At 68.0% G+C, this 56,453-nt stretch carries 53 protein-coding genes and 1 pseudogene (1 of these 54 running past the window's edge); 26 read left to right on the top strand and 28 right to left on the bottom strand.

What is annotated here, in order from left to right; all coding sequences use genetic code 11:
- Both ABD671_RS19310 and ABD671_RS19305 read left to right on the top strand, forming a co-directional pair.
- A protein-coding gene (locus tag ABD671_RS19310) for an AAA family ATPase (protein ID WP_344735095.1) crosses the window boundary here: on the top strand, positions 1-206 show its 3' end. 781 nt of this gene lie to the left of the window's left edge; only the last 206 of its 987 coding nucleotides appear in the window; its start codon lies off the left edge, out of view; its stop codon occupies positions 204-206.
- Positions 207-229: 23 nt separating this feature from the next.
- Entirely contained in the window at positions 230-2,617 is a 2,388-nt protein-coding gene (locus tag ABD671_RS19305; protein WP_344735094.1) for a S8 family peptidase, read from the top strand.
- Positions 2,618-2,676: 59 nt separating this feature from the next.
- Here the strand turns inward: ABD671_RS19305 and mobF are convergent, their stop codons facing one another.
- Positions 2,677-8,634, bottom strand: coding sequence for a MobF family relaxase (gene mobF / locus ABD671_RS19300; RefSeq protein WP_344735093.1), 5,958 nt, complete (start codon positions 8,632-8,634; stop codon positions 2,677-2,679).
- A gap of 250 nt (positions 8,635-8,884) precedes the next feature.
- Between mobF and ABD671_RS19295 the strand changes: the two genes are divergently transcribed.
- The 5 genes and pseudogenes from ABD671_RS19295 to ABD671_RS19275 all read left to right on the top strand — a co-directional run bounded on the left by ABD671_RS19295 (position 8,885) and on the right by ABD671_RS19275 (position 11,311).
- Entirely contained in the window at positions 8,885-9,277 is a 393-nt protein-coding gene (locus tag ABD671_RS19295; protein ID WP_344735092.1) for a hypothetical protein, read from the top strand.
- Positions 9,278-9,338: 61 nt separating this feature from the next.
- Positions 9,339-9,656 (top strand): thermonuclease family protein, encoded by a 318-nt coding sequence (locus tag ABD671_RS19290; RefSeq protein WP_344735091.1) that lies wholly within the window; start codon positions 9,339-9,341, stop codon positions 9,654-9,656.
- Positions 9,657-9,671: 15 nt separating this feature from the next.
- Positions 9,672-9,941: pseudogene (locus tag ABD671_RS19285) on the top strand (thermonuclease family protein); the annotation flags it as partial.
- A 106-nt stretch (positions 9,942-10,047) separates the two neighbouring features.
- Complete coding sequence (locus tag ABD671_RS19280; RefSeq protein ID WP_344735090.1) at positions 10,048-10,884, top strand: hypothetical protein; 837 nt, start codon at positions 10,048-10,050, stop codon at positions 10,882-10,884.
- Positions 10,877-11,311: a hypothetical protein gene (locus tag ABD671_RS19275; protein ID WP_344735089.1), complete on the top strand. Its 435-nt coding sequence runs from the start codon at positions 10,877-10,879 to the stop codon at positions 11,309-11,311. The genes ABD671_RS19280 and ABD671_RS19275 overlap by 8 nt, the downstream gene beginning before the upstream one ends.
- A gap of 167 nt (positions 11,312-11,478) precedes the next feature.
- Here ABD671_RS19275 and ABD671_RS19270 read toward each other — a convergent pair whose 3' ends face one another.
- Positions 11,479-11,868, bottom strand: a complete 390-nt coding sequence (locus ABD671_RS19270; protein WP_115922095.1) for a heavy metal-responsive transcriptional regulator — start codon at positions 11,866-11,868, stop codon at positions 11,479-11,481.
- 59 nt (positions 11,869-11,927) lie between these two features.
- Here ABD671_RS19270 and merA point away from each other — a divergent pair, with 59 nt between their 5' ends.
- The 5 genes from merA to ABD671_RS19245 are packed head-to-tail and all read left to right on the top strand — an operon-like array spanning position 11,928 to position 15,817.
- Positions 11,928-13,397 (top strand): mercury(II) reductase, encoded by a 1,470-nt coding sequence (gene merA, locus ABD671_RS19265; protein ID WP_425574939.1) that lies wholly within the window; start codon positions 11,928-11,930, stop codon positions 13,395-13,397.
- A 50-nt stretch (positions 13,398-13,447) separates the two neighbouring features.
- The gene (gene merB, locus ABD671_RS19260) at positions 13,448-14,104 is read left to right on the top strand and encodes an organomercurial lyase MerB (protein WP_115922097.1); all 657 of its coding nucleotides are present in this window, start codon (positions 13,448-13,450) and stop codon (positions 14,102-14,104) included.
- A gap of 25 nt (positions 14,105-14,129) precedes the next feature.
- Positions 14,130-14,426, top strand: coding sequence for a hypothetical protein (locus tag ABD671_RS19255; protein ID WP_115922098.1), 297 nt, complete (start codon positions 14,130-14,132; stop codon positions 14,424-14,426).
- The gene (locus tag ABD671_RS19250; protein ID WP_154594326.1) at positions 14,423-14,947 is read left to right on the top strand and encodes a TlpA family protein disulfide reductase; all 525 of its coding nucleotides are present in this window, start codon (positions 14,423-14,425) and stop codon (positions 14,945-14,947) included. The genes ABD671_RS19255 and ABD671_RS19250 overlap by 4 nt, the downstream gene beginning before the upstream one ends.
- Before the next feature lie 3 nt (positions 14,948-14,950).
- Positions 14,951-15,817 (top strand): cytochrome c biogenesis CcdA family protein, encoded by an 867-nt coding sequence (locus ABD671_RS19245; RefSeq protein WP_344735087.1) that lies wholly within the window; start codon positions 14,951-14,953, stop codon positions 15,815-15,817.
- A 22-nt stretch (positions 15,818-15,839) separates the two neighbouring features.
- Here ABD671_RS19245 and istB read toward each other — a convergent pair whose 3' ends face one another.
- Both istB and istA read right to left on the bottom strand, forming a co-directional pair.
- Positions 15,840-16,637 carry an IS21-like element helper ATPase IstB gene (istB, locus tag ABD671_RS19240; protein WP_115922101.1) on the bottom strand — a complete coding sequence of 266 codons (798 nt, stop codon included), beginning with the start codon at positions 16,635-16,637 and terminating at the stop codon, positions 15,840-15,842.
- On the bottom strand, positions 16,634-18,349 hold the full coding sequence (gene istA, locus ABD671_RS19235) for an IS21 family transposase (protein WP_344735085.1): 1,716 nt from the start codon (positions 18,347-18,349) through the stop codon (positions 16,634-16,636). Before istA ends, istB begins: the two co-directional genes overlap by 4 nt.
- A gap of 36 nt (positions 18,350-18,385) precedes the next feature.
- Here istA and ABD671_RS19230 point away from each other — a divergent pair, with 36 nt between their 5' ends.
- Positions 18,386-19,132 (top strand): hypothetical protein, encoded by a 747-nt coding sequence (locus ABD671_RS19230; RefSeq protein ID WP_344735084.1) that lies wholly within the window; start codon positions 18,386-18,388, stop codon positions 19,130-19,132.
- Between the two features lie 151 nt (positions 19,133-19,283).
- Here the strand turns inward: ABD671_RS19230 and ABD671_RS19225 are convergent, their stop codons facing one another.
- The 5 genes from ABD671_RS19225 to ABD671_RS19205 form a co-directional block, all read right to left on the bottom strand.
- Positions 19,284-20,693 carry a hypothetical protein gene (locus tag ABD671_RS19225; protein ID WP_344735083.1) on the bottom strand — a complete coding sequence of 470 codons (1,410 nt, stop codon included), beginning with the start codon at positions 20,691-20,693 and terminating at the stop codon, positions 19,284-19,286.
- Between the two features lie 119 nt (positions 20,694-20,812).
- Positions 20,813-22,183, bottom strand: a complete 1,371-nt coding sequence (locus ABD671_RS19220) for a Fic family protein (protein ID WP_344735082.1) — start codon at positions 22,181-22,183, stop codon at positions 20,813-20,815.
- Between the two features lie 90 nt (positions 22,184-22,273).
- Positions 22,274-22,792: a hypothetical protein gene (locus ABD671_RS19215; RefSeq protein ID WP_344735081.1), complete on the bottom strand. Its 519-nt coding sequence runs from the start codon at positions 22,790-22,792 to the stop codon at positions 22,274-22,276.
- A 71-nt stretch (positions 22,793-22,863) separates the two neighbouring features.
- Complete coding sequence (locus ABD671_RS19210; protein ID WP_344735080.1) at positions 22,864-23,205, bottom strand: hypothetical protein; 342 nt, start codon at positions 23,203-23,205, stop codon at positions 22,864-22,866.
- 178 nt (positions 23,206-23,383) lie between these two features.
- Positions 23,384-29,734, bottom strand: coding sequence for an SNF2-related protein (locus ABD671_RS19205; RefSeq protein WP_344735079.1), 6,351 nt, complete (start codon positions 29,732-29,734; stop codon positions 23,384-23,386).
- 195 nt (positions 29,735-29,929) lie between these two features.
- Between ABD671_RS19205 and ABD671_RS19200 the strand changes: the two genes are divergently transcribed.
- Positions 29,930-30,337 (top strand): DUF1173 family protein, encoded by a 408-nt coding sequence (locus tag ABD671_RS19200; protein WP_344735078.1) that lies wholly within the window; start codon positions 29,930-29,932, stop codon positions 30,335-30,337.
- On the opposite strand, the gene ABD671_RS19195 is transcribed toward ABD671_RS19200, so the two are convergent.
- The 3 genes from ABD671_RS19195 to ABD671_RS19185 are packed head-to-tail and all read right to left on the bottom strand — an operon-like array spanning position 30,288 to position 32,226.
- Positions 30,288-30,449 (bottom strand): hypothetical protein, encoded by a 162-nt coding sequence (locus ABD671_RS19195; RefSeq protein ID WP_344735163.1) that lies wholly within the window; start codon positions 30,447-30,449, stop codon positions 30,288-30,290. The genes ABD671_RS19200 and ABD671_RS19195 overlap by 50 nt on opposite strands.
- A 19-nt stretch (positions 30,450-30,468) precedes the next feature.
- Positions 30,469-31,524, bottom strand: a complete 1,056-nt coding sequence (locus tag ABD671_RS19190) for a DUF4192 family protein (protein ID WP_344735077.1) — start codon at positions 31,522-31,524, stop codon at positions 30,469-30,471.
- Positions 31,525-31,548: 24 nt separating this feature from the next.
- Positions 31,549-32,226: a hypothetical protein gene (locus ABD671_RS19185; protein WP_344735076.1), complete on the bottom strand. Its 678-nt coding sequence runs from the start codon at positions 32,224-32,226 to the stop codon at positions 31,549-31,551.
- A 594-nt stretch (positions 32,227-32,820) separates the two neighbouring features.
- On the opposite strand from ABD671_RS19185, the gene ABD671_RS19180 reads away from it, so the two are divergent.
- A complete protein-coding gene (locus ABD671_RS19180) occupies positions 32,821-33,120 on the top strand; it encodes a hypothetical protein (RefSeq protein WP_344735075.1) in 300 nt (99 codons plus the stop codon).
- A 122-nt stretch (positions 33,121-33,242) separates the two neighbouring features.
- Here ABD671_RS19180 and ABD671_RS19175 read toward each other — a convergent pair whose 3' ends face one another.
- The 6 genes from ABD671_RS19175 to ABD671_RS19150 all read right to left on the bottom strand — a co-directional run bounded on the left by ABD671_RS19175 (position 33,243) and on the right by ABD671_RS19150 (position 38,007).
- Positions 33,243-33,581 carry a hypothetical protein gene (locus tag ABD671_RS19175; protein WP_344735074.1) on the bottom strand — a complete coding sequence of 113 codons (339 nt, stop codon included), beginning with the start codon at positions 33,579-33,581 and terminating at the stop codon, positions 33,243-33,245.
- A 140-nt stretch (positions 33,582-33,721) separates the two neighbouring features.
- Positions 33,722-34,306, bottom strand: a complete 585-nt coding sequence (locus ABD671_RS19170; protein WP_344735159.1) for a DUF3152 domain-containing protein — start codon at positions 34,304-34,306, stop codon at positions 33,722-33,724.
- 421 nt (positions 34,307-34,727) lie between these two features.
- Positions 34,728-35,312, bottom strand: a complete 585-nt coding sequence (locus tag ABD671_RS19165; RefSeq protein WP_344735073.1) for a class I SAM-dependent methyltransferase — start codon at positions 35,310-35,312, stop codon at positions 34,728-34,730.
- A gap of 70 nt (positions 35,313-35,382) precedes the next feature.
- Positions 35,383-36,009 carry a DUF305 domain-containing protein gene (locus tag ABD671_RS19160; protein ID WP_344735072.1) on the bottom strand — a complete coding sequence of 209 codons (627 nt, stop codon included), beginning with the start codon at positions 36,007-36,009 and terminating at the stop codon, positions 35,383-35,385.
- A 69-nt stretch (positions 36,010-36,078) separates the two neighbouring features.
- On the bottom strand, positions 36,079-37,623 hold the full coding sequence (locus ABD671_RS19155) for a multicopper oxidase family protein (protein ID WP_425574940.1): 1,545 nt from the start codon (positions 37,621-37,623) through the stop codon (positions 36,079-36,081).
- Between the two features lie 42 nt (positions 37,624-37,665).
- A complete protein-coding gene (locus tag ABD671_RS19150; protein ID WP_344735070.1) occupies positions 37,666-38,007 on the bottom strand; it encodes an SHOCT domain-containing protein in 342 nt (113 codons plus the stop codon).
- Here ABD671_RS19150 and ABD671_RS19145 point away from each other — a divergent pair.
- From ABD671_RS19145 to ABD671_RS19130, 4 genes are read left to right on the top strand one after another with little or no spacing between them, the layout of a single operon-like run.
- Entirely contained in the window at positions 38,006-40,525 is a 2,520-nt protein-coding gene (locus ABD671_RS19145; RefSeq protein WP_344735069.1) for a heavy metal translocating P-type ATPase, read from the top strand. The two genes, ABD671_RS19150 and ABD671_RS19145, sit on opposite strands and share 2 nt — an antisense overlap.
- Before the next feature lie 57 nt (positions 40,526-40,582).
- Positions 40,583-41,320, top strand: a complete 738-nt coding sequence (locus ABD671_RS19140; protein WP_344735068.1) for a response regulator transcription factor — start codon at positions 40,583-40,585, stop codon at positions 41,318-41,320.
- A gap of 11 nt (positions 41,321-41,331) precedes the next feature.
- Positions 41,332-42,432 carry a HAMP domain-containing sensor histidine kinase gene (locus ABD671_RS19135; protein ID WP_344735067.1) on the top strand — a complete coding sequence of 367 codons (1,101 nt, stop codon included), beginning with the start codon at positions 41,332-41,334 and terminating at the stop codon, positions 42,430-42,432.
- Positions 42,432-43,079 carry an adenylate/guanylate cyclase domain-containing protein gene (locus ABD671_RS19130; protein WP_344735066.1) on the top strand — a complete coding sequence of 216 codons (648 nt, stop codon included), beginning with the start codon at positions 42,432-42,434 and terminating at the stop codon, positions 43,077-43,079. Before ABD671_RS19135 ends, ABD671_RS19130 begins: the two co-directional genes overlap by 1 nt.
- 9 nt (positions 43,080-43,088) lie before the next feature.
- Here ABD671_RS19130 and ABD671_RS19125 read toward each other — a convergent pair whose 3' ends face one another.
- Positions 43,089-43,685, bottom strand: a complete 597-nt coding sequence (locus tag ABD671_RS19125; RefSeq protein ID WP_344735065.1) for a DUF2218 domain-containing protein — start codon at positions 43,683-43,685, stop codon at positions 43,089-43,091.
- A gap of 143 nt (positions 43,686-43,828) precedes the next feature.
- Here ABD671_RS19125 and ABD671_RS19120 point away from each other — a divergent pair, with 143 nt between their 5' ends.
- Positions 43,829-44,344, top strand: a complete 516-nt coding sequence (locus ABD671_RS19120; RefSeq protein WP_344735064.1) for a TetR/AcrR family transcriptional regulator — start codon at positions 43,829-43,831, stop codon at positions 44,342-44,344.
- 3 nt (positions 44,345-44,347) lie between these two features.
- Here ABD671_RS19120 and ABD671_RS19115 read toward each other — a convergent pair whose 3' ends face one another.
- The 3 genes from ABD671_RS19115 to ABD671_RS19105 are packed head-to-tail and all read right to left on the bottom strand — an operon-like array spanning position 44,348 to position 46,157.
- Positions 44,348-44,824: a hypothetical protein gene (locus tag ABD671_RS19115; RefSeq protein ID WP_344735063.1), complete on the bottom strand. Its 477-nt coding sequence runs from the start codon at positions 44,822-44,824 to the stop codon at positions 44,348-44,350.
- A complete protein-coding gene (locus ABD671_RS19110; RefSeq protein ID WP_344735062.1) occupies positions 44,821-45,594 on the bottom strand; it encodes a cytochrome c biogenesis CcdA family protein in 774 nt (257 codons plus the stop codon). Before ABD671_RS19110 ends, ABD671_RS19115 begins: the two co-directional genes overlap by 4 nt.
- A complete protein-coding gene (locus ABD671_RS19105) occupies positions 45,591-46,157 on the bottom strand; it encodes a TlpA family protein disulfide reductase (protein ID WP_344735061.1) in 567 nt (188 codons plus the stop codon). Before ABD671_RS19105 ends, ABD671_RS19110 begins: the two co-directional genes overlap by 4 nt.
- Before the next feature lie 111 nt (positions 46,158-46,268).
- Between ABD671_RS19105 and ABD671_RS19100 the strand changes: the two genes are divergently transcribed.
- The 3 genes from ABD671_RS19100 to ABD671_RS19090 are packed head-to-tail and all read left to right on the top strand — an operon-like array spanning position 46,269 to position 48,470.
- The gene (locus ABD671_RS19100; protein ID WP_344735060.1) at positions 46,269-47,132 is read left to right on the top strand and encodes a WD40/YVTN/BNR-like repeat-containing protein; all 864 of its coding nucleotides are present in this window, start codon (positions 46,269-46,271) and stop codon (positions 47,130-47,132) included.
- Between the two features lie 47 nt (positions 47,133-47,179).
- Positions 47,180-47,527, top strand: coding sequence for a BlaI/MecI/CopY family transcriptional regulator (locus ABD671_RS19095; RefSeq protein WP_344735059.1), 348 nt, complete (start codon positions 47,180-47,182; stop codon positions 47,525-47,527).
- Positions 47,520-48,470 carry a M56 family metallopeptidase gene (locus ABD671_RS19090; protein ID WP_344735058.1) on the top strand — a complete coding sequence of 317 codons (951 nt, stop codon included), beginning with the start codon at positions 47,520-47,522 and terminating at the stop codon, positions 48,468-48,470. Before ABD671_RS19095 ends, ABD671_RS19090 begins: the two co-directional genes overlap by 8 nt.
- Positions 48,471-48,562: 92 nt before the next feature.
- On the opposite strand, the gene ccsB is transcribed toward ABD671_RS19090, so the two are convergent.
- From ccsB to ABD671_RS19060, 6 genes are all read right to left on the bottom strand, one after another.
- The gene (gene ccsB, locus ABD671_RS19085) at positions 48,563-49,519 is read right to left on the bottom strand and encodes a c-type cytochrome biogenesis protein CcsB (protein WP_344735057.1); all 957 of its coding nucleotides are present in this window, start codon (positions 49,517-49,519) and stop codon (positions 48,563-48,565) included.
- Positions 49,516-51,015 carry a cytochrome c biogenesis protein ResB gene (gene resB / locus ABD671_RS19080; protein ID WP_344735056.1) on the bottom strand — a complete coding sequence of 500 codons (1,500 nt, stop codon included), beginning with the start codon at positions 51,013-51,015 and terminating at the stop codon, positions 49,516-49,518. Before resB ends, ccsB begins: the two co-directional genes overlap by 4 nt.
- Before the next feature lie 109 nt (positions 51,016-51,124).
- Positions 51,125-51,961, bottom strand: coding sequence for a prolipoprotein diacylglyceryl transferase (gene lgt, locus ABD671_RS19075; RefSeq protein WP_344735055.1), 837 nt, complete (start codon positions 51,959-51,961; stop codon positions 51,125-51,127).
- Positions 51,962-51,971: 10 nt separating this feature from the next.
- Entirely contained in the window at positions 51,972-52,226 is a 255-nt protein-coding gene (locus ABD671_RS19070) for a hypothetical protein (protein ID WP_344735054.1), read from the bottom strand.
- A 152-nt stretch (positions 52,227-52,378) separates the two neighbouring features.
- Entirely contained in the window at positions 52,379-53,971 is a 1,593-nt protein-coding gene (locus tag ABD671_RS19065; protein WP_344735053.1) for an N-acetylmuramoyl-L-alanine amidase, read from the bottom strand.
- A 231-nt stretch (positions 53,972-54,202) separates the two neighbouring features.
- Positions 54,203-55,009 carry a M23 family metallopeptidase gene (locus tag ABD671_RS19060; protein ID WP_344735052.1) on the bottom strand — a complete coding sequence of 269 codons (807 nt, stop codon included), beginning with the start codon at positions 55,007-55,009 and terminating at the stop codon, positions 54,203-54,205.
- A 278-nt stretch (positions 55,010-55,287) separates the two neighbouring features.
- Between ABD671_RS19060 and ABD671_RS19055 the strand changes: the two genes are divergently transcribed.
- Genes ABD671_RS19055 through ABD671_RS19045 form a run of 3 tightly spaced genes read left to right on the top strand, consistent with a single transcriptional unit; the run spans position 55,288 to position 56,116 of the window.
- Entirely contained in the window at positions 55,288-55,680 is a 393-nt protein-coding gene (locus ABD671_RS19055) for a DUF2752 domain-containing protein (RefSeq protein ID WP_344735051.1), read from the top strand.
- A gap of 24 nt (positions 55,681-55,704) precedes the next feature.
- On the top strand, positions 55,705-55,908 hold the full coding sequence (locus ABD671_RS19050) for a heavy-metal-associated domain-containing protein (RefSeq protein ID WP_344735050.1): 204 nt from the start codon (positions 55,705-55,707) through the stop codon (positions 55,906-55,908).
- Between the two features lie 10 nt (positions 55,909-55,918).
- Positions 55,919-56,116, top strand: coding sequence for a hypothetical protein (locus ABD671_RS19045; RefSeq protein ID WP_344735048.1), 198 nt, complete (start codon positions 55,919-55,921; stop codon positions 56,114-56,116).
- Positions 56,117-56,453: the final 337 nt, after the last annotated feature.

Genomic DNA, 56,453 nt, shown 5'->3' with positions numbered 1-56,453 from the left:
TCGAGGCAGTCCTGCTGGAGGAGATTGCTCGAATCGGCTCCGCGGACCCTCGAGTGCGTGACAAGGTGATCGGCGCGTTGCGCAGCCGAATCGGTCTCTCGAACAGGCAGATCGCGGAGTTGGTTGGCGTCAGCCATCCCACGGTCGCCGCCTCGCTGAAACGCACCGGCCCGGCTAAACAGGCTGGACAGGCAGTCGCTCATTGACGAGGGAGTAGGAGGGGCGCGGGATGTCACAAGCAGGTGCCGAGGCGCAGAGCCGGCCGCTGCTGGTCAACGGCGAGGCTCTCAAGATCGACGTGACCGCACCGAGTGGCGGCGGTGGACCGAAGTACGAGCCGCGGACCGCTCAGGACGCTGCCAGCTTCCTCCTCCCGCAACTCACCACAGCGCTGGAGGATGTTCGAGACCTACCCCAGCAACTGCGCGCCGAGGACCGGATCTACGTAGAGGCCAAGCTCGTTGCCAACTACCTAGCCCCGTCCTACTTCCCGACGCCCCTTCTCGCACAGATCGGCGCGACCCCGGTCGGCTCCCGCGCTGACGTCGGGCTCTACCAGACCTCATCCAAGAGCGAGCAGGTCCAGACCCGGCGTCTCGTCTTCACCGTGCCGGACACCGGGCTCGCCGCATTCGAGTCGCTCGTGCGTACCGGGGGCCATGGCCGCACGCAGGCGCAGGCGTTCGCGGAGATCCGCAAGCTCGATGAAGTCGCCCTTCCCGATCCAGCTCGAGTGCTGCGTGCTCCACACCACGCCATCGAGGATGCAGCACTTCACGTAGGTGCACGGACGTGGGAGGCAATACTCCATCCACGGACCACGCTCTCGGGTGACGCGGTTCCACTGGAGGAGGCCACGCTCCTGAGATGGTTCGAACTCATCGAGACTCACAACGGGCACGTTCACCGCGACTTCGTGCGCCAGGTCGGCGGCCTCACGTTCACGCCCGTCACCATGCCCTCAGACGAGGACGCCGCCGCACTGGCCTCGTTCAACCCGCTGCGTACTCTGCGCCCGATGCCGGCCATCCGGCCCCGCCCACGGTTTGGGCTCCGGTCCGGCAACCGGCTGGGTCCTCCGGCGAGCAGTCGTCCGGTGGACACCTCGGTGAAGGTCGCAGTCTTCGACGGTGGCGTCGACATCCAGAACGGAGCGTCACAACTCTTCCCAATCGCCACTCCGGACTTGACGTCTGAACCCGTGGACCGGGACGCCCTCGACCACGGCACTGGCGTGACCGGGGCCGTCCTTTATGGCCTCGTCGCCCCCGGGCAGCAGGCCCCGCAGCCACCGCTGCCAGTGGAGAGCTTCCGAGTCCTCCCCGCCCCGATCGATGAAGAGGACCTCGAGGGCTACTGGGTTCTCGACCAGATCAAGGTGGCTATCGAGACGGGCGGCCACAAGCTAGTCAATCTCAGCCTCGGGCCCGAGGTTGCTGTCGAGGACGACCTCGAGCCCAACCGATGGACGAGTGAGCTCGATCAACTCGCCTGGGAGAACGATGTCCTTTTCGTGATCGCGGCGGGCAACGACGGTGAGCAGGACCGCGCCACAGGACTGCACCGCGTCCAGGTGCCTGCTGACATGGCCAACGGCATCGCGGTAGGAGCCTGCGATGCCCCCATGCCGACCAAGCCGTGGGCACGGGCTCCGTACTCCTCGATGGGCCCGGGACGACATGGCGCACGAGTTCAACCGCTCGGCGTGCAGTTCGGCGGGGTCGACAACCGACTGTTCGACGTGCTCCGGTCCGACGGCTCGTTCCTGGAGGCCTCGGGCACCAGCTTCGCAGCACCGGTGACCACCCATGCGCTTGCTGACCTCATCACACGGCTTCCGCGGGTCAACAGCAGCGTTCTGCGAGCGTTCATCACTCACTTCGCTGAGCCACACCGCAGCCACAACAAGCTGCGTCACGAGGTTGGATACGGCCGACACGCGCTCAGCTTTCAGGACGCGCTCGAATGTGGACCCGACGAGGCCCACATCTTGATCGTCGACGACATCGAACGAGGCGACCTGCTCGGCTACCAAGTTCCCGTACCAGCAGGCTCGACCGGAAACCTCGACCTACGGTTGACATTGGCCTACGCGACCCCTGTCGACCCAACGGAGCCGACCGAGTACACCAACGCGGCTCTGGAGATGCTTTTGCGGCCGCATCACCAGATGTACGGCTTCGCCCCACCTCCTGGAACCGACGCCAAACGACAGACGCTCGATGTCCGCAGCGCCGAGGCCAGGCAGTTGCTCATCGACGGATGGAAGCAAAGCCAGGAGCCAACGGCACGCAGCCTGGGTGCGCCCAAGGGCGCGAACGAAGCGCAACTGCGCGATAGCGGCAAGTGGGAGACCGTCCGTTACCACAAGGTCAGCCTCAAGCCCGGCGAGGTCGAGTTGCCGCGGCTCGAGGTCGCCTATGTCGCCCGCCGCACCGGTGCCATCGACAACGCGCCCAGCAAGGTGCCCTTCGCCATGCTCGTCTCCATTCGTGACAAGGACGCAAGCGGAACGTTGTACGACGCGATCCGCACCCAACACAAGGCACTACTGCCCGCCCAGCGCTCGCGCGGGCGGATCCGAACCCGCAGCTCAGATCAACCACACTGGTACTAGCCACCACTTTCCGAACAGCGCGCCCTCCATCGCCTCCCCCGCACACAGACTTGGGACTGTCAGGATCCCCCCGGTCCGCTCGGCTTGGTCTCGGTGGCGGGTAGACCGGGATTCTGGCGCGGTGTCGTTGTGGTGGCTGCGAGCCGCTGCTCGATGCCGCGGCGACGGTTCTGCGGGTCACGTTTCGTTGCCTTTTTGCGGGCCTCGTCGTTGATCTCGTCGATGCGTGCCCGGGCGTAGGCCTGGCGGTCGAGATCGCGTTCCATGCTTTCGGTGATGGTCTGGTGTTCGAGGATTCCGGGGGCGAGGTGGAGCTTGTCGTGGAGACGCTCGAAGCCGGCGAGCCAGTTCTCGGAGCCACGCGAGCCGAGGATGCGGGCGGCCTGGTGGATGATCGACTGCCGTACGTCGGTGTCGGACCAGTGGCCGGCGGTGCGCAGCAGGTGCTCGACCATGGCGTCGCCGAGCGGGCCTCGGTTTTCGATGGCGGCGGTGATCGCGGCAGCGCCTTCAGTCTCGAAGAGCTTGGCAGGGTCGAGTCCGTCGGGCAGTTCGAGGTGGGTGGGGTCGAGGTCGGCGGCGGTCAGATGCCAGAAGGCCTTGCGTGCGGAGGTCCATCCCGCTGGGTCGGAGTCGGTGGCGACAGCGATGCTGTCGCGGCCGTCGACCAGGCTGATGTGACTGCGCAGGAGCTTGATCTGGTCGATGGTCAAGGCGGTGCCCATCGGTGCAACGCCTGCCGCGGTGCCGTTGCTGCCGAGGGTGATGGCGAGGGCGTCCATGGGTCCTTCGACGATGACCGGGAGCGCTCCGGCCGTGAGGAGGTCGCGGGTCTCGGCGTAGCCGAACAGTGCTTCGCCCTTGGTGAAGACCGGGGTGGTGCGTGTGTTGAGGTACTTGGGTCCGGCGTAGTCGTCGTCGGTCTTGGTGGGGTTGCGGCGTCCGACGAAGCCGAGGATCGCCTGGCCGGTCGGGTCGTGCGGGTCGCGGATCGGCATGACCAGGCGGTCCTTGAAGAAGTCGGTGTAGTAGGTGCTGCCGTCGTTGCGTTCGCGCAGGGAGATGAGGCCGGCCTGCTCCAGTTCGTCGAGGGTGGCGCCCTGGTTGGTCATGTGCCGCATGAGGCTGCGGCCGCCGCCGGGTGCGTAGCCGACCGTGTAGGTGGGGTGGTCGGTCAGGTCGGTGCCGACCCGGTCGCGCATGTAGTCCGGGGCCCAGGAGCGCGGGTAGCAGGTCTCGAAATAGGCCATCGCTTGCCGGTTGAGCTCGTGGATGTGCTCGGCTGGGAGTTCGCCGGGGTCGGGGAAGGCGCTGCGGCCGTCGGTGTCGTTGTCGCGCTCCCAGCTGAACGTCGGTGCGTACGGGTCGGGTGCGTAGGTGCGGCCGTAGACCGGGTCGTGGTCCGGCGGCGTGGTCGCCTTGTCGCTGGTTGCCCAGTCGATGGGCTCGTAGGGGTCGGTGAGGTCGTCGTACTCCTCGGGGCTGGGGGAGTAGGGGAGTGGTGTGGCGGGGTCGTCGGGCTGGTCGCGGTAGAAGGCGGCCATGAAGTCGTCGGCGTCGTCGGGCGGGAGAAGGTCTGGGTCCGGTGGCATGTCGACGTCGGCGAGGCCGTGGTGTGGGTCGGCCCCGGGGTCTGGTGGCGGTGCGCTGTCGAGCGGCTGGTCGGTGAGTCGGGCGATGCGCAGCACGAGCGCGTCGGCGACCTCGACGCCGGTGAGGCTGCCGTCTTGGGGGACGCCGGCGAGTGCGGCGGAGAGGATGTCGGCCGGCGTCCATCCGTGGTGTTCGCAGGCCTCGTCGACGGCGGCGACGAGCGCCGGCCATGCGGGCGCCTTCTGCAGGTAGTCGGCCTTGGTGGTGCCGACGAGTTCGGTGAGGGTGGTGCGCCAGGCGGGCTGGAGGAGGTTGGCGGAGTGCCGCTCGGCGCCGAGGGCGGCCGGGCCGAGGTGCGGGACGAGGCGCCACCACAAGGCGGCGGCCTGGTTCTCATCAGGCAGCGGTCGCGGTGAGGCGTCCTCGTTGGGGCCGTCGCCGGCTGCGGGGTCGCAGTTCAGTGCTTGGTGGATGTAGTCGGCCACCGGTAATCCGGCGCGCTCGAGGCGGGCGAGCCGCTGACACAGCGGGGTGATCCAGCCGTCGTGGCGAACTGTTTCGGGGAGCGCCTGATACCAGCTTCGCTGGGCGAAGGGGTAGCTCGGGCGCGCCTCGCGGACGGCACGATTCAGCGCCGCCTGGTGGGTGCCGGGCGCCCCGATGGCGCGGTCGCCGGTGGGTCGCAGGTCGTTCTCGTCGGTGCGTGCTACGGCGCGCCAGACTGCGAGGTCGGCTCGCAGGTCGGTGTCTTCGTCTTCGAGGAATGGTTGTGCCCAGACCGGGGCGGTGGCGCCGGTCCAGCCGCGTGCCTCTTGCCGGACCTTGGCGATCTGCTCGGCGACGAGCTGGTGGTACGCGGCCGCGAACGGACCCCAGTCGTGGTTCTGGGCCAACCGGGTGGGGATGCTGGGAAGCCAGGGGAGCGGCGCATCGGTCGGCAAGCTCGGAGTGTCGTCGAGATACTCGCCGGTTCGGGCGATGTTGAACTCGTGTCCGCCTGCCGCGAGAAGGTCGTCGCCGCGGGCGTCGAGAACAGCAGCGGGATCGCGGGCGTCGGCCAGTGACCCGGCAGCGACGGCGGCGGTCAGCAGCTTCAGCGGACTCAGGTCGCCGAGCGCGGCGAGCGCGAGGTGGGAACGCAGTGTCGGCCACGCCGGCGCTTCGGTAAGGCTGGTAGTCCAACCGGCCGAGAGCGCTTCGGCGTGGGCGTCGATCTTGCCCATACCCACCGGGCCGATGAGGTTCTCCGCGCCCGCGGTGACGGCGTCGTGGTAGCGCGCGGCGAGGTCACCGAGCAGCCGGTGTGGGTTGCGCTGGTCGCGCAGCGTCGTCGTCGCGGAGACGGGGGAGCCGTCACGGCGCAGCATCTCCGCGATGCGGTCCAGTGCGGTCGGGGGGATGAGGGCTTCGGGTCGGATCAGGTTGTGCGGGTCACCGTCGGAGGCGACGTTGAGGTAGAGGTGGTTGGCGAACTGTCCGCGGGACAGCGCGACGTAAAGCAGGTTGCGGTCCTCATCGCCGGTGAGCACGACGTGGCAGGTGCCGGTGGTGATCCCTTGCGCACCGTGGACGGTGGTCGCATAGCCGAGCTGGACGGAGTCGGCGACGTAGTCGGGCGGCAGCGTCATGGTCTTGCCGAGCTTGTCGTGGGAGACCTTCAGGGAGCCGTCGGCGTTGACGGCGACCACGTGCCACCGGTCTCCGTTCTTGACCCAGTCGGTGCGAGTGATCGGCAGGAGTCGGTTGTTCTCGCGAGTGATGATCCGGTCGCCTTCGGAGACCTTGGTGCCGTCGGCGAGGGTGAGGACTCGGCCGATCTCCTGCTCGGTGCTGCCGGTGAGGCGGTCGTTGCGGGCTCGGGTGTTGAGTTCTGCGACGAGGTCGCGCGTGGGTGCGATGAGGACGGAGTCCGTGTCGTCGGCGCGGTCGGCGGCCCAGGCGGCGTAGGCCTGGTCGGCGCAGGCTCCGAGGTCGCCGACGTGGATGCGGCCGCGGTCGGCGTAGAACGCGATCGCAGACTGGTCGCCCTCGCGCAAGGCGAGGGTTACTGCTGCCTCGGCGTGGTTGAGGCTGCCGTCGCGGTTGCGGAAGCGGTGGACCTCCGAGAGCGTGACGGCACCGACCTGGTGGGCGATGTCGCGCAGCGCGCCACCGGCGGCGACGGAGGCGAGCTGGCGGTCGTCGCCGACGAGCCGCACTTGGCCCCCGCGGGAGGTGACGTAGTCGATCGCCGTGGCGAGATCGGTGGTGGCGGCCATGCCTGCCTCGTCGACGAGGACGAGGGTCTTGGCGTCGATCTTCTCCATCCACTTCGGGGCGCGGCCGTTGTTGGCGTGCCACACGAGCTTGGCCAGCGTGTCCGCTCGGACCTTGGTCCGACCGGGGCGCCACGGGCCACGCAGAGTGATCTTGGTCTTGTCGGCGGCTCCGGGAGCGCCGTTCTCGGGGTTGATCGAGGCGCCGAGTTCTTGGGCAGCGACGGCGGATGGGGCGAGGCCGATGACGGTTCCTCCGGAGTCTTGCCAGGCGCGGGTGAGGACCTGCATGGCGGTGGTCTTGCCGGTTCCGGCAGGGGCGAGGGCAAGTTGGACGTCGCGGCCGCTGTTAGCCATCTCCCGCACGAGGGACTGCTGGGCGGCGTTGAGCGGGAGCCCGTTGGCAGCTGCTTCGGCGATCGCAATGCCGACCCGGACCTCGCTTATGATGCGGCCGCCCGTACGCCGGGCCGACTCGATGATGCGTTGTTCGGCATCGAGGACGGCCTGGGAGGTGTACTGGCGGGCGCCGGCGAGGCTGTAGACGCTGACAATCTGGCCACCCTCGGCGGCGCTCTCGGTGCGCTGGAGGGGAACCGGGATCGTCACGTTTCGCTCCGCTGTCGTTGAGGCGCGAACGAGCGGATCGGGATCGCCGACGGCGATCGAGTGGTCGGTGATCGCCGCCGCGACGACGCGGTCGATCGTCGCTTCGAGTTCGCTGGCGGCGACGCCATGGACCCTGGCCTGGCGGTGCGCTTCGGCTCGCAAGTGCCAGACCTGCCACCGTGCGCGGTCCTCCGCAACGCGGTTGACGACCCGCTCTGCGGTCTCCGTGATCCACTCGTCGGTCAGGTCACGTGTCGTTGGACGGTGGCCTAGGCAGCGCTCGGTCATGTCGTGGACCGCCTGCTCGCCCCCGAGGACTGCGGTCGCCTCGTGCATCCAGGCGGCCCGCTGATCGGCTTCGCTGCGGGGCTCGTGCTTGGCTCGGCGGGTCTGCTCCCAGGCCTGTTCCTTGATCGTGACAGCCTCGCCCTCGGTCGGCGGGCGGCCGTGCTCGGCTTGGAAGGCAGCGGCAATCTCGCGTCGGCGGGCCTCGATCATGGTGTCGCGCTTGGACCACGCCTTCGCCAGGCGCTCGTCGACGCCGACGATCTCGCGTACCGCGCGCTTCTCTGCGTCCTTCTTCAGGCCGGTGTGCCGGTTCTCGAACTGCACACCGAGTCGGGCGATGAGGTTGGCTTCGAGGAGGGAGTTGTACATCTCCGAGAGCGTGACGTTGCCCTTGTAGAGGACCCGTCCGTCGACCGCGAGCCACTTGCCGTCGGCGTCTTGAACCTTGTTGCTGACCGCGACATGGGTGTGCAAGTGCGGGTCAGAGGAGCGGGCGTCGCGGTGGGTGAACAGCCCCGCGATTAGACCTTGGGCCTTGACCTGCTGGAGGCCGCCGCGGCCGCGGCGGGTGAACAGAATCTCTTGCTCGAGCCACTTCAGCGTCGACTCGACGGCCTCGTGGTGTGCGTCTTCGATCTGCTTGGCGACGTCCTGATCGGCCAAAGCCCACAGGGTCGAGACCGACTTCACGGGCATGAATGTGAGGTCGTAGCCGGCGACTGCGGTGGTCTGCTGGCGGGTCGACTTCGCCATGAACGAGCCGCGTTCGCGGTCGTCGAGCGGTGTGCGACCGTGCTCGCGCTCGAACATCTCGTTGCCTAGCGCGCTGCGGATCCGGGCGCGTTCTTCGGCCGGGACCGCGGTGTCCCACTTCTGGCCGCGTTCGAGGTTGTAGGCGGTGTACCGCTTCGCGCTCTGCTGCAGGAACTCGGGCTGGTTGCCCGTGTAGATCGCAAACACGCGTCCCAACTGGGAGGCCTTCTTGGCCTGGCGGATGGTCCGTCCGGCGTCGAGAGCGGCGTCTTCGAGACGCTCGGCGTCGGGGTGGCGCCCTTCGCCGAACAGGTTCCGCATCTGCTGCTCGGTGACCTCGGAGCCCGCCGCGAGGTCGAGAGCGCCGAGCCCGGCGCCGAACCAACGGCCCGGTGTTTCGCCCTTCTCGGCGTAGTAATCGGCCAGTCCCGCGTGGCCGCGATCGGTGGCGTCGTGCACCGCGACCTGCCGGGTCAGGTACGTGTACCCGTCCCCGGCCGTCAGTTTGTGCAGACCCATCACATCGGGAGTAGCAACACCGAGCCGCCCGGATCGGACGCCGGTTCGCTCACCAATCCGAAAGTGCATGAGGTCCTAGGGCTCTGGTGGTGTTCGCGGTCGTTGGATTCGCGCGTTTCTTGAGTGGGTTGGTCGTGTTCGAAGTTCGGTCGGTTGGTGACGTCCGATCCGTGGGTCGGGGGGTTGCTTGTCCCGGGTGTAGGGGTCGCGGGCGTTCCGCGACCTGTCGACTCAGGAAGAGGTGGTCCCCATGGGTAAGTCGGCGGCGCAGGCACAGGCGGGTCGGGATCGGGCACGTGATGCACGGTTGAAGGCGGCGCGGGAGCGCCGGCTGCAGCTCGACCCGGATCAGATCGCGCGGGAGCGGCGCATCGACGAGGCAGCGGTCGACGTCGAGGTGGCGTGGGAGGAGCGCACGCAGGCCGAGCGGGCGGTGATCGACGCGGAGGTCACGGCCGCGGCCGCGATCGAGCGGCTGATGAGCGAGAAGCTGACGGTCAAGGACATCGTGCAGCTGACCGGGCTGGACCAGGCGACCGTGCGACGCTTGCGTCAGTTCGGGACGGATGGGCCGGAGACGGCCGAGGTCGGTGGAGACAACTCGAGCGCGGCTACAGAGATCTCCGGCGTCCAGGTGGCGTGATGGTGCTCGGAGTCGTGACGAGCCAGTTCGCCGTCGCGACCGGGCCTTCCGGGGTGCCACGATGATCGCGAGCACACCGGTACGAGTGGTGTCGTTGGCGATCGTGGGCTTGGTGATCTTCACCGGCCTCCGCGGCGTCGTCAGTGGCATCGGCCTCTACGGTGGCGGGGATCTCCTCGCGGACCGCGGCCGGGGCAGCCTTGCCACCGAGCGGGTGGCCGATCGGCCGCACGGCAAGGCGCGGCGGACGCGAGGCTCGGTGGCATACGTCCTCGACGGGGACACCGTCGAGGTGACTACCCGCGACGGCGGGACGGTTCGGGTGCGGTTCCTCGGAATCAGCGCCCCAGAGATCCCGCATCCCGGCAAGGCGGGGTAGTGCTACGGCGACGCGGCTGCCCGGCATCTGAAGCTGCTGCTGCCGGGCGGCGCGCTCGTGGTCCTCATCAGCGACCCGACCCAAGCCGACACCGACGTGTACGGGCGCTCTCTGCGCTACGTCCAGGCCGACGGGCACGACATCGGCGCCGAGCAAATCAGGTCAGGTGCGGCCGAGGCCCGGGAGAGCTCGAACCCGGTCTCGCGGCACGACACCTACCTCGACCTGATGCGTCGGGCCCGTGCGGAGGACCTGGGGATGTGGTCGCGGTGCGCTGGTCGGTGAGTGAGTGCGGGGCGTTTCCAACTTTCGACTAAGTCTCAACGGGTGGGGCGTCCTCGACCTGCTGATCCGATCTCTTCCGTCGGTCGCCTGTCGTAAGTTGCGACCCATGGAGAGTCACGGCCGCGGGCCAATACGGTTCACGCTGAACGGTCAGCGCTACGAGATCGCTCGCGAGGACGTCACCGCCCGTTTGGCCGATGTGCTGCCGGACGCCATCCGCGAGCATGCGGTGCGGGTCGGCGAGACCTGGTACCCCGTGATCCAGGCATTTGAAGCGGCCACAGGCATCCCGAGGTCGGAGTTCATGTCGAACACCGCTCGACGCCACTTGGCGGCACTTGGCTTCGAGATCTCCGGCGAGATTGAATCCCGCACACTAGCTCCGGCCAGCCGGCACAGCTCTGCCTCGTCCAGCGATCCGCTGACGACCTCAACGGCCGCTCCGGCCGCGCTCGCCGATGAAGAATGGCACACCGAGGCCAACGTTCAGGCGGCCTTGGTGACCTCACTCGCGGGGGAAGGCTGGCGAATCCTGTCGGTGGCCAACACGGCCACCAAGGAGCACGGGATCGATGTCATCGCATCGCGGGGCGGTCGGACCGCCGGCGTCGAGGTCAAAGGATTCCCGAGCCGGACGTACGCCGACCCGGCGCGAGCAGGCGCGGTCAAACGCACAAGTCCGAGCACGCAGGCCGGCCACTGGTACTCCCAAGCCGTCCTCGCAGCGATGCGGCTACGGGGCAAGGAACCGACCTGGCGCAGTGTCATCGCGCTGCCAGACTTCCCGCGTTACCGCGATCTGTACGCCGAGACGGCCGGGTCCCTCACCGCTGCCCAGATCGAGGTGTGGTGGGTCAGCGAAACCGGCACGGTCGAAGTCATGACCACTGGCCTCGGCACGGGCACCGCCAACTCGGACTCGATAGGAGTGGTCGATGGCTGACTACTTCGACGGATGGTTCCGCCCAACCGAGGTGAACCCACTTCCGGCAGTCGCATCGAAGCGCACGCTGACCACGGCGATCTGCGACGCGCTGATCCAGCGGTACACGCGGGCCGCGTTGGACTCCGTCCTCCCTGACGAGCTCCGACTGGAATGGCGGCGAGTTGGTGCAGAGCCTGGCCAGGCCGACACGAAGCGCGACCTCATCACCGGTTACATCGAGGACTGGTCGATCGCTCAGCTTGCATCTCTCGCTCAGCGGCTGAGCACGTACGCCGACATCTACAAGCTCAATCAGGACCAGTTGGCTTCGCTGGTGGCGGCGTACGAGCACGGGGATGGAGTGCAGGGCAGCACCAAGAACCTGATCTTCGCCAGCACGGGCCTGGCTGTGTCAACCCGACTCAGGACCACTGTGACGGTCTGACTTGGGACCACCCGTGCCCGTGCGGTCCGATGCCGGGAGCCTGCGGTTGGATCCGCCGCGCGTGACTGCGAGGTCACCGATGTGGCCGCCTGACAGAAAGCGCACTGCCGCGGACGAGCCGGGTGAATTCGTGATCTGGCTGAACCTATTGGCCATCCAGCGACGGCTCAGAGGTAGCGGCACACATCGGCGGTGGCGCAAGTGTCGGGTTCGGGGTCGGCGGCAGCGTCGCGGAGCGCGGAGACGTTGTCACGGAGGGCGACGAGGTCGGAGATCTGCTTCTCGATGTCGGCCAGGCGGGCATCAAGCAGGTCGCGCACGTGGCCACACGGCGCCTGGCCGCGGTCGCGGATGTCGAGGATCTGCTTGATCTGGGCGAGGGTCAATCCTGCGGCTTGGCCGCGGTGGATGAAGTCGATCCGGCTAACGGCCTCGGTGGTGTAGTCCCGGTAACCGGACATGGTGCGCTCGGTGGGTGGCAGCAGCCCCTGCTCCTCGTAGAACCGCAGGGTCTTCGTGGTCGTCCCCGACGCCTCGGCGAGTTCCCCGATCCGCATCCAACCTCCCGTGTGTCACAGGTCTCGCTTGACCTTCCCCTGTACTGGAAGGTCCATTGTTGCTGCATCAGGAGCTTTTCCCAACACTCCGGGGAGGAATCGGGATGCAGAGCAGGTACGACCTCGCGATCATCGGGTCCGGTGGAGGCGCGTTCGCCGCCGCCATCCATGCGACCGCACTCGGCAAGTCGGTGGTGATGGTCGAGCGCGACACGTTCGGCGGCACGTGCGTGAACACCGGCTGTGTGCCGTCGAAGGCGCTCATCGCCGCTGCCGAGGCCCGCCAGACCGCCGCCGACGCGGGCAGCCGATTCCCGGGGATCGCCACCACCGCGGACGCCGTGGACATGCCGGCTCTGATCGGCGGCAAGCAGGACCTCGTCGAGGAACTGCGCGGCGAGAAGTACGTCGACGTCGCCGATGCCTACGGCTGGCAGATCCGACACGGGAACGCTGCGTTCGCCGGCACCCCGGACGCACCGCTCCTCGAAGTCACCGCGACTGACGGCACCGTCGAGACCATCGCGGCTGAGCATTACCTGGTGGCCACCGGCGCCCGCCCCTGGGCGCCGCCGATCGACGGGCTGGACGAGGTCGGGTACCTGACCTCGACCACGGCGATGGAGTTGACCGAGGTCCCCGACTCGCTGCTGGTGCTCGGCGGCGGCTACGTTGCCTTGGAGCAGGCCCAGTTGTTCGCCCGTCTCGGGTCGAAGGTCACCGTGCTGGTTCGTTCCCGGCTGGCCTCGAAGGAGGAGCCGGAGGTCTCCAAGGCGCTGCAGGAGGTCTTCGCCGACGAAGGCATCCGCGTGGTCCGCCGCGCAGCACCGACTCGCGTTGCCCACGACGCCGTCACGGGCCAGGTTGTTGTCACCGCTGACATCTCCGGCGGCGAGCAGGAATTCCGCGCCGACCAGGTCCTTGTCGCCCTCGGTCGACGGCCGGTCACCGACGGGCTGAACCTCGATGCGGTGGAGGTGAAGACCGGTGACGCGGGCGAGATCGTGGTCACCAACCAGCTGCTGTCCTCCAACCCTCGGATCTGGGCGGCCGGCGACGTGACCGGGCACCCGGAGTTCGTCTACGTCGCCGCCCACCACGGCAATGTGGTCGCCGAGAACGCGTTCGCCGGTGCTGAGCGGCCTGTGGATTACACCCGGCTACCGCGGGTGACCTTCACCAGCCCCGCGATCGGCGCTGTCGGGATGACCGAGTCCCAGGTGCTTGCAGCCGGGATCCGTTGCGACTGCCGGGTGCTGCCGCTGGGCTACGTGCCCAGGGCGCTGGTCAACCGCGACACCCGCGGGTTCATCAAGATGGTCGCCAATGCCGACACCGGCGAGATCCTCGGACTCACCGCGGTCGCCAAAGACGCCGGCGAGCTCGCCGCTGCCGGGGTCCACATCCTCGGCAAGACCCTCACCGAGGTCGCCGACGCATGGGCGCCCTACCTGACCATGACCGAAGGCATCCGGATCGTCGCCAAGGCCTTCACCACCGACGTCGCGAAGCTGTCCTGCTGCGCCTGACCCGCACCCAGACAGTCCCGACCCCCACTCAAGAAGGGAACGCATCCGCAATGTCAGACCTCAGTACGCAACTTTCCCAACGACTCACTGGGACTGAGGAGACCGGCCTCGACGCCGGCCTGCTGATTCCGCTGCTGCGGCTACTCGTCGACGGCGACCCCGTCACCGTCGAGCAGCTCGCCGCCGTCGCGGGCTGCACCCTCGACGAGGTACGGCGCGGTCTCGCTGCGGTGCCGGACACCGAGTACGACGAGCAGGGCCGGATCATCGGCCAGGGGCTCACGCTGCGCCCCACCCCACACCGGTTCACCGTGGCTGGCGAGGAGCTCTACACCTGGTGCGCCTTGGACACCCTGATCTTTCCCGCCCTCCTTGACCGCCCGGCACGCGTGGAGTCGGTCTCCCCGACCAGTGGCGAGCCGATCCGGGTCACCGTCGACCCCACCGCAGGGGTGACCAGCGTCGAGCCGGCCACCGCCATGGTGTCCCTGGTCAACCCCGAGAAGATCACCTCGATCCGCTCGTCTTTCTGCAACCAGGTGCACTACTTCACCGCCCCCGAGGACGCAGCAGCATGGCTGGCTGTACACCCAGCCGCCGAGGTCGTCACCGTGGCCGAGGCCTACGGGATCGCGGCCGATCTCACCGCCGCCTTCCTCAACCAGACCGATGCCGCCGTGGCCGACGACTGCCACTGCTGCTGTTAATCCACCGAAGGGAATCAGAACAGCAATGACCCCCCACCACGACGACCAGCCGGGACGGGCCGGCCTGCTCTTGGGAGCGGGAGCCGCGTTCCTCATGGTCGCCTGCTGCGCCCTGCTACCCCTGCTTGTCGCCGGCGGAGCCCTTGCCGGTGTAGGCGCATTCCTCCGCAACCCGTGGGTGATCGGCGCCGGCGTCGCGCTTCTGGCGTTTGGCGGGGTCGCGGCCACCAGGCGCCCCAACGGCGGCGACAACGCCGGCCACGACTGCTGCACGCCCATGCGCACCACCGAACACGACCCGAAGGACGAGCAGAACCGATGACGACCTCCCGCACCCGCCGTACCCCGCTCCTGATCGCAGGCGGCCTGCTTGCCGGCCTGTTGACCCTGACCGCCTGCGGCAGCACCGACACTGACCCGTCGGCCGCGGTAGGCACGCCCACCACGGTGACCAGCATCAACGGTCAGCAGATCAACCTGCCCTCCCCCGGCAAGCCGACCGCGGTGTTCTTCTTCTCCGTCGGCTGCGGCGAGTGCGTGAACGGCGTCCGGTCCCTCGGCGTGGCCGCCACCAGCGCCGACGAGGCCGGATCCGAGGCGAACTTCCTCGCTGTCGACATGGACCCCGGCGAGTCGAAGGAGACGATCGGCGACTTTATGGAGTACGTCGATGCCGAGCACGTCCCGGCCGCGATCGATCAGGGCGCAACGCTGTCCCGGCGATTCGGCGTATCGGCGCTGTCCACCCTCATCGTCGTCGACGCCGACGGCACGGTGACCTTCCGCGCCACCGACCCCGACGCGAAGACGATCACCGCCGAACTGCAGAAGGCCGGAGCCTGACCCATGGGCGGACTGCTCACGCTCGCCTTCGCCGCCGGCATGGTCGCCCCGGTCAACCCCTGCGGTTTCGCGCTGCTGCCGGCCTGGCTCACCCAGACCCTCGGCGAGGGCGACGCCTCCCCGACTCCGGTGCGGTTGCTGCGCGCCCTGCGCTCCGGCCTCGCGCTAACGGTCGGGTTTGCCGGCACCCTCGCAGCTGCCGGCCTACTGGTGAGCGCCGGTGCCCGTGGGCTGATCCAGGCCGCGCCCCGGCTCGGCCTCGCCGTCGGCATCGTGCTCATGCTGCTCGGCCTTTGGATGCTGGTCGGCCGCTCGATCTCCCTGAAGTTGCCCCAGATCCCCGGCCGGTCAACCGCGGGGCTCCCGCCCACCGCCCGAATGGTCGTCTTCGGCGTCGGCTACGCGTTGGCCTCTCTGTCATGCACCTTCGGAGTGATCCTCGCGGTCATCGCCCAGGCCCAGGCCACCGCCAGTTACGCCGGGCTTCTGCTGGTGTTCGCGGTATATGCCGCCGGCTCGGCAGCCGTCCTGTTGCTTCTCGCGCTGGCCACCGCCGCAGCCGGCACGGAACTCACCCGCCACGTGGCGCGACTGGCCCGCTTCGGTCCACGGATCACCGCCCTTGTCCTGCTGCTCACCGGCGCCTATCTGGCCTGGTACTGGTTTCCGGCCGCGACCAGCGACGCTCCCGTGGCGGCCGGCCGGACCGGCGGGCTGACGGGACTTTCCGCAACCGTGTCAAGCTGGGTTCAGGAACAGACCTCACTCCTCACCCCACTCGCCGCTGCGGCCGTCGTGCTGGCGCTGGCGCTCGGCATCCTGCAGCGAAGGCGAATGCGCGCACCGCGCAGGGATGAGACCGTCAAATGAACATCCCTGACCATCCCGGTGCTCAAGACGAAGCACGACTGGCCAGACGGTAGGAGTCGGTGCCGGTTTCGATGATGTTGCCGCCGAAGGTGAGTCGGTCGACGATGGCGGCGCAGAGTCGGGGGTCGGTGAAGGTCTTGGTCCAGCCGGCGAAGCCCTCATTGCTCGCGATAGCGACGGAGTTCTTCTCTTCACGTTCGGTAAGCACTTGGAAGAGGAGTTCGGCGCCGCGGCGGTCGAGTTCCATGTACCCGAGTTCGTCGATGCAAAGCAGGTCGACGCGCCCGTAGCGGGCGATCGTGCGTGCGAGCTGCTTCTCGTCGGCTGCTTCGACGAGCTCGTTCACCAACCGGGTGGCGAGGGTGTACTTGACCCGGAATCCCTTCTCCGCGGCGGCAGTACCCAGCCCGATGAGCAGGTGGGATTTGCCAGTCCCGGAGTCCCCGATCAGACAGAGCGGCTGGCCCTTCCTGACCCATTCGCCAGTGGCAAGGGTGTGGATGGTGGCGGGGTTGATGTTCGGATTGGCGTCGAAGTCGAAGTCCGCGATGTACTTCTGTCGCGGGAACCCGGCCCCGTTGACCCGACGGATCGTGGAGCGTCGGTCGCGGTCGTCGCACTCGGCCAGCAACAGCTCGGCGAGGAACCCTGTGTAGGTCAGCTGGTCCTTGTTCGCAGCGGCGACCGCGTCGCCGAGCAGGGCCCGCATGGTCGGCAACCTCAGCCGGCGGCAGGCTTGGTCGACCGCGGTGGCGGCGGCTTCTTCGGTTAGGCCGCGTCGGCGGCGCAGGGTGGTGGTCACGTTCGTGGCTGTGCTCATCGGGGTGCTCCGCTCTCATTGGGACTGGGCTGGTTGTCGGTGCCGGTGCGGCGGCCGAGGAGTTGCTGGTACTTCTCCATCGACGGCAGTGGCCGGTTGTCCGGCGGCAGGCCGGCGATGACGGCTTCGGGGTCGAGGAGCAGCCGTTCGGTGAGGGAGACGACTTTCCGCCTCTTGTCGACGCGCTGGTCGGCATCGCGTTGCTCGACACCACTCGCCTGAGCAACGAGGTGACGCTCCGACCCGGACCCAGCCGCGGCATCGCGGACCGCCTGCAGGCGGGCTTCGACCGCGACCACGTCCGCAGAGACCGCGCCAACGCTGACCGCTGCGAGGAGACCTGCTTCGACTTCGTCGGCGGTCATGGAGCGGTGCAGCAGGAGCACGTCGATGAGTTCGCGGGTGCCAGCGGCGTCCCCGAGCCTCCTGCGGGCGTTGGCCCAGAACGCCTCATGGGCCGGGGTGAATACCCCAGATTCGCGGGCTTGCGCGAGGACGGTGGATCCGGGCAGTGCTCCAGGCTTGCCCTTGAGCACCTCGAGGTAGTGGTCGAGGCTCACCGACTGTCCGCCGCGGGTCACGACACGGGGGTGGCGGGCGATCTGGGTGCGGCCGTCGAAGACGACCACTTCGCTGACGCGCAGGGAGACGCGGACGCGGCGGTGGATGAACCGGGCCGGGACGGAGTAGCGGGCCATCCGAACGGTGATCATGGCGGAGCGGTCGACCATCGGGTGCAGCATCAAACCGGGATCGAACCCCTCCACCGGGAGCGGCGCGAGATGTGTTTGTTCGGTGGCGAAGTCTTCGCCGACGGTCCGGATCCGGGAGGAGATCCGGCGCTTGTCGTCGGAGGTGTCCCAGGCGCGGACCTTCTCGTTCAGCTCATCGAGGGAGTCGACGACTGGCATCGGCACGAGGTGTTGGCGACGGAACCGGCCGACGTCGCCTTCGACGCCGCCCTTCTCGTGTGCACCGGCGATGCCGGGCTGGCAGTAGAAGGGGTCGAACCCGAAGTGGGAGCGGAACAGCACCCAACGGTCGTTCTCTACCCGCTCCCGACCATGCGCGTTCACCACCCGGGTGACAGTGCTCGTGAGGTTGTCGTAGCGGATGTGTCGGGTGGGGATGCCGCCAATCTCCTGGAAGGCGGCGATGTGGCCTTCCAGGAACGCCTCCTGGCCCTGGGTGGCGTAGATCCGGTGCACCGCCTTGCCCGAGTAGGAGAGGCGGAAGGTGAACAGGAAGACCTTCGTCTTCACCCCAGCGAGGATGACGAAGAGCTCGCCGAAGTCGACCTCGGCTTCCGCACCCGGTGCGTGCTCCTGGGGGACCATGACCTCGACCCGTCGTCCGGCTTCGAGGTCGATCTGTGCGCGGCGGATGCGGACGTAGTCCCGAACCGTCGAATACGAGACATCGGTCGCGGCGTGTTCCTCGATCAGGCGGACGTGGATGCGGCGGGCGGTGTGCCGCTGTTTGCGTGGCGCGTCCAGGTCGGCGCGGAGCATGTCGTCGATCGCGGCCTTGAACGGGTCCAGCCGCGGCGAAGCGCGTACCGGGGTCTTCCGAGCTGGTGGCTCCGCGCAGGCAAGGGCTCGGCGGACCGTTGCCCGGCCGACCTGGTGCTTGCGCGCGAGCGCGCGGATCGACATGCCCTCGACCCTGGCGTCCCGGCGGATCGCAGCGAACACTTCCACACGCACCCTCATCCCGAAACCCACTTCCGGTGCCGCGAGCCCCGCTGGATGCGGGAACTCTCGACGCCACGGAAGTGGGTCCAGATCAAGCCGTCACGACGCCACGCCGACGACCGGGTGGGTCCGAATCAGACCGTCACAGTGGTCCCGAATCAGACTGTCATCGCCACGGGCCCGAAGCCCGACTTGGTGCTCAGGGACGCCGTTAGCAACGACATCGAGGTCGTGGCGAACGGCGACACTTGTCTGATCTACGACCAGCCCTTGCCCGCTGGAGGGTTGAAGTTCAGCGATCTCGTTGCTTGGTGGGCTGCCCACCCGTCCTGCCCGCCCGACCTCGACGACCCGGGCATCGCCCGCAACCTGTATCACCGACTGGCCGCCTCGCTCGCGAGTCCGCCTGAGGTTCTGTTGTTCCGGACCTACTATGCGAGGTTCAAGGACAACCCGAACGTCATCGCGCTCGTGCCGCAGGTCTATCTCCACTACGACCCGCTCGACCAGCGAACCCGCGGAGCGTCCGTCAACGGGGCACCCCTCGCCCGCCAACGGATGGACTTCCTCATGCTGTTCAGCGACCGCAAACGCGTCGTCATCGAAGTCGACGGCAAGCAGCACTACGCGATCGGCGAGACCGCCACCCCGCGCCTCTACTCGGAGATGGTCGCCGAGGACCGACGGCTCAAGCTCGCCGGATATCAGGTCTTCCGATTCGGCGGCTACGAGCTAGGGCAGCCGGGGGCGGAGGCGGTGCTCGATGAGTTCTTCGACGAGGTCCACTCGCGGATGAGTTGAGCGGGACCGCCGCAATCATCTCGTCACGTCAGGCCGAGGTAAGCGAAGCCCGTCGACCGCATCTCGCTTGGTGTCGAAGGTCTCGACGGTCGTATCGGCTGGTGGTGCGGGGGTCTGCGTGGCCGGCGATGGCCTGGGCGGTTTCGAGGGCTTAGAAGCCTGGAGCGGCGTAGGTGGCGCTCCGAGCGGCGGGGAACGGCATCGGCGGGTGGGCCGACGGGGTCGCGGTGAGGTTCAACGTCTGCTGCAGCGCTGCCCGCTGGAGAGGGTTGCTGAACCGGGTCGCTGGCTCATTGGGCGCGGGCAGGTTGACCAGGTCGGTCAACGTCCTCTCCAAGGGCGAGCGCCGGTTCACGCGAGCCGGGCCGGTTGCACGTTTCGGGTCGGCATCGACGAGGTTGCTGTCGCTTCGCAGCAGTTCGCGCCGCATGGCCTTGGCCAGGTTGTGGACCACCTCATGGGTGGCCGTAGCCAGATCGACGACCTGGGTTGGCTGGAGCCGGATCGGGCCGGATTGCTCCTGCATCCGAAACACCGCGGTGGTGAGCTCGCCCTGCTGCCACGCACTGCGCTTGTTCGGATCCCGTCCATCGACGACATCGGCCAGGAACGTGATCCGTGGCTGCAGTTCCTCCAGCACTTCGGCACGATTGGCGAAGAACGCGGCCAAGCTCTTGGTCTTGGGGGAGCGGCGGGCGGCCTCGGCGAAGGTACGGCACAAGAACAGTTGGCTCGCGGTGACCTGCCGCGCGGCATCGGCGGTGATCTCCGGCTCGCCGACATACATCGCGTCGCTGGCCACCATGGGTTTGAGGAACCGGGCCAGCCGTCGCTGTGCCGGAGCGAGGTCCTCGGGCCCGGACACGAGCGCCACCGGTTCGATGACGACGCGCGTCTCGACCGGTCGCATCCGCGGTACGGCCTCTTCGGGGCTGGAGCTGGTGGCCTGCCATGTCGCGACCCTCGCGGTCTGGGACAACACCATCCGCTTCTCATCGAGGCTCATCGCGTACTCGGGACGCTGATGGTCCGACAAGAGCCCGACTTCCTCGAGTCGTGAGTCGAGCACCAGGACCGCCTCCATGGCGACCGCGACATCACGCATCACCCACCAGCCCGCGCCGGCCTCGGTGCGCCAGGGCTGCTCTGCGGCGGCAGACAGCGTGTGTGATCCGGCCAGGAGCTCGATGCCCGCAGCACGCCATGTCTCGACCGTGGGATCCGCGGACTCGACGCCGAGGACCTCACTGGGTGGACGGCGCTCATCGAAGGGGAGCGACGGCAACGCGAACGCGATGTTGTCGACCAGACTGGCCAGCTTCTCGTCCAAGCCGGCCAGCATCGGCTTGGGGGTGCGGGCCGGGAGATGATCAGCTGGGGGATACCAGTCGTCCTGACCGAGGTCGTAGAGCCGCTGGCGCAGCGCGTCGACCACAGCCTCACGGCAATGCAGCATCTGGTCCACCGCGTCCGAGTCGGTCGGGATCTCGTCGGCGCGAATCAACACATTGAGCGCCTGGGCGGCGTTCTCGGCGTGCTCGCCGTACGTCGCGACGCTCATCGCTGGCTACCCGCCGACAGGGCCCAGGGTCGAGTGGTGCTCATGTCGGGACAAGCAACCGAGGCAGCTGCGGATCGGACGTCGAGGCGGGAACTACTTGGGGAGAAGTGCGCGCGCGTTCAGCGGCGGAGCGAGCCGGGGGAGCGGTCGATCCCCCGGGCCGGCGGAGTCTCTGGCGGTCGTGGCGGCGTCGACCGGCCGAGATCCAAGGCAGCGGCCTGGAGGATCGTCGATCTTCCCGCCGCGACGGCTCCGGGCAGGGCGGACAGTTCGCTGGCTCGTGCTCCGATCCTCACGCCGAGATCGTGCAGCTCGTCGAGCAGATCGCCGGTTCCCCAGATCTGGTTGCGGGTCCGCCCGGTCAGCGGTCGAACCACCTCGGCGCCGGCCAAGCGCTCGATGGCACGGTAGGTCGCGGCGGTCGAGAGTCCAAGGCGCGTCTCGAGGTCGTCAGCGGTGAAGATCGGCGCGGTTGGCAGCGAGGCCAGCACGACCGCCGTGGCGCTTCCCGTCCGTGGCGTCCCGGCAAGGTCGTGCCACTGCTCGGGCATCGCCGCCAGCCGGCCGGCCGTGAGGGTGGCCTCCTGTGAAGCGACCAGTGCCGAGCGTGCGAAGGCGTGCACGATGGGGCCAGCGTCGCCGGCCCGATACTCATCCAGCGTCCCGAAGTAGTACTCGCGGCGCGCCACCAGCGCCGAGGCGATGGGAATCACGACGTGCTGGGCAACACCGCGTTCCCGGATCACCGCCGCTGCCAGTGCCCGACCGATCCGGCCGTTGCCGTCGGTGAAGGGGTGGATCGACTCGAACTGCGCATGCGCGATCGCGGCCTGTGCGATGACCGGCAGGTCGGTGCGCCGGGCGAACCTCACCAGGTCGCCCATGAGCGGTTCGACTAAGTCGGGGGGAGGTGGCACGTACAGGGCGTTGCGGGGAGAGTGGTCCGATCCGCCGATCCAGTTCTGCATCTCACGCCAGCGGCCCGCATAGCCCCGTTCGGTCGGATCGTCGGCCATCAGGAGGTGGTGCGCCGCCGTGATCCCGGCAGCGTCGATCGGTCCGTGCAGCAGCTTGTCCATCGCGCCGGAGGCCGCCACCATCGACGTGGCCGACGAGTTGGCCTTCACCCCATGAAGAGCCCGGGCGAAGTCCTCGACGGTGGCATCCTCATGTTCGATCTTCGACGAGGCCACCGACTCGGCCCGCAACAGCAGCGTCGCCAACGGCCGAAGATGCGGGCCGCCCGTCTCGTCCAGGCGAGCGATCGCCCGCACCGCCAGATCGCACTCGGCAAGAAGGTCGTTCGGCAGCTGCGGATCCAACTCGGCCACCATCGGCGGGATCGACACTGAGACCTCGCGCAGCGTCCGGTCATCGACCGTCCCGCCCCGATGGACCTGCCGCCATGCGACCGTGCGCTGCTCATGGCCAGGGACCACCACACGCGGCCCACCCGAGCCCGCCAGGGCCTCGCCTGCGCCGTCAGACATATGAAAACACCTCCCGCCTCATCCCAGATACTACAACTAAGTGAGAATAGCGACGCAAGGTTCTCACTTCCGCGACCGTCCCGGGCGGGGTCAGGGCGTGACGCGGGGGCCCGGGTTCGTGCGCGTGCCGGTCCCGACGATCGGCTGGACCTGCGGCGCGGGAGTGGAGTTGAGCACTGTTGCCTGCATCCCGGTGTACCAGACGCTGAGGCCAGCGCTCTGCTCTGGTGCGGGCGCCGTCAGGTCCGTGCGGCCGAAGTGGTTCGGATCGCTCGGGTCGATCAACGTGACCTGGCTCCCGAACGCGGCACACGTGACGGCGATGGAGGCAGGGGTGGTCGACACAAAGACGTCGTCGAGACACTCCGCGCGCTTGGTGTCCTCACAGAAGCTGTCGATCAGCAGCGAGTCCTCCATCGCGGAGACCGCCAGCTCGTACGACCGATACGGGCCCACGGCCTCAGGACGCGGGTACTCCGAGTCGGCATGCCAGCACAGCGTGACCCACCAGCCCGGCACGTCGGGACCGCCGTGCGCGGCGACGTAGTCGTCCCAGGTGGCACTCTCGGGCAGCAGATCCGCGGCCGCGGGTGTCGTCGAGTTGCTCATGGCGGGACAGGCAACACACCTGCGACCAGATCGGACACTGTCCGCGTAGATTCGCGCGCGGACCTGAAGGTTCAGGCGACCGCAGCGACTCCCCGCCGCAGCAGTCGGTGGGCGGAGTCGAGGCGGAGACTGTGCTGCAGCACGGCGGAGCGGTCGAGCAGCGCGGTGATCCGCTGCTCCAGCTCATCCATCCCGGCCCGCAGGTCACCGACCTGGACGGGCACGTAGTGCGCGGGGCGCCGCTGACCGAAGTCGGTGAGCTCGGCGCGTGCCATGCCCAGGAACGGCAGCACCGTCGCGTGCCCCTCCTGTCCGGTCGCCGATTCCAAGGCGGCGAGCAGCGAGACCGCGTACACGAAGTCCGGGGTCGCGTCGTACCCGTCGAGCTCGACGGTCGTGGTGGAGATCGGCATCAGAGGTGATCCTTTCGAGACAGACCGGGTCGCGGGACCAGGCCCGCTTCCCAGTGGAGCAGACGGAGCCCGGTCGACGCACCTGACGCGCCCGAGCATGTGGACGACCCCCGCGCTACCCGGAGTTGTGGACGGTTTTCGTTCAGCCGAAGGGTGGGTGAGGGGCTCACCACCCGGCTCACCAGGACCACCCCGACTGGCCAGGAGTCGGCCCCAGCCCCGGCGGCGGCTGCTTATCCGTCACGGCCGGTGGGGCCAGAGGCGCGATCGCCGGGCGCAGGCTCGCGGCGGATCCGTTAGCCACCGTTGCGCTGACGCCGAGTTGCCCGTCCTCACTGGTGGGCGGGCTGGTGGGCGGGCTGGTGAGCGCTGGCGCGAGGTCGGCTGAGGCGTCCCGGGCGTGGATCCGCGGCCGCGGCGCCGACTCCCCACGGGCCTCCCGGGCACGCTCGGCCATCTGCTGCTTGACCCGGCGCCGGGAGGTGCGCACCGCGCCCATCTCGGCCGGCTTCACCTTCCCCGGCGTATCCAGCCGGGCATCGCGCAGAGCCCGCCACTTCTCGGTCGTCGCGTTGTAGGTCGCCTCGGCCTCTGCCACCAGGGCCGCGTGCTTGCGGGCAGCCTCGTCTCCAGCACTGCCCGCAGAGTCCGTGGTCTCGGTGGCTGATGACGCGTCGGCGTCGGCGGCGGCTGGGGTGGTCGGGCGGTCGGCGGCGACCAGTCGCATCAGCTCGGTCAACGCCTTGCTGCGGTCCTTGAGGGCGTCGAGCTCTCCGGCGGCCTCGAAGGTGGTGCCCTGCTCGCCCGCGGAGACCTCGACCTCCTTGCGCAGCCGCTCCACCCGCGCCGACAGCACGGCCGGTCGTTCACCGATGGAGCGGACCAGGTTCTCCAGGCGGGTGATCGCGCCGGTGTCGATCTTCCCCGGTGTCAGTTCGACCGGCGCGAGGTCGAGCAGGTCGGGTGCCCACCCGCGGGTGTTGGACGGGTCGTCGACCCCGACCCGGTAGCCCGGCTTCCCGATCCCGGGACGGTAGGTCCACGCGTAGAGCGATACGCCGCCGAGCAGGCCGATTAGGAACGGGCGACCCTCGCCGAGCGGCGCGTACTCCAGACCGCTGGCCAGCGTCGGGCTTTCGGTAAGCCGGAGGGCGGTGTGCTTGCGCTCCAGGATCGCCTGATCCTCCAACCGCCCGTACTTGTTGGTCACCTGCATCCGGAACGCCTCCCCGGAGGTGTCGCGCACGTGACCGGCCGCAGCCTGCAGCGCCTCGATGCTGGTCGTGAGGGTGCCGATCATCCGGTTGCCCTGCGCGACGACGTTGGCGTGGTACTCCTTCGACGCGTCGAAGGTGTCAGCCTGGTTCTGCATCCGCCGCAAGTCCAGATCCAGTTGGGTCTTGTCCATCAGCAGCGGGTTGTTGGCCGCCAACGCCTTCAACATCGCGGCCTCGGACTGGGTCGCCGACTCCGACTGGCCGATGATCGTGGCGTCCAGATCGGCCAGAGCGAACACGCGCAGGAAGTTGTCCTTGCGGGCCACATGCGCCCACTGGAAGCCCTCCGTGGAGCCCTCCAACGGGTAGTAGAGGACCCGGACCTCGTCGAACTGGTTGCCGCGTCGAATGGCGCGGCCGTTGCGCTGCTCGATCTGGTCGGGCCGGTAAGCGCCGTCGACGTGATGCAACGCCGAGAGCCGGTTCTGCACATTCAGGCCGGTGCCCATCTTCCCGGTCGACCCGATCAGCACCTTGATCTCTCCGGTACGGCACCGCTCGGTCAGCTTCCCCAGCTTCGTCGCGTCCCCCTCTGCGTCGTGGATGAACGCAACCTCATCGGGCTTCAGGCCGCCGTCGACCAGCGCGAACTTCAACGCCTCATAGAAGGAGTGCTTCCCCTCACCGTTCTGAGCACTGGTCGGGACGCCCTTGTCGCAGAACACCAGCTGGAACCCGCCCCGGATCGGCGCCGGCTCATCTGAGCCGCGGCGGACCTTGAACTCCATGTCTCGGGTGCGGCGCCACTCCTCGAGGACCTGCTCGGCCACCAGCGGCACCTTCGAGTCGGCATCCGTCAGGTCCTCGGGGTCGATGCCGGCCTCCCACAGCTTGAGCTTCGAGATCAGGCGCAGGTCGACCGCGGAGGTCAGGCCGTCGGTGCCGATGGCGACCACCGTGTCCTCGCCCGGCTCCGGCTTGAACTTCGGCTTGATCGCCTCCCGGCGCACGTTGAGGTGCCGGATGAAGGCCTGCTGGTGCTCGGAGACACCCTGGAGGATCTTCTCGGCCTGCCCACCGCGCAGCACGGGGCGCTCCAGGCCGACGTCCTCGGCGGTCACCTCGTCGGCGAACTGCACCCAGATCCGCTTGAGCTCACCGGCGTTGACCAGGCCGTCGCCTTCACGCATCTTCACCTGCAGGCGCCCGGTGACGGTCGGTTCGATGGACTCCTCCATCTGCAAGAACGCCTTGCGGAAGTCGTCGAACTCGCCCACGCCGGCTTCGGCGAGCAGGTCGGGGCGCAGGAACCGGATCATCACGTAGAACTCGCGCGTCGAGTTCGAGATCGGGGTCCCTGTCGCGAACAGCGCCACCGACCGCTTCCCCAACTCGGCGTTCCGATCGCGCAGCCAGTCCAGCTTCGCCCGCAGATCCACTGCACCCAGGTTCGGCTTGCCCTTCGCCAGCGCTCGCACCGAGGATTCGACCTCGTCGTTCTTGTACTCGTGGGCCTCGTCGACCACGACGTAGTCGAACCCGGCGGTCTCGAAGTCCAACGGCCCGACGTCCCCGCCGATGCGGTCCTGCAGTTCGCGCAGGGAGGCCTCCTCGCGCTCGATCCGCTCACCGATCCGCTTCACGGCCTTGGTGTCGCCCACCTCCAGGGCCTCGCCGCGCTCATCACGCAGCTTGTCGAGGCGCTGCTGGATGTTGTCCTCGATCGTCTCCTCCGACAGCGGCAGCAGCCGGAACGACGAGGTGGTCATCACTACCGCGTCCCAGTCGTGTGAGGCAGCCTGGGCGACGAACCGGCGCCGCGCGTCGGTACCGGAGATGCCCTTGGTGTCAGTGGCCAGCAACTGCGCGTCGGGGTAGAGGATCGTGAACTCCCGCACCCACTGCTCCAGCAGATGGTTCGGGACGACCACGACCGGCTTGTGGATCTGCCCCAGCCGCCGCTTCTCCATGATCGCCGCCGCGAGTGTGAACGTCTTCCCGGTGCCAACTTCGTGGTGCAGCAGCACTGCTTCGCAGTCCTTGGCCATCGCGACCGCGTCGTTCTGGTGCGGATCCAGCACGATCGCGTCCGACATGCCCGGGTAGGCCGAGTAGGGGGAGTCGACGTAGTTGACGTCGGTGTAGGAGCGGTACTTGTCGTTGTACGCCGCGTGAAGAAGGGCCTTGCGGTCCGGGTCCCGCCACAGCCAGCGGGCGAACTCCTTCTCGATGATCTCCATCTGCTCGCCAGCGGCCTCGGTCTCGGCGCGGTTGATCCGCTCCACACCCTCCGAATCCTTGTCGGTGACCTGCGGGCGCTGGCCCTTCAACGCCGTCTCCACGAGCTGGTAGGTGGTGCGCCGCGAGGTGCCCCACTTCGCCTTCAACGGCTTGCGCCAGTCGTGCCCCGGAGGCGCACCCATGCAGCCGCCACCTTCCAGCGCGGGGTTGCGGCGCGAGCCGCCATTGGCAGGGGAGCACTTCCAGCCGTCCTCCTCGCTGAAGGTGACCGTGGCGCGGTCGTTGCCGGTGATGTCGCGGACGAACGTCTCCACATCGGTCGCGGGGATCCAGACCATGCCGAGCTTGGCGCTGATCTTGGTGACGTCCTTGTCAGGCGGCACCGCGGCCCGCATCGCCGCCGCAGCCTCACCCCACGTGCTCGGGTCGCCCTTCGCGAGCTCCTCCAGCTCGACGGCCTTGCGGCGCACGTTGCCCGACAGATACAGGTGCGAGGGCACCAGCTCGCCGGTGCGGTGGTCGGTGAACACCAGGCCCCGGGTCAGCGACGTGGCCTCCTCGAGACCGACGCCGAGCAGCTCGGCGATGCGGTCCATGTCGACGCGGCCGTCGTGCTCGCGGCTGATCGCGACCGCATCGGCCGGCGACTCCGCCCGGGTCGGGAGCTCGCGGTAGCCGACCATCCGGCGGGTGAAGAAGTCCGCCTTCGTGGCGGTGTTGGTGAACTCGTCGTACGCCGACTCCAACCCGGTCAGCGACCACCAGGTCGGATCCTTACGGATGCCACCCATCCCGGGCTTCGAATAGGTGACTTGGTACCACTCGCCGTCATCGCCCTCGACCAGTCCCTCGGTCTGGTTCGGGTCCTCCGGGTCCTTGACCGTGACCTGCTTCTGGGAGGGCTTCATCCGGCTGATCGGGCCGTAGTCGGCGACGTAGACCTCGTAGCAGCGGTTCAGCTCGGCCCGGATCTCGGCGATCTCGGCCGTGTCCTCAGCGCTGGCTCGTTCGGCCTCGCGCAGGTCGGCGGCCAGGTCCCGCATCCGCAGCAGACTCACCAACTCATCTGCCTGGGAGGGATGGTGGCCGTCCTTGGTACGCCGGCCCGCCGTGACCGCCCCGTCCGGCACGTACTCGATCTCGGTGCCGTCGTAGTCGACGACCGTGAACGCGTGCGCCAGCGAACCGGCCGCCCCAGCTCGTTTCCCGGCGACTCGTTCGGTGCCGGTGTGGGTGATCTGCCCGACCTTCTTCGACCGAGCCATGGTTCGCGCCGACCTGACCGGTTCCAGCTTCGGCAGGGAGGGGGCCGGCGAGGTCGGGCGAGCCGCACGTGTGCTGGACTGCGTGACCTCGGGAGCGGGCTGGCCGCTCTGGGTCGGGGCAGGAATAGGGGAGTGGCCCCGTCCCTCGGTGACCGCGGCACGGGCGATCGCCTCGAGCCGATACTGCAGCTGGGTGCCCAAGGGGGCGGCCGTGACCAGGTTCTTCACCGCCAGGACCTCGCGGCCCATGGTGGCCTGACCGGTCGAGGTGCTGCCGAGAATGTTCTCCCGGTGGGTGGTGAAGTAGCCGCTGACGTGTCGCTCGGTGCCGTCGTCGAGCGGGGTCGGGATCGAGGTCAGCCACGCGTCATCGCCCGGCGCCTGTCCGGGTTCGCGGCGGCGCAGCACCAGGACGTCGGTGACGACCTCGGTGCCCGCCGCAGCGCGGTGGGCCGCGTTCGGGAGTCGTACGGCGCCGAGCAGGTCTGCGCGCTCGTACCAGCTGCGCCGCACGGTGGAGTTCTGCTTGTCCAACGTGCCGGCCGAGGTGATCACCGCCATCACGCCGCCGGGCTTCAACCCGGCTAGGGCCTTGGAGATGAAGTGGTCGTGGATCAGCAGCTGGTTACCCGGGTTGTGCACCCGATCCCGCACTGGGTAGTTCCCGAACGGCACGTTCCCGATCACCGCGTCAAACGTGTTCGGCCGGATGGGGGTATCGCCGAAGGACTCCACCCGCACCTCAGCGGCCGGGTAGAGCAGCCGCGCGATCGCACCGGAGACCTCGTTGCGCTCAACCCCGACCATCCGCGCGCCCACCGGGGCGAACCCGATGAAGTTCCCGATGCCGCAGCCCGCCTCCAGCACCAGACCAGACTCGAATCCCAGGTGCCCAAGTGCGGCCCACATTGGCTCGACCAGGCCGGCGTCGGTGAAGTGCGAGTTCAACGCGTTCTGCATCGCCTCGTCGTACTCGGCCGGCGACAACAGACTGGACAGTTCCTCGCGCACGTCCGCGTAAGTGTCGTCGCCGGTGACGAACACCTTCGGCAACGCACCCCACCCGGCGAACCGGGCCAGGACCTGCTGCTCCTCGGCGCTCGCGGGACGGGCTTCGGCCTCGATGCGGCGCAACAGCCGCAAAGCCGCCAGGTTGGCCTGAACCTTCGCCTCCACCCCGGCCGGCGCCAGATCCCCCTGACCGGTCGGCGTGAACGAGATCCGCTCGAAGGCCGCGGAGGCGGGCGAGGGGGAGGGGGGTGCTACTCGAAGGTCAGCGTCGTCGGCATCTCCCGAGACCGGGTCCCGGTCTCCTTCGGCAGGTACACCAGCTCCTCCAGAGCCTCCTGCTCGGCCCGCAGCTGCGCCATCCGCTCCTTGCGAGCGGTCAGCTCCGCCGGGTCGTGCGGGCGGGTCGAGGCCCGCAGGTTGTCCTTGGCCAGATAGTCCACCATCTCGACCACCTGCCGGCCCAAGTCGGTGAAGAACTCCTGACGCTGGTCGACCGGGATCGTCTCCAACCGGCTCGGCAGGTACGTCGCCCAGTACCGCGCCGCCATCGAGGCGTACTTCATCCTCGGCTCGACCTCGCTGCTCGTCTGGCTCATCGCCTGCTCCTTCCGCCTCAACTCCAGTGTGCGCCCCGGCACCGACAGTCCCGGCGATCTCCGTACGGGCCGCGCCGCCAGAACTGGTGAGCTCACCTGACGTGGTGAGTGGCTCACCCGCCTCCTCCTGCGGCTCGACGCTCAGATCCCAGAGCGACAACTGCTCCGAGTCATCCGTGCTCGCTCGACGTCGCGCCACAGTCCGGCACCTCCCAACCTGATCGGTGAGGGACCTCGGTCGCAACCCGCGCCAACGGTTCACCACCGCCCTCAGTCGGGAAAGGCACCCACCAGGCTCACGGATCGGACATTGGCCGGGAGGAAATGTGGAAAGCGATCGCGAGGAAGGCCGACGAACGTCCGATCCGCACCCCCTCGCGTTGCCTATCCCGCCATGACCACGACCCCAGCCAGCGCCCCAGCAACCCGCCGCGGCGACCCCCACGATCACGGCGGCGACCGCCAGGCCTTCGAGCTCTACGGCCGCCGCATCACCCATACCAACAGCGCCGACGTCCAGCAGCTCCTTGCCGCCGCGCACAGCGACCGCATCCGGCCGCTGTGCCTATGCCGCCCCGACGGCGTCGCGATGTACGTCGCCAAGATCGGGCCCGAGAAGTACGTCATCAAGCGCATGCCGGACTCCGGGCTCGCGCACACCCACAGGTGCACCTCCCGACAGCGCAACCGACGCACGCTGGCCCTGTGGATAACCGCGGGTATCCACAGGGCCAGAGAGGGTTGTCGTCCGGCTACGGCTCCCGGATGGTCTCGTCGAGACGCCGCTGGTCGTCCTCAGTGAGGTAGACGAGGTCGACCCGCGCCGAGGCGGCGGACGCATGTGCCACCGGCGGGGGACTGGTGGCGAGCATTCGTGCCATCGTCGCCTCGACGCGGGATCGGGTGTTCTGCATGGCGTGTTCTCCGTTCATCTCAGCGGCCCGGGGCAGGGGAGTCGGGACCGCTGACGCCCGGGGCTCCGGGACCGTTCTTCTCCGGCCGCTGGCGGTCCGGGGTGATCGTGGTGCGCAGCGCGGCCCGCTGCATGGCAGCGCTCCCGGAAGCCGGAGAGCGGAACGTGTCCCAGGTCTTCGGGTCGACGGCCTGCTCCAGTGCCAGTGCGACCAGGTCGGCGAGCTGGTTGTGTTCGGAGAGCTGGTCCAGCGCGGTCCACGCCTTCGCCCCGTCGCCGGCCACGAACGAGCTCAACGCGAGCATCGTCGCCGGAGCGTCACGAACCTCGGCCGGGGCCCGGCGCACCAGGTCCTGCCAGAACTCCGAAACGACCCGTGCGTTCTCGCGCGCCAACTTCGTCATCGACGCGTCGCGTGCCCCGCTGTCATGAAGGATCGCGAGCACCCGCGCCGCATCTGCGTCGGCCAGGTAGGTCCGGTGCTGCAGGAACCCGTCCAACATCGAGCCCACCCAGGCAGCCTCCGCGATCCGTGTCGAAGTGTCCATCGACATGGCCCGCTCCTCAGCAGCGGGCAGGTGCACGGCCACGCCGGTGGGGTCGCCCTGGAGCGCCGTGGCGAGGTCGTCGCGCCGCTCGACGGGCAAGACGCGGCCCTGCAGCGCGAACTCGGCGTCGAAGCGGGCGCGTACGCCGAGGTCGATGGTCCCGGTCGTGCGCTCGAGGACGTCGAACCACTCATCCCCATTGACCCACAGCATCGGCCCGACGTCCGGCCCGTTGGGGGCCTCGACCAGCCGCCCGCTCAGATCCGCGAGAGCTTCGAGACAGGCCAGCCCGTCCTCGCCGTACGCGACCAAGACCATCCGGCCGGTGGGGTGGCGGTGCAGATACACGTCGGTGAGCATCGAGAGAAACTCTTCCTTCTCCTTCGGCGTCGACGGTAGGTCGGTCCGAGAGATCGGCCCGCCGCCCATCGGCAAGCAGACCATTCCCTGGGGCCTGCGGAACCCGAGCGCATGGGGGACGTAGGAGAGCAGCTCATCGTGTGAGCTGAGCTTCAAGGTGCGATTCATCGGTAGGTGCCTTCCCTTCGATTGCTAGATGGCGATGCCGGACTGCCCCGCTTCCGGGTCGCGGCGTCCGGGGGGCGTCGGGTGGCATGCCGCGTAGGTCAAGGAGCCCGCGAGCGCGGCGGAGGTGTGGGCGCGGCTCTGGGCGTGCTCGATGACTGAACGCACCACCGACACGCCCTCGTCGGCGCGGCTCATCTCTTTGCCGGTGTCATGGACGCGGGAGTCGAGCAGCATCAGCGCATCGCTGGCGGCGGCGGACTCGGCCGCATGCTGCGCGTGGCGGGTGATCTGGGCGGCCACGGGCCGGGCCAGCGACACCACCTCGACGAGGACATCGATCTGGGTCCTCAGTGCCCGGATCCCGCCGTCGCAGTCGTTCGCGTCGATGCTGCCGAGCTCGTAGCCAGCGAGTTCGAGTGCGTTGCTCGCCGCGGCCAGTTGATGGGTGAGGTCTGCGCCGAGGTCGTTCATCACGCCGGACCGATTCCGCACCCGCTCTAGGTGTTCGCCCGCCGACCGCACGTACAGGTTGCGCCGCTCCTCCTGATGGGCGTAGAAGGTGTCGGTCGCGGCATCGTCGAGAAGGCGGATGGAGGAAGCCGCGACGTCGCACAGCTCATCGACGGTTTCAGCTGCACCGCGCAACGCCCGCTCGGCGTCGAAGACCGCTTGGGCGGCCGCGAGCATCCCGCGCTTGTTCACCGCGGCATACCCATCGACCGGGCGGAGCACTGCCCGGTTGCGAGGATCGCGCGTAGCCGCCCCGCAGTGTCGAAAGCCTGAGTGAGCTGCCCGCGCAGCTTGTTCAGCGGATGCTGCGGGCTCCCGTCAGCAGGCGTCGTGTTCGTGGGCTGGTTCATTGATCGGTCTCCTTCGGATCTTGGGCTCCTAGAGGGAAAGGCAACCGATGTAGATCCGGATCGGACGTCGATGTACCGAGTTCCTTCCAAGCAGCTCGTACGGGCTTGCTGCCGCAGGGCGGTTGGCCGAGGGTCGTCCGCACGGACCATTCGTCGTTGGCACTGAAGGGGTTATGGATGAGGAGTAGTTGCTGCGTGCACTTCAGTCGCGGTGGCCGAATCCCGCCCGGCTCCTCGCGCTCGCTGACGCGGAGGCCGACGGGCGTCTCGTCCTTGCCGTCGGCCACTTGTCTGCCTACCGGGCGCACTGCCTTGACAAGGAGCCCCTCCGACGAGCTGACGGTCGTGTCCTTGCAACGCCGAAGCGCCCCACGGCAGCGTCTGGCCGTGCCTACGGGTCCATCGCGTTCGGCTGTGAGGAGCGCCCGGGTTCTCTATGGTGGTCGGCGTGGCACTCACCCGACGCACTCAGCGGTTCGGCGAGTTCGCGCGAGCCGTCGAAGTCGCGCTGCGCGCCAGAGACATCGAACTCGACGCCGACGTCGTCGACCAGATCCTCCGCAACCGGGTCGATGCCGTCGCTGAACTGATGGACGTGACGCCCCGCACTGCACTCGGCTACGCGCCCGCCGATCTCCCCAGGATCATCGCCGACGCCGTCGCCGAGGCATCGGAGAGCCTCCCTGAGACGATGCCCTGCGGTCGCCTGCGCCCAGACCTGCGCGTCGTCGGATAGACCGACTCGAGCACTTCCTACGCCCTCCGCGCCTCTTCCGCGCCGCTGCTGGAGGCGCGGATGGGAATCCTCGCTGGACCCCACGAACGCGGCGAAGACGCCGTCGCGGAAGTCCTCGAGCCCTAGGCAGGTGCGCCGAGGCGAACCCGGCAGGCGGCGGCGGTACGTCGTCGCGCCCACAACGCGTAGGCAAGTAGTCCGAGGGACGCGATCGCGAGGACCGGCTGGATCGGGGCGAACCAGTTGAGTGCGCCGCTGACACCGATCGCCATGACGACGAGCTTGTTGCAGATCGGACACCCGACGGCGAAGAGCGAGAGCATGCTGCCGGCGAAGGTCTTGCCGCCCTGTGTCGGGGGCACCTCAATCGCAGGGTCGCGGACGTAGGTGGCCACGAGCGCGCCGGTGAGAATGGCCGAGAGTGCCCAGACCGGGTAGTTCCACCACAACACCGGGGTCATGCGATGGTAGAAGGACGTCTGAATGATCCCGGTCGGGATCCCGATCGCGAGCGCGGTGACGACTGCCGCTACGAGGCCGACCGATAGGCGTCGTACGAGAACCAAGTCGAGTCCCCCCTTTCTACTAGGGTGCATAGTAATCAGCCTTGGGTTACCGCGGGCCACGGGTTTGCGACGCAGCCTCCGAGACCTTTGGTCTGCTGCACCATGACCGGTGCTCGCGCGCCGGCCCGCGGGCACATCCGGTGTCCGTAGCCCAGGGCGTGACCGAACTCGTGGTTGATCATGTAGCTCCGATAGTCGCCCAGGTCGCCGCGGTAGGACCGGGCTCCGTTCGCCCAGCGCCAAGCGTTCAGGACGACGTTGTCGCCGTTGCGGCACGACAGCCTGCCGCCGGTGTCGAGCGGTGAGCAGAGCGTGTCGGTCGTGTCTGGCGAGGCCAACCTGATCCGGTAGTCGGCATTGGACGAGACCCGTTTGACGGAGTGGTCGGACAGGGCGGTCCATCCCCGCGGGTCGCTCAGAACGCCGTCGACAATGCGTGCGAACGCGGCCGGCTTGACCGGGAGGCCTCCTTCGACCTCGACGCTGTAGGTCACGAGCTCACCGTGCCCGACGACAGGCGAAGTGCCTACGGCTGAGGCGAACCGGCCCGACCCGGTCTCCGGCACGGGAGTTTGCTGCGGCGTTGTGGGGGACGCCTCTGCTTCCGGCGTGTTCGGCACCGTGGTGGCGTCTGACTCGCTCCGAGAGGTCGCCGGTGCCCCGGCGGTGGCCGTGGTGCTCGGGGGCGACTCGAGCGCCACTTCCGGACGGTTGCTTTCCGGGATGCCGGCGAGTGGGTCAGGTTCTCCGATGGTCAGCCGCGCTGCCACGGCAACCGCGGTGACCACGACTGAGGTGACGGCGGCTGCGAATCGGACCGGGGTTCGCTTGGCTTGCCGGCGACGTCCGCCTCGCGCCGCGCGGTGCTTGCCGGTCACGAGTTTTGGTGCCGGATCTGGATCAGCACGTGATCGCGTGTCGGAGCATGTCCGTGGATGCTGAGGGCGTGCCGGGTGGCGAGTTCGACGAGCTCGACTTCGGTGTCGGCGTGGAGGCAGACCCGGCAGGTGTCGCAGTGGAGTTCGAGAGGGATGGGCTGCATCAGTCCGTGCTGGGCCGATGGGCCTGGAAGCGCATGAGGTGGGATCGCCACGACGGCTGGATCGTGATCTGCGTCAATCCGGTGACGGCGAGTCCGTCGGCGAGTTCGTCGGGGGCGATGATCCGATGGGGCGAGCCGTCGGCGCGGTGGATCCCCCGAGCCAGGCGCGTGTCCGTCAGGTCGTAGCCGATCAGCACGCCACCCGGCTTCAACACTCGGGCGATCTCCGCCAGGGCGTCGATCCAATCGATGACGTGGTGCAGCATCAGGTAAGAGGTGACGGCGTCAAAGCGGGCGGTCTCGAATGGGAGGCCAGTGACGTCAGCGACCGTGACCTCGACATTCGTGAACCGTGCCAGGCGTTCTCGCGCCGAGGCGACCATTGCCTCGTCGACGTCGGTGACCGTGAGGCGCACGTCGGGGTAGTCGCGGGCCACCCCGGCGGCCATGGCTCCGCTGCCGCCGCCGATCTCGAGGACGTCGCCAGCGAGCCGGTGGCCGTCCAGCGCCCAGGGCAGCACGCTACGGCGCGCGAAGGAGCGCCATGGGCCGCTGCGGCAGAAGGCACCTTCGATGGCGGACATGACGGGCATGATCAACAACTCCTCAAGGCCGAAGGCCCCGGCAACAGGGTCGCCGGGGCCGGGATGGGTGCTACTTGAGCAGACCGTTCATGGTGGTGATCTCACTGGCCTGCGCGGTCTGAATCTGCTGGGCCAGCGCGATGGCGTCGGCATTCATGCCGTTGGTCTCTTCGGTCTTGGCCATCTCGATCGCGCCCTGGTGGTGGGCGATCATCATGGTCAGGAACATCTGGTCGAAGTCAGCGCCGGAGGCCTTCTTGAGCTTGTCCATGTCGGCGCCGCTCATCATCCCGGCCATCGAGCTGTCGCCGCCCATGTCCATGCCGCCCATCGAGGTGTCGTCGGAGGGGACGGGCTTGCCCCAGGCAGTCAGCCACCCCGACATCGTCTGGATCTCCGGGTCCTGGGCGTTCATGATCTGCATGGCGAGGTCTTTGACCTGCTGGCTCTCGGCACGGGTGTCGGCGAGCTTGGCCATCGCGACCGCCTGGCGGTGGTGCGGGATCATCTCGGTCGCGAAGGTGACGTCGGCGTCGTTGAAGTCCGACATTGCGTCGCTGCTCGAGGTGGGCGACGACGAGGTCGACGAGGATCCCATCCCGGGCATATTGCCCATGGAGTCGTTGCCGCCGCAGGCGGCGAGGGTGAGGGTTCCGGCGACCGCGAGGGCGGCCAGAGCGATGGTCTTCTTGCGCAAGGTGGTTCTCCTTGGATCGTGCGGAGGCGGGCTTCAGGGGGCCGACGGCGGTGGCGGCCACGCGAAGTCTCAGCTGGCGTTGTCGTAGACGAGGGCGGCCATCATTCCGGCCTCGGCGTGGTAGATGTTGTGGCAGTGAGCCATCCAGTTGCCCGGGTTGTCGGCTTCGAGTTGGACGGCCATGTTCTGCATCGGTTTGAGCAGCACCGTGTCCTTGCGAAGCCCGCTGGGCAGCGCGAACGTGTGGCCGTGCAGATGCATCGGGTGGGTCATCATCGTCATGTTGTTGAGCTGGACCGAGACCCGCTTTCCGGACTCGATCGTGACCGACTTGTTCTTGCCGTACGGCGCCCCGTTGATCGCCCATGCGTAGGGGCTCATCTGGCCGCTCAGGCTTAGGGTGACGCTCTGGCCGATGTCCTTGACCGGTAGCCGGGAGGACTCGGCGGGCAGCAGGTCGGAGCCGACCAGAACCTGGCCGCTGAGCTCAGCAATCCCCGCGGCCTGATCGGCCGTCGGCGGTGTACCCGCGGCGGTGCGGATCAGCCCGAGCGCGACGCCGTCCTTGCCGACTGGTTTGGCTACGAGCGGGAACACGCCGTCTTTCAGGGTGAGCGTGAGGTCGTATCGCTCGCCCATTCCGATGTAGAACGCTGAGGCCGCCTGGGGTTGGACGGCGTACCCGTCGGTGTGGGTGAGGGTGAGGCGGTGTTCCCCGACTGCTACAGAGAAGATGGTGTCGGCTGCTGCGTTGATGACCCGAACCCGGATTCGCTGTCCGGGTTTGCCTGTGAAGACGTCGGGTGCGGTGTTCACGCGACCGTTGACCAGGAAGTAGGGGTAGGTGACATCGCCGGCGTCGCCGAAGGGCGTGTTACTCGTACCCATGCTCATTCCGCCCATACCTGACATGTCCATCCCGCCGGAGGACGAGTCGCCTCCCATGTCCATTCCGCCCATGTCACTCATGCCGTCGGACGCCGAGGACGAGGGTAAGGACGACGCGGAGCCGGTGAGTTTGGTCAGCACATCGTCGGGGGTGGTGCCGGTGCCGTCGAGCCAGTCGTCGAGAACGACGATCCACTCGGCGTCGTAGTCGCCCGGATCGTTCGGGTCATCGATGATGAGGGGGGCGTAGAGACCGCGGTCGAGCTGGACTCCTACATGCGGGTGGTAGAAGTACGTTCCGGGATCGGACGCCACGAATTCGTAGACGAAGTTGCTTCCAGCTGACACGGGGTTCTGGGTGAGGCCGGGGACTCCGTCGGCTGCGTTACGCAAAGCGATGCCGTGCCAGTGGATGGTGCTGTCGGCGGGCAGCTGGTTGTCAAGGGTGATGCGCAGCAGGTCGCCGGCGGTGGCCCGCACCACCGGCCCGGGGAGAGTGTCGCCGTAGGCCCAGGTATTGACCGTGGGTCCACCGAGATCGAGAGTCGTGGGCCGTGCGATCAGCGTCTTGGTGACCACGTTCTGGCCCGCCTTCGGCGTCAGAGCGGACTGGGAGGGCAGCACCAGACCGGCGGTGGCTGCGGGCTTGCCTGAACAGGCAGACAGAACCCCCGCGCCGGCGGCCGTAAGACCGCCGAGCAGCAGCGTGCGTCGAGACAAATCCATGGTGGCGAGAGCTCGTTTCAACTGTGTGGTCAATGATCTCGGTCAGTGTCCGGTCGCGAGATGATCGCGGACGCGGCGGTACTCCTCGGAGGTGATCTCGCCGCGAGCCAGCCGTGCATCGAGGACCTTGATCGGATCCGGGTCGGTCTTGGAACGGTGGGGGCCGATCGTGCACCGAATGGCGCACGCCACCAGAACCCACAGCGCGGCCAAGCCGAGGATCATCCACAGCCACATGGCACTCGAACCCATCATCACGAACCCCAGCGTGGCGGGATGAGATTGAGGTTCCACCGCGGAAACGATGAAGGTTTCGCTAAGACCGTCCGTAGGGGTTGCGGTCGACTTCTCCCCGGCTGTGCGGGCGGACAGGATGGGCTCCATGAGCAGCCATGCGCATGCCGGTGAGGAACACCCAGGAGCGGCGGCGGTCGTCAAAGACCCTGTGTGCGGGATGAGTGTCGATCCGACCACCGCGACCCACTACGTGACTCATGAGGGCCAGACGTTCTACTTCTGCTCACCCGGCTGCAGGGCCAAGTTCGTCGCCAACCCGGCCGACTACGTCGCTACGGCACTCTCGACGCCGCACGCGCACGACGATCAGGCGCATCACCATGCGGGGACCGCCCAGGCGCAGCCGCTCTCGGTCGACGGTGCTCACGGGACGACTGATCCGACACAGACTCCGAGACAGACCACGAGGACTCTCGATGCAGAGCCGGCAACCGGCGGGCCCTCGGACGGGTCTGCGGGAGCCTCCACCGAGTGGACCTGTCCGATGCATCCAGAGATCCGCCGCCCCGGTCCCGGGGCCTGCCCGATCTGCGGGATGGCGCTCGAGCCGGTGACGGTGACACTTGACGACGGCCCAAGCCCCGAGATGCGGGACATGACCCGCCGGTTCTGGATCGGTCTCGCCTTGAGTGTTCCGGTGCTCGTGTTGGAGATGGGTGGTCACCTCTTCAGTTTCATCGATGACCTGATGGGTGCGCAGACCTCGAACTGGGTCCAACTGGTGCTCGCGACACCGGTCGTTCTGTGGGCAGGGTGGCCGTTCTTCGTGCGGGGCTGGGCCTCGCTGCGCACCCGCAACCTCAACATGTTCACGCTGATCGCGATGGGCACCGGGACAGCCTGGACCTACAGCGTCGTCGCGACCCTCGCCCCCGGAGCCTTTCCGGCCTCCTTCCGCAAGGACATGGCCGACGGCATGTCCGGCGGCGCCGTGGACGTCTACTTCGAAGCAGCCGCCGTGATCACGGTGCTGGTTCTGCTCGGTCAAGTCCTCGAGCTCCGTGCGCGGGAGCAGACCTCCGGTGCGATCCGGGCCTTGCTGGACCTGACCCCGACCACCGCACGCCGGATCGCCGACGACGGCACCGAGGCCGAGGTCGGGCTCGACGAGGTCCAGCCCGGTGATCGGCTGCGGGTTCGGCCCGGCGAGAAGGTCCCGACCGACGGCTCGGTCCTCGAGGGCCGCTCTGCCTTGGACGAGTCCCTGGTGACGGGCGAGTCGATGCCGGTTACCAAGCAGGCCGGCGACACGGTGATCGGCGGGACGATCAACACCACTGGCGCGCTGGTCATCGAGGCCCAGCGCGTCGGGAAGGACACGATGCTCTCGCGCATCGTTGCCCTCGTCGCCGAAGCGCAACGTTCCCGGGCGCCGATTCAGCGGATGGCGGACAAGGTCGCCGGCATCTTCGTGCCCGCCGTCATCGGGGTCGCACTGGTGGCATTCATGGTCTGGTTCCTCGTCGGCCCTGACCCGCGGTTCGCCCACGGCCTGATCGTCGCCGTCGCGGTGCTGATTATCGCTTGTCCCTGTGCGCTGGGCTTGGCGACACCGATCAGCATCAAGGTCGGCGTCGGCCGAGGAGCCGCCCATGGTGTCCTGATCAAGAATGCCGAGGCGTTGGAGCGCATGGAGAAGGTCGACACGGTGGTCGTCGACAAGACCGGCACGTTGACCGAGGGCCGACCGGCGGTGACGCGCATCGTGCTGGCACCGTCCGCCGGGGCCTCCGAGGACGACGTCCTGCGCATGGCAGCAGCAGTCGAGCGTGCCTCCGAGCACCCGCTGGCGCGAGCCGTCGTCGAAGCAGCCGAATCCCGCGACCTGGTCCTGCCTGAGGTCACCGACTTCGACTCACCGGTTGGGCGCGGCGTCTCCGGCACTGTCGACGGTCGCAAGGTCCGGCTGGGCAGCGCCGAGTTCCTCGCCAGCCAGTACGTCGACGCCGGGCCGCTCGCGGCCAGCGCCGAAGAGCTCCGCTCCAGCGGGGCCACGGCGATCTTCATCGCGGTCGCAGATCAGGTCCAGGCCGTGATCGCCATCGCCGACCCCGTCAAACCGACCACGCCCGCGGCAGTGAAGGACCTGCGCGACCAAGGCGTCGCGGTCGTGATGCTGACCGGCGACAACCGCACCACCGCCGAGGCCGTCGCCCGCACCCTGGGGATCGACCAGGTCGAGGCCGGCGTCCTACCGGACCGGAAGGCCGAAGTCGTCGTGAGGCTCCAATCGCAGGGCAAGGTTGTGGCGATGGCCGGCGACGGTGTCAACGACGCCCCAGCGCTGGCGGCAGCCGACGTCGGCCTGGCGATGAGCTCGGGCACCGATGTCGCCATGGAGTCCGCCGGGGTCACTCTCCTGAACGGTGACTTGATGGGCATCGCTCGCGCCCGCCGGCTCTCAGCGTTGACGATGCGCAATATCCGGCAGAACCTGATGTTCGCGTTCGTCTACAACGTCGCGGGCATCCCGATCGCCGCCGGCGTCCTGTATCCGTTCACCGGCCTGCTTCTCTCACCGATCATCGCCGCAGCAGCGATGGCACTGTCCTCGGTCAGCGTCATCACCAACGCGCTGCGGCTCAACAGCGAGCAGCTTGGCTGACCCCGCTGCGAGCACGCAGACGACGCCCACGAAGAGCGCCCACGGAAGACTGCTGTCATGAGCCCACCTGAACACGCGACACCGGTGCTGGTCGTCGAGGACGAGAAGCCGCTGGCTCAGATCGTCGCGGACTATCTGGCCAAGGCGGGATATGACGCGATCCAGGTCCACACCGGACCCGATGGAGTCGCGGCGGCACGTGAGATCGACCCCGACCTGGTCGTGCTCGATCTCGGCCTCCCCGGCTTGGACGGGGTGGAGGTGTGCCGCGAGATCCGGACCTTCTCCGACTGCTACGTCATCATGGTCACCGCCCGCGACGACGAGATCGACAAACTCATCGGCCTCGGCGTAGGAGCCGACGACTACATCACCAAGCCGTTCTCTCCCCGCGAGCTCATCGCCCGCATCCAGTCTGCCCTGCGAAGGCCCCGAGCGAGCAAACTCGCCACTGTGGCGTCACCGCTGGACGAATCCCAGTTCGGGGCGATGCGTCTCAGCAAGGGCACGCGCGAGGTCTGGGTCGATGAACGCGACGTAGCTCTGACCCGCACGGAGTTCGACCTGCTCGCGACACTGGCCGAATCCCCGCGTCGGGTCTTCACGCGCCGCCAGCTGGTCGACGCGGTCTGGGGAGAGGGCTGGGGCGGAGACGAGCACATCGTCGATGTGCACATCACGCATCTGCGGCGCAAGATCAGCGATGACGCGACCGCACCGCGCTTCGTCGGCACGGTTCGCGGTGTCGGATACCGATTCATCGCTGAGCCGGCCAGCGACGGAACTCCACGATGAGACGTCCGGCCTTGAGCATCGGCACCCGGCTGCTCCTGGCCCAGACCTTGGTGCTCGTGGCTGCCATCGCTACCGCTGCCCTGATCGCCGCACTCGTCGGACCGCCGCTGTTCCACGAACACATGCTCAAGGCCGACCACACCCCCGACCCATCCGAACGCATGCACGTCGAAGAGGCCTACCGCACCGCCAGCGCCATCTCATTGGGTCTGGCCGTCCTCACAGCATTGGCGCTCGCCCTCCTCGTCAGCTGGTACCTCACCCGCCGATTCCAAAAACCCCTCACCGACTTGACCCGCGCCGCCAAAGAAGTCTCCAGCGGCACCTACGGCACCCGTGTCGCCGCCGAGGGAGCCGGACCCGAACTCGACACCCTCGCCACCGCGTTCAACACCATGGCCGCCAAGCTCGCCCACACCGAGGACACGCGCCGCCGCCTTCTGTCCGATCTCGCTCACGAGCTGCGCACCCCGGTCGCCACGCTCAACGCCCACCTCGAAGGACTCGAGGACGGCGTGCGGGAATGGGACGACGCAACCCGAACCGTCTTGGTCGACCAGGTCGCCCGGCTCGCACGCCTGGCCCAGGACATCGACGCCGTCTCCCGCGCCGAAGAAGGACGCCTCAACGTCGAACCCTCAACGACCACGGTGGCCGACGTCATCGAGGCCGTGCTCCGCGCCCACCGCTACGCCTTCGAAGCCAAGGGAGTCGAACTGGAAGTGACGCCCGGGCCGCCAACAGTCCTCACGGTGGACGAGGCACGGATCGCACAGGTGCTGACCAACGTGCTCGGGAACGCCCTCCGCCACACCCCGGCGGCCGGAAGAGTCACCCTGGCCTGGCAAACCGACGGCGCGGAGGTTGCGATAACCGTGACCGACAGCGGCGACGGGATCAGCTCCGAGCAACTGCCTCATGTCTTCGAACGCTTCTACCGAGGCGACACGGCCCGTGACCGCGAGCAGCAGGGTTCGGGCATCGGCCTCACCATCAGCAGGGCCATCGCCGAAGCCCACGGCGGCACTCTTGAGGCCACCAGTGGCGGGCCGGGAACTGGGTCCTCGTTCGTGCTCACCCTCCCGCTCGCAGCACCGAAAGGCCACCGCTGATGACCGCGTGGACGTTCGCGATGGTCGACCTGGCCGGATACACGGCGCTGACCGAGACGCACGGCGACGAACTGGCCGCCGACCTAGCCGTCCAGTTCGCCACCCTCGCGCGTACCCACCTTGCCGATGGGGATCGGTTGATCAAACCCATCGGCGACGCCGTGCTGTTGGCCTCCACGCATCCGCGTGCGGCCATCACGCTGGTCGACCGGCTTCTGACAGCCACAGCCGAACTCGACGGCTTCCCATTGGCCAGGGCCGGACTCCACCACGGCCCCGCCGTCCAGCGCGAAGGCGACATGTTCGGCGCGGCGGTCAATCTGGCCGCCCGCGTTGCCGGCCAGGCCGCCGGCGGTCAGACACTCGTAACCCGAGAAGTTGCAGACGCGGCCCGCGAGCTCGGCCACGCAGTGACCAGAATCGGCTTGGTGGCACTGCGCAACGTCTCAGAACACCAGGAACTGTTCGAGATCGGGATCGGCCCGCAAGCTCGAGCAGGTAGCGTCGACCCCGTCTGCCGGATGTGGGTCGACCAGGCCGCTGCCGCAGGACATCTGCGCTACCACGACGACGAATTCTGGTTCTGCTCGCTCGAATGCGCGCGGCTCTTCGCCTCCGATCCGGAGGTTCACGCGCGCCGACGCTGACCAGCAGGACTACCGGCGCTTCCGACCAGCGGGCAGATGCCCGCCGATGCGATGCCCAAGGAAGCGGCCAGTGAAGTGTCGTACGACAACGAGCTTCGCGACCACGACGATCCCGAGGGCGAGCAGTGCCCACCAGGCCCAGTGAGCGCGCAGTAGGGCGGCGCCCAACCCGAGGTGAACCACGATGACCATGGCGAGGATCACCGCGATCGCGGTTCCTCCGATGATCGACCCGTGCCGCGCCGGCGGAGAGTCGACTTCGGACGCCGGGTCGCCCTCGACTGCGGACCAGGTCGCCGTCAGTCCATCACGGCGTCCGATTCGTGTGACGCGGCTACCGACCCCTGCCTGGATCCGCTCCAGGTCAGCAGCCGTTGCCGCTTCCGCGACCAGGACGAGGGCGTCTGGCTCAGCCCTCACGGTGCACCGCCCCCAGGCAAGGTCCAGGACCACCGCCCCCTCGACGGTCGACGTTTCCCGGATCGGCGGCATACCCGCACCGCCCTCCTCACGGGCCTTGCGGAGCATGCCGGCGCCATGACGGGCCAACTGGTCGCGATAACGCTCACCACGAACCGTGTCGATCCTGGCGGTCGACCGAAGCATCGTTCCTCCTCCTATGACATCCGAACCCGGGCGATGAAACACTACGAACTCAACGATACAGAGTGTCGCATCACCTGACTATCTGTAGAGTAGGTGGCATGTCGAAGTCTTGGGGTGAGTCGGTCGCCACCCATCGCCACGCCGTGCGTGACGCCATCAAGAACGCGACGTGGTCCCTGGTTCACGAGCACGGTGCCACCGGCGTGTCCATGTCGCGGATCGCCGATCGGGTCGAGATCTCCAGGGCGACCCTGTACCGCTACTTCTCCGACGTCGACTCGATCCTGGTCGAGTGGCACGCCGACAAGATCCACTCCCATGTCACGCAACTACGCCAGGCCGCGGACGGCATCGGTGACCCCGTCGAGCGATTGACGGCCGTGTTGACCTGCTACGCCACGATCGCCGGAGGCGAACCGCGTGGGGGCGAGCTCGCGACCCTCCTGCATCAGGGTGCCCACCTGGCGCAGGCCGAACAGCAGGTGCTGGATCTTTTCACCGAACTGCTCGCCAGCGCTGCCCAGGCCGGAGCCGTCCGTAGCGATGTTCCCCCCGCCGAGCTGGCGAGGTACTGCCTCTACGCGCTGGCGGCCGCCGACGACCCCGCACGTCCCCGATCCGGTCTCGTCCGGGTCGTGCTCGCCGGCTTGCGGCCCTGATCCTTAGCTCGGGTCCCGGAACCGCTCAGGCAGCAAGGCCTCCACACCCGGTACCAGCGATGGGTCGCAACTCTGCAGTTCGTAGCGCAGCACGACCAGCAGGGACAGGGTGGTTCCTGGCTCGCCGTCGATGGTGAAGCCGCCGTTGGGGAAATCGCGGGCGAATCGCTCCATCCTCTCGACCGGGCCGCGAACCGAGTCGGGGTCTCGCGTCGAGATCGGCACCTTGCAGCCGCGGCCCATCGCGTGCAACGCACGATGAGCCTCCTCGACGCGATCCTTGGGCGGGAACTGAGTTGGTGTCGGCAGAGTCGACTTGGCCGTGCCTGCAATCACCACCGGGCTGGTCGGTGCCGGCGCCGGAGCATGGCCGGAGAAGGCATTCGACAGCCCGAAGCCGAGGACCGCGAACAGCGCCAACGCCAGCAGGACGGCGCTCAGAGGATGCCGGATCAACCACACCACGACGCGGCCGGTCATAGCGGTGGCTGCCAAGTGCCGATAAGGGTGCGCAGACTGGCCAGCCAGGCTCCCCACACGCCGGTGACCTCCAGGAGCCCAAGCACGACCAGGAACCCGCCCCCGATCCGCATGACCGCCAGCGCGTGTCGCCGAGCGAACGCGAAAACCCGGAAGGCGCGACTGATCCCCAGCGCTGCGAGCAAGAATGGAATGCCAAGGCCGACGCTATAGGCGAACGACAGCGCGGCACCACGACTCGCGGTCCCGGTCGTCGTGGCCAGCGAGAGGACGGCAGCCAGCGTCGGGCCGATGCACGGTGTCCAGCCGACGCCGAACATGACGCCCAGAAGTGGGGCGCCCGCGAGGCCGACCCGCGGCTGGTAGGTCAGTTTGAACGTCCGCGAGAGCCACGGAACGGTGCCCACCAGCCCGGAGAAGCTCAAACCCAGCACGATCGTCAGCGCACCCAGGATGCGGAGGATCACGTCCTGGTGCCGAACCAGCGTGCTGCCCAATGCACCGAAGAACAGGCCGTAACTGGTGAAGACGGCGGCGAACCCGAGGACGAAGAGTCCGGTGCCAACCACGGCCGTGGATCGGCGAGTCGGGACAGCCTGTGCGGTCGCGTCGGCGCCTGCCGCGCCGCTCACATAGGCGAGGTAGCCGGGTACCAGCGGCAAGCAGCATGGGCTGAGGAACGAGACCAAGCCGGCCAGCATCGCGATCGGCAGCGCGGCCAGCAGCGGCCCGTAGGCCACCGTCGTGCCCACCGAAAGGGCGTGGATCACGACACCTTCTCCGCGTCCTCGATGAGTCCGCGCAACGTGCTGTCGTCGACCTGGCCGACGACGCGGGCTCGGATGATGCCGTTGCGGTCGACCACGAGGGTCGAGGGGACCGCGCTGACGGGGATGATGCCAGTGAACTGCGCCAGAACGAGGCCGTTCTGGTCATCGAAGCTGGGATAGGTGATGCCGAAGTTGCTCGCAAAGGCGCGGGCCGCCGCGGGGTTGTCGCGTACGTCGATACCAGCGAACCGCACCCCGCGCGCCGCGGTCTCGGCCGAGATCGCCGCCAAGTCCGGAGCCTCCGCCCGACAGGGTGCACACCAAGAGCCCCACACATTGAGGACCAGCACGTGCCCACGAAGGTCGGCGAGGTCGAGCGACTTCCCCTCCACCGTCTTTCCGCTGATCCTCGGCAGCGCGATGCCAGCATCCCCCTGGTACAAGGTCAGCCCGACTCCCGCGCTGGTGCCATCGTTGCCAGCGGTCGCCTTCAGGTGCCGGACCTGCCACCAGCCGACGCCGACCACCGACACGATGATCAGCAGCACGATCCCGGTGCGCACCTTCCGGAGTGTCTCGTTCAACCATCCGCCCATCTACTATCGTCGGTAGTTGATAGTAGATGGGTAGACCCCGCCATCATCGAATCGGGGTCAGCGAAGGACCACCACGCAATGAGCACCTCGGCCGACAATCGACTCTTCGGCCTTTCCCCGCGAGCGCGGCGGTTCGTCATCCCCGCCTTCGTCGTACTGCTGGCCGTCATCATCATCGGGACCTACGCCAACCGCCGGTCGGAGTCCGCGAGCGGGACGGGTCCGGTCGTGGGAGGCGACCTTCACGCCGTGGAACAGCTGGGAGACCGAGTGTTCGTTGGCGGACACGGCGGCGCCGGCTACCGGCTCAGCGCCGGAGGGTGGACACAGATCGCCTCCCTGGGCAACAAGGACGTCATGGGCTGGGCGCAAAGTGGATCGACGTTGCTCGCCGGAGGCCACGCCGGGCTCTACGCCTCGACCGACGGCGGCTCGACGTTCTCCGCCGTGCCCAACCTCCCCGTCTCAGACGTCCACGCTCTCGGCGCACGCGGCGCCACGGTCTATCTGGCATCACCCGAGGCCGGAACCATCGTGTCCACCGACGGCGCGAAGACCTTCACCAAACGAGGAGCCGCGGGCCAGGACTTCATGGGATCAATCTGGATCGACCCTGCCAACCCCGACGTCGCGATCGCGCCCTCGATGCAGCAAGGCGCCGTCAAGACCGTCGACGGCGGTCGAACCTGGAGCCCGCTGGGCAGCGCGATGGGGTCGATGGCAGTCGCGGTAGATCCAAGCGGGACGAATCTGGTCGCGATCGGAATGGACGGAGCTCAGCAGAGCAGCGACGGGGGAGCGACCTGGACCGCGCTCTCGGTTCCCGAAGGAACCTCTGCTGCCTCCTACACTTCAGACGGAGATCTCCTCGTCGCGGCCCTGGCCGGGGACCGGGCCGACGTTTACCGACAGACCGCAGGCGGATGGGATCCTCTGATGTGAGCGCCGCGGACCAGCGCCAGCGAACGATGAGAAGGAGGTCGACCGGCATGCGCCAGTTCGGGGACCTGGAAGCCGTCGTGATGGATCACCTCTGGTCCACCGGTGAACCCTTGACCGTCCGAGACGTCCTCGAGCGGATCGATCGCGACCCGCCCCTGGCTTATACGACCGTGCTGACGGTGATGGACAACTTGCACCGCAAGGGATTCCTCACCCGCAAGAAGACCGGTCGCGCCTTCGCTTATCAGCCGACCAAGGACCGCTCGGCCCACACGGCTGAACTGATGCATGAGCTTCTCAGCGGCAGCGGGGACTCCTCGGTCACCCTGCTGAGGTTCCTCGACCAGATGTCGCCGGCCGAGGTCAAGCGACTCAAGCGAGCGCTCGGTGATTAGCGCCATCCTGCTGGTGACCTATGCGCTCACCGCAGGAACACTCGCCGCTGGCTGGCTTCGCGACGCGCGCTGGACCGGGCGCGCTCCGCGCCTTGCCATCGCGGCGTGGCAGGCCCTGGCCACATCGGTTCTGCTCTCCTTGGCGGCAGGAGGGCTCGCCTTGGCGATCTCCTTCCCGCACGTCAGCGCCGATCTGGCCGGATTGTTCAACCTCTGCGCCGAGAACCTGCGCCACGGATATGCCTCGCCCGGAGGCACGCTGACCGCCCTGGGTGGGCTGACGCTGTTCCTTGCCTTGCTCGCGCGCTCCGTCTGGTGCGCCGTGCGGACGATCACCGCCGACCGTCGAGAGCGGACCGCGCGGGTCGCCGCACTCGACCTCGTCGGCCGCTCTGACGTGCTGCCAGGGGCCCTTGTCGTCGACCACGACGCACCGTACGCGTTCTGCATCGGAGGCCGGCGTCACCGGATCGTGGTGACCAGCGGCCTCTTGGCCACGCTCGACCAGGCTGAGCTCGACGCTGTCATCGCGCACGAGCACGCCCACCTGCGCCAGCGTCACCACCTGGCCATCGCAGCTTGTCGAATGCTGTTCTCGACCCTTGCGCCCTTCTTCCCCGTCTTCAGGCGAGCTATGCCGCAGGTGCGCCTCTACGCCGAGCTCAGTGCTGACGACAGTGCCCGCCACCACGTCGACGCCGGGGCCTTGCGCAATGCCCTCCTGCGGCTCGCATGCCTTCCGGCGCCCTCTGCCACCCTCGCGGCGAGCGCGCTCGACGTCGAGACTCGGCTGCTGCGCCTGGAGACTCCCAGCCGACGCCTGGGCCGCGGATCACTCGCCTTCGGCACTCTCGGAATCGGAGCTGCCATCGTGGTGCCGCTCCTGCTTGCGGCAGGACCCGCGCTGGCGATGGCTTGGGAAGGTATCTGCCTGCTGGGTTGAACCCGGTCATGGTCTGGCGTCCCCAGTCGTCCGGTGCGATGTCCTCGATCGATGGCGTGACGATCCAGTGCGGCCAGGCGCGTCGGCAGTTCCTACTTTCCGGCGTAGGAATGCAGGCCGCTGAGGAAGAAGTTGACGCCGATGAAGTTGAACCAGAGCGCCGCGAAGCCTGCCAGTGCGAGGTAGGCGGCCTTGCGGCCGCGCCACCCAGCTGTCGCCCTGGCGTGGAGGTAGGCGGCGTATGCGACCCAGGTGATGAACGCCCACACCTCCTTCGGGTCCCAGCCCCAGTAGCGACCCCACGCGTACTTCGCCCAGATCGGCCCCGCGATGAGCGCGGCAAACGTCCACACCGGGAACGCGAAGGCGTGGATCTGGTAGGCGAGGGCGTCGATGGTGTCCGCATCGGGCAGCCGTGACCCGAGGCCCTTGGTCCGTCCGGTTGCCTCTGCACGGCTTCGGATCAGATACATCAGGGTGACCAGTGCCCCGACGGTGAAAGCGCCGGTCGCGATCATCGCCGCGGTGACGTGGATGTAGAGCCAGTAGGACTGCAAGGCCGGCACGAGAGGACCGGCCGGGACATCGAGCAAAAGGACGGCCACCATCAGCAGCACGACCGTGAACCCTGTCATCGCCAGTCCCAGCCACCTGACCGGCTGGAATCGCAGCCATACGAGGTAGGTGCCGACGGCCACGACCGTGCCGGTGATCGTGAATTCGTACATGTTGCCCCACGGCACGCGGCCGGCGGCCAACCCGCGCGAGACGACGCCAGCGACGTGGAGCAGGAACGCGACCACGGTCAGCGAGACGCCGAGGTTTCCAGCCAGGTCCCTCCGGTAGGACTGAGGCACCGGCTCGGCGGCGATCGCCGTGGGGGAGTGGGCGCCGGCGGCGGAGACGAGCTCACGGTCGCGGGCCGGCTCAACAGCAGGGACCCGGGTAAGGGCCCATTCGGTGATGTGGGCGGTCATCGCGAGGCAGTAGACGATGGCTGCCGACATGATCGCGGTGTTGCTGAAGTGGGAGTACTGGACGGCGTTCATTCGGATGCCTTTGCGACGTCGGAGGTGAGCTCGGAGGTGATGTCTTTAAGAGCCGTGGTCAGTGCGATACCTCGGCCGGGGCCGTCGCGCTGATCCAGGCCGGCAATCTCGAGCTCGGTGTGGTCGGCATTGGTGCGTGCTCGGATCCAGATCCGGCGGGGTCGCACGTACAGCGAACCGATCAGGCCCAGAAGCGCGAGAACGACGGCTGCAAGCGCAAGTGGAGACGCTGGTGAGGAAGCGATCTGCAGGCGCGCGTAGCGGCGCAGTCCGTCGAAGCGGATGGATCCGACGCCGCCGGGCAACGTTCGTGTCTGGCCGAGCGCGAGGGTGAGCGTGAGCGGCTTGCCCGCGCGGGTGCGAACCTGGGTGAGGTGGGTCTTGGTCAGGGTGTACACCGACTGCGGGACGCCGGAGCCCAGGCCAAGGTCGCCGGTGAAGGCCGTCAGCGACAGCGTGGGGGCAAGAGCGTTGGGGAACGCCGAGTAGGGGCCGACTCCGGGCGCGGTGGCGTAGGTGGGGAGGAACTGGCCCTCGAACCCCAGCTGCGTCGGTGAGGCGTCGGGTGCCTTGATCACGCCCCAGGAGGCATAGGTCGAGCTGGTCGGCAAGAAGACGGTCGGCCCTGAGTAGACGACCTTTCCGTGGCCGTCGCGCACGGTGATCTCCGGTGCGTAGCCGTTGCCGATCAGGAAGATGTCGGTGCCGTCGATGCTGAGCGGATGATTGACTTCGAGTGCAGCTCTCGTCGACGCGCTGCTGCCAGAGGTCGCGTAGGTGACGTCGGCGCGGAACGAGGTCGGTTGGCCGAGCTGAGGTCCGGACGTCAGGTAGTCGACCTTGAAATCGTCGAGCTTGAGGTTGAACCCGGCGAGCCTGCTCGCGCTGAAGAGACTGCCGGGCGCGTAGTCGTCGTACGCCTCACGCGTGTTGGTGAACGTCTGGCCGGTGACGATGTTGACCGAACCCTTGTAGCCGAACATGTCGCCAGCCGCGAAGGCGACCAAGACGGCCAGCAAGCTGACGTGGAACATCAGGTTGCCGGCCTCGCGGAGGTATCCGCGTTGCGCGGTGACGGCGAATCCGCCGTCGGCTTCCTCGAGCACATCGACCCGGTAGCGGGCCCGCCGCAACAGCTGTGCGGCATGGTCAGCAATTGCCTTGGCGGGGAGCTGCGTCGTGGTCGAGATCGAGGCCGGCAGTCGCAGCAGATTCCGGGGTGCCCTCGGGGGCCGCGCGCCGAATGCACGCCAGTAGACGCGGATCCGTGGCAGGATGCACCCGATCAGGGACACCATCAGCAACAGGTAGATCGCCGAGAACCAGGCCGATCCGTAGACCCCGAAGAGCTCCAGCTTCGTGTAGATCCGGGTCAGGTCCGGGTGAGCGGCCTGCCAGTTGGCGACAGCATTGGGGTCCACCCGGGTTTGGGGGATGAGAGAGCCAGGGATCGAGGCGAGCCCCAGCAGCATCAACAGAATCAGGGCGGTGCGCATCGAGGTGAGCTGACGCCACGCCCAGCGGCCGAGCTCCCGCGGCGACAACGCTGAAGGAACAGCGGCCGGCTCAGCGGGCTGAGTGCTGAGCGGAGGTGACTGATCGAGGTCAGTCACTGATCGCACCGGCGCCTTGCGTAGGCCTCACCGTGGACGTCTTGGGCCTGGTCACCACGAGGAACGTGACCGCAGCGGCGAAGATCAGCAGGCTGGTCCAGTCGTTGAGGCGCAGACCGAAGATGTGGTTGACCTTGTCGATGCGCAGGTATTCGATCCAGCCGCGGCCGACGGTGTACGCGGCGACGTACACGGCGAAGAGCCGGAACCCGCCAACCCTGAACCGGGTGCCCACCCACCACACGAGGGCAGCAACCCCGAGATCCCACAGCGATTCGTAGAGGAAGGTGGGTTGGAACGTCGTCACCGTCTCATATCCGACCGGACGGTGAGACGGCGAGATCTGCAGTCCCCAGGGCAGGCTCGTGGGCCGGCCGAAGAGCTCCTGGTTGAACCAGTTTCCCCACCGGCCGATGGCCTGCCCGATCGGGAGCGTCGGAGCAACAGCCTCAGCGACGAGCGCGAAGGAGACCCCGGCTCGGTGCGCACCGATCCACGCACCGACTGCGCCGAGTGCCACCGCCCCCCAGATCCCCAGGCCGCCGTTCCAGACCGCGAACGCGTTCCACGGATTCCGACCCGCCCCGAAGTAGAGCTCCGGGTCGGTAAGCACGTGATAGAGCCGGCCACCGAGAATCCCGAAGGGCACCGCCCACAGGGCGATGTCACTGATCGCTCCCGGCGGGCCACCGCGACGCACGAGGCGCCGCTCGGCCAGCCAGGCAGCCACCACGATGCCGGTGATGATGCACAGTGCGTACGCGCGCACAGGGAAAACCCCGAGATGCCACACGCCTTGGGCAGGGCTCGGTATCGCGAGAACGCTCACGCAACTAACCTCAGATCCGCGGGTTCGGGTCCATGGCGATGCCGCCAACGACCGCGATGCCGATGGCCATGGGGTAGCCGAGCAGGATGTCCTGCCCACCCATCGAGATGGGGATGGGCCGGAAGCCAGCGTGCGCGAGCAGGTGCTGCACGGCGACGATCCCCGCCAAAGCAAACAGCGTCCACGAGATGACGCGACGCTTGGTCCAATTGGACAACTGCTTGTCGACGGCGCTCTTCTTGGCGCGTCGCCTGATGCTGCTCACGGCAGACCGACCTCCTCTGGGTATCTACTATCAACCATAGTAGTTTCTTGGTGGGAGGAAGTCTCACCTGAGGCGGACGCCGCGCTGGTCCACGACAATGGCGAGGGTCGGACCTGGCGACAGTCACCTTGGAAGCCGACCAGCCAGCAATCTCACGACTTCGGAATCTGGACCGTCGTGCTCGCTGAAGCGGTCTCGTACCCGTTGTCGCTGGTGTAGACGACCGCCACGGACTTCATGCCAGGGCGAAGCCGTGGCGAGCGGACGCCCGCTACGCCGTCGACCAGGGACTTGGTCGCGTGGCGCCCGGCGATCCGGATGCGCACTGATCCCGACGGCACGCGCTGCACGCCTGCCGGTGCGATGAGCACCACCTTCACTCCGACGCGACGTCCGCGGACTCTCGTGGTCAAGGTAATCGTCGGCCTGGCAGTGACCCGACCTCCGACCGGTGCGACCTGGGTGACGGGAAGTCGTCCCGGCGCCGACGCGGTGATCGAAACAGACAGGGTCCTGCCGAAGTCGGCTGGAGCACACGTGTACGTCGGGCTGGTCGCACCGGGGATCGCCGTACCATCACGCATCCATGCGTAGGTGAAGGTTGCGTCCGTAGCGTCAACGCGTCCGGGGGTCACCGTGAGGACCCCGCCGAGCTCAGCGGTTCCGGACACCCCCGCCGGGTCGATCACCGCGAGCAGTGTCTTGGCTGCCTCGTCCATGAGCGCCCGGGTGCGCTGCCGAATCTGGGGGAGTAGGGCGTAGAGGTGGCTGCCCGGGCACGCGGTGTCGTTGGTGTCGCGATGCCCGTCGATCACGGGCAAGACCACGGATCGGCCGGCTGCGAACTTGTCGCTGCCCTCAGAGACGACTCGCGCCTGCGCCAGCGGATCTCCGGACCATCGGCTGAGTTTCCAGGCCGCGATCGCCGCGACCGCGTTCGGAATCCGCGGATCAGGGATGCCGACCTCGAAGTTACCGATGACCGCGACGCCTGCCGACGTGGCGTTGAAGCCCAAGGTGTGTGCGCCGCGAACCCGGCGGGCGACGCCTCCAGCCCGTCCTTCCCAGACCCGGCCGAAGCGGTCGACGACGAAGTTGTAGGCCAGGTCCGACCAGCCGAGGTTGCGGGTGTGATAGCGGTACATGCCGCGAATGATCGCCGGAACGTCGGCGGCCGTGTAGTCGTTCACGCTCGCGGTGTGGTGGACGTGTACCTGCTGGAAGGCGCTGTTGTAGCGCGGTGCGCTGTCGCGCCAGGACTCATCGGCGCCCCAGGTGGCGCGGGAGAGGATCGAAGGCCTCAGTCGCTCGGTCGCGTTGGTGGTCCCCTCGAGGACGGTGGAGGGGATCGAGGCGCCTGCGGGGCCGACGCTTGGGACGTTCGCGTCGCTCGGCAAGGGCTTGGGGTAGAGCAGGACCAGCCTCATCTGTGGTGCCAGTACTCCGCGGATGTCGAACTGGACGCCGTCCGAGACGCCGACCCACACAAGCTCGGTTCCGGTGTGGTCGCTCGCGGTGGTACTGCCCGCTGCTGCTGCCTCATGCGCGGGAGGCAATGGCCACCAACTGCTCCAGGTTCCCGCACGCCGGGTCCTGACCCGAACGCTCGGTGCCTGCGAGCTATTCGTCGCCCACACGAACCCGATCATCGTGAACGTGCTCGCATCCAAAGGGTTGGAGCGCCAGTGCGACAGGCCCACCGACTGCACGCCCGCGGTCGCCACCGGGACCTCAAGTGTGTCCATCCCCGGTTGGATATGGGAGGACAACGCCAATCCGCCGCGCCCCGTACCGGAAGCGCCCTGACCCAGTGTGAGCCGCACACCGGCGGCACCGGCGGTCCCGAACGCGGCTAGCGCAACCGCACCCTTGATGACCGGTCGGCGACCAGCACGGGGGAGGGCACCATCAGAACCACCTGCATCACGAGTCACACAATCAACTATCCCAGATAGTTGTTTGATCTCTGGGAGCCGCTACGGGGTGACGTCGTGTTGCGGAAACGCGACCTGCGGGTCGACCGGATCGCCCCCGTGTGGCCGCACCTCCACGTGAACGTGCGGGCCAGTGCTGTTGCCCGTGCTCCCAACCTCGCCGATGACCTCGTCGCGATCCACGCGATCGCCCACCTGGGCCAGGATCCTCGACTGGTGCGCGTACCAGATCTCAGTCCCGTCGGTCAGCGTCTCGACGGTGCGGTAGCCGTAGGAGCCGGCCCAACCGGCCTCGGTGATCGTGCCTGCGGCAACGGCGTGGATGTCTGTTCCGTAGGTCGTCGCGAAGTCGAGGCCGGTATGGGTCGAGCTCCACAAGGAACTCGCCTCGCCGAAGGTTCCCGTCAGGTGATAGTCCCGCACCGGGAGAACCCAGCGTCGTGCGTCGAGTTGGCGCGCATACGCGCGCGCTTCGGCCTGCTGTTTGCGGAGCGCTCGCTGTCGGGCCCGCTGTGCCTGGACGGCCGCATCGCCTGAGGCGGCAGCCTCACGATTCGTCGACCGGCTCACCGACAGCTCCCGCTGCCCTATCGCGCCGGCCCCGGGCGTGATCGCAGCGACCGGTGAGCTGACGTCGGCCCCGACCGCGCGCGGCTGAGCATCATCCGGCGCCGCCAATGCAGCGCCTCCGCCGATTGCCCCAGCCACAACCAATGCGCCGAAGACTTTTGGGCCGGCGGCGGGCAGAGACTGCAGCAGTCCGGCGGATGGGGCGGCCCGATGACGGCCACGGGCGGGCTTGTCAGTGGCTTTTCGGCGCTTGCCCGCGCCTGGGTAGTGCGTCGGCAAGCTCTCGTCGTGACCTGCTTGGCGATGCCGTCCCACGCACGTCCCTTCCGCCTCCCTGCAACATGGCCCTGCCCGGGCAAGAGGGGATGGTGGGTGCCCAAAACGGGGAAGCCGGGCACCCACCAAGGTGGGAACAACGCCCTGCTCTACTATTGACCATAGTAGATTCGGGGATCGGCAACGAATCGGCGTGTCGATGAGCAAGGAGCGAACCAGTGGCGGCTACGGCGTCCTCCTCGCCCCCGCGGGTGGATCTGGCGTGGTCCCGACACGACGAGATGCGCCTGGTCACCTGGGTCGGTATTGCCGGTCTTGTGCTCGCGGCCATGATGGCGCGCTTCGGCCTTCCACCAGTCGACCTCCACGGCCCACTACACCGGGTGGGAATCATGGACCCGCTCTGCGGCGGGACGCGAGCCGCCCGCCTCACCGCCCAAGGCAAGCTCGCCGCCGCCTGGACCTACAACCCACTCGGGATCCTCGCGACCTTCGCGGCAGCGGCGGCCGCGCTGCGCCTGACTGTTGGCCTGATAGCCAGGCGATGGCTGAACCTCCAGATCCACTGGAACCCGCGCATGCGGTGGGCAGCCCTCGCCCTGGTCGTCTTCGCGTTGACCCTGCTCGAAATCCGACAGCAAGGCCGAGCCGACCTGCTGACCAAGCCTTACTGAACACATCGAAGGAAACGATCGACCATGACCACCAGCACCTACACCGTCACTGGCATGACCTGCGGTCACTGCGTCGCCTCGGTCACCGAGGAGCTCAAGGGAATCCCCGGCGTCGAGGACGTAGCCATCGAGCTCAGCACCGGCAAGGTCGAGGTCACCAGCGCTGTTCCCCTCGACCCGGCCGCTGTCCGAGGGGCCGTCGAAGAAGCCGGCTACGCCCTCGCCTGAGGTGTCGCACGTGGCCGTCGTCGGCTTGGTTGCCTTTCTTTCTGTTCTGACCTTGCTCGCCTACGGCGGGCTGACGGGCCGCATCCGGGCGTCATCAGGGTGTTGCGCCCCGGCTGACCCGCGCAAGGACCTGCGCATGCGGGCCGCGTTCGACGACGAAGCGGAGAAGAAGCCGCGCTCGGGACGCGACGAACGGCCAAACCGATAGCCATCGAGAAGGCCCATTCCCGCAGGCTATGAGCGTGGCGCCGCCCGTGCGCTCTCTCCGGCGCCTATTGACGGCCCGGCCGACGTCCGCGGTCTAGGTGCACCGAAGCCGTCGGTCCGCGAGGAGTTGACGGATCGTGTCCGATCCGGGCGGGATGCTGTTGCTTGTCCCGACATCAGCGCCTGCAATCAGGTTCGGCGCGTCATAGAGGGAGGTACCGGCCATGTCAGAACTCAAGATGGGGCCAATCCAGATCCCCGACGACTGGGACGACGGGACTGCCCCGAGTTTGGTTGACGCCTGACCTGTGAGGATCGCTCCTCGCTGGAAGGATGTC

The sequence above is a fragment of the Nocardioides fonticola genome (genome assembly GCF_039536805.1).
Lineage (GTDB): Bacteria > Actinomycetota > Actinomycetes > Propionibacteriales > Nocardioidaceae > Nocardioides > Nocardioides fonticola.
Note: the sequence above shows the minus strand (reverse complement) of the source record. Positions and strands in the feature narration are given on the sequence as shown.

Bases quoted from the DNA above. Each gene is read 5' to 3' on its own strand.
- ABD671_RS19305 (WP_344735094.1), top strand. From the start codon at position 230: ATGTCACAAGCAGGTGCCGAGGCGCAGAGCCGGCCGCTGCTGGTCAAC.
- mobF (WP_344735093.1), bottom strand. From the start codon at position 8,634: ATGGGTCTGCACAAACTGACGGCCGGGGACGGGTACACGTACCTGACC.
- ABD671_RS19295 (WP_344735092.1), top strand. From the start codon at position 8,885: ATGGGTAAGTCGGCGGCGCAGGCACAGGCGGGTCGGGATCGGGCACGT.
- ABD671_RS19290 (WP_344735091.1), top strand. From the start codon at position 9,339: ATGATCGCGAGCACACCGGTACGAGTGGTGTCGTTGGCGATCGTGGGC.
- ABD671_RS19280 (WP_344735090.1), top strand. From the start codon at position 10,048: ATGGAGAGTCACGGCCGCGGGCCAATACGGTTCACGCTGAACGGTCAG.
- ABD671_RS19275 (WP_344735089.1), top strand. From the start codon at position 10,877: ATGGCTGACTACTTCGACGGATGGTTCCGCCCAACCGAGGTGAACCCA.
- ABD671_RS19270 (WP_115922095.1), bottom strand. From the start codon at position 11,868: ATGCGGATCGGGGAACTCGCCGAGGCGTCGGGGACGACCACGAAGACC.
- merB (WP_115922097.1), top strand. From the start codon at position 13,448: ATGTCAGACCTCAGTACGCAACTTTCCCAACGACTCACTGGGACTGAG.
- ABD671_RS19255 (WP_115922098.1), top strand. From the start codon at position 14,130: ATGACCCCCCACCACGACGACCAGCCGGGACGGGCCGGCCTGCTCTTG.
- ABD671_RS19250 (WP_154594326.1), top strand. From the start codon at position 14,423: ATGACGACCTCCCGCACCCGCCGTACCCCGCTCCTGATCGCAGGCGGC.
- ABD671_RS19245 (WP_344735087.1), top strand. From the start codon at position 14,951: ATGGGCGGACTGCTCACGCTCGCCTTCGCCGCCGGCATGGTCGCCCCG.
- istB (WP_115922101.1), bottom strand. From the start codon at position 16,637: ATGAGCACAGCCACGAACGTGACCACCACCCTGCGCCGCCGACGCGGC.
- istA (WP_344735085.1), bottom strand. From the start codon at position 18,349: ATGAGGGTGCGTGTGGAAGTGTTCGCTGCGATCCGCCGGGACGCCAGG.
- ABD671_RS19230 (WP_344735084.1), top strand. From the start codon at position 18,386: ATGCGGGAACTCTCGACGCCACGGAAGTGGGTCCAGATCAAGCCGTCA.
- ABD671_RS19225 (WP_344735083.1), bottom strand. From the start codon at position 20,693: ATGAGCGTCGCGACGTACGGCGAGCACGCCGAGAACGCCGCCCAGGCG.
- ABD671_RS19220 (WP_344735082.1), bottom strand. From the start codon at position 22,183: ATGTCTGACGGCGCAGGCGAGGCCCTGGCGGGCTCGGGTGGGCCGCGT.
- ABD671_RS19215 (WP_344735081.1), bottom strand. From the start codon at position 22,792: ATGAGCAACTCGACGACACCCGCGGCCGCGGATCTGCTGCCCGAGAGT.
- ABD671_RS19210 (WP_344735080.1), bottom strand. From the start codon at position 23,205: ATGCCGATCTCCACCACGACCGTCGAGCTCGACGGGTACGACGCGACC.
- ABD671_RS19200 (WP_344735078.1), top strand. From the start codon at position 29,930: ATGACCACGACCCCAGCCAGCGCCCCAGCAACCCGCCGCGGCGACCCC.
- ABD671_RS19195 (WP_344735163.1), bottom strand. From the start codon at position 30,449: ATGCAGAACACCCGATCCCGCGTCGAGGCGACGATGGCACGAATGCTC.
- ABD671_RS19190 (WP_344735077.1), bottom strand. From the start codon at position 31,524: ATGAATCGCACCTTGAAGCTCAGCTCACACGATGAGCTGCTCTCCTAC.
- ABD671_RS19180 (WP_344735075.1), top strand. From the start codon at position 32,821: ATGGTGGTCGGCGTGGCACTCACCCGACGCACTCAGCGGTTCGGCGAG.
- ABD671_RS19175 (WP_344735074.1), bottom strand. From the start codon at position 33,581: ATGACCCCGGTGTTGTGGTGGAACTACCCGGTCTGGGCACTCTCGGCC.
- ABD671_RS19165 (WP_344735073.1), bottom strand. From the start codon at position 35,312: ATGTCCGCCATCGAAGGTGCCTTCTGCCGCAGCGGCCCATGGCGCTCC.
- ABD671_RS19155 (WP_425574940.1), bottom strand. From the start codon at position 37,623: ATGGATTTGTCTCGACGCACGCTGCTGCTCGGCGGTCTTACGGCCGCC.
- ABD671_RS19145 (WP_344735069.1), top strand. From the start codon at position 38,006: ATGAGCAGCCATGCGCATGCCGGTGAGGAACACCCAGGAGCGGCGGCG.
- ABD671_RS19150 (WP_344735070.1), bottom strand. From the start codon at position 38,007: ATGGAGCCCATCCTGTCCGCCCGCACAGCCGGGGAGAAGTCGACCGCA.
- ABD671_RS19140 (WP_344735068.1), top strand. From the start codon at position 40,583: ATGAGCCCACCTGAACACGCGACACCGGTGCTGGTCGTCGAGGACGAG.
- ABD671_RS19130 (WP_344735066.1), top strand. From the start codon at position 42,432: ATGACCGCGTGGACGTTCGCGATGGTCGACCTGGCCGGATACACGGCG.
- ABD671_RS19125 (WP_344735065.1), bottom strand. From the start codon at position 43,685: ATGCTTCGGTCGACCGCCAGGATCGACACGGTTCGTGGTGAGCGTTAT.
- ABD671_RS19115 (WP_344735063.1), bottom strand. From the start codon at position 44,824: ATGACCGGCCGCGTCGTGGTGTGGTTGATCCGGCATCCTCTGAGCGCC.
- ABD671_RS19100 (WP_344735060.1), top strand. From the start codon at position 46,269: ATGAGCACCTCGGCCGACAATCGACTCTTCGGCCTTTCCCCGCGAGCG.
- ABD671_RS19095 (WP_344735059.1), top strand. From the start codon at position 47,180: ATGCGCCAGTTCGGGGACCTGGAAGCCGTCGTGATGGATCACCTCTGG.
- ccsB (WP_344735057.1), bottom strand. From the start codon at position 49,519: ATGAACGCCGTCCAGTACTCCCACTTCAGCAACACCGCGATCATGTCG.
- resB (WP_344735056.1), bottom strand. From the start codon at position 51,015: ATGCGCACCGCCCTGATTCTGTTGATGCTGCTGGGGCTCGCCTCGATC.
- ABD671_RS19065 (WP_344735053.1), bottom strand. From the start codon at position 53,971: ATGGACACACTTGAGGTCCCGGTGGCGACCGCGGGCGTGCAGTCGGTG.
- ABD671_RS19055 (WP_344735051.1), top strand. From the start codon at position 55,288: ATGCGCCTGGTCACCTGGGTCGGTATTGCCGGTCTTGTGCTCGCGGCC.
- ABD671_RS19050 (WP_344735050.1), top strand. From the start codon at position 55,705: ATGACCACCAGCACCTACACCGTCACTGGCATGACCTGCGGTCACTGC.